This window comes from Caldisericum exile AZM16c01 (assembly GCF_000284335.1).
Taxonomy (GTDB): Bacteria; Caldisericota; Caldisericia; order Caldisericales; family Caldisericaceae; genus Caldisericum; species Caldisericum exile.
In genome coordinates this window covers 1,383,993-1,441,663 of sequence record NC_017096.1, presented here as the reverse complement: position 1 = coordinate 1,441,663, position 57,671 = coordinate 1,383,993, and the positions used below count along the sequence as shown (strand labels likewise).

The following is a 57,671-nucleotide window of genomic DNA, read 5'->3' as shown; positions in this document are numbered from 1 at the left end:
CAATAGAAGAGACAATAGACTTTTATGGTTTTCCTGTAAAAATCATTGATACTGCGGGTATAAGGGAATCAGAGGATATTATTGAAAAAATGGGCGTTGAACGCAGTAAACGTGCAATAGAAACAAGCGATTTAATACTTTTTGTATTTGATGCCTCTGCCCCTCTAACGGAAGATGATCTTGAACTTGCAAAATTTACAGAGGGTAAAATGCGTATTATTGTTCTTAATAAAAGCGATCTTCCCAAGGCACTTACAAAAGAAGAACTCTTAAAACTTTTTCCAAATGAGCCCGTGATAGAAATATCAGCGCTATTGAAAGAGGGCATTGATGCGGTAGAAAGTGAAATTAAGAAGAAACTTTTGAACATTGATATTGATTCAATCCTTGTCTCTAATAAGATTGAATATGATTTGCTTTCAAACGCTCTTACGCACATTGAAAACGCAATCGAAATTCTTGACACTGGAACTCTTGACCTTGTATCAGAGGAGTTAAGAGAGGCTATTGAAATCTTAAGCGGTGTGAGTGGTGAAAATATTGGAGAAACTGTTTTACGTGCAATATTTGAAAGGTTCTGCATTGGAAAATAATGTTTGAAAAATGAGCATTTAATGTAATAATATTGTATGGTGTTTTATACCTAAAGGAGGCGAAATATGCAGGAAGTTATTGAAAGAGCCCTCTTTACTGCAAAAAAGTTAGGTGCAACCTATGCAGATGTTAGGCTCATTGAAAGAGAAGCAGAAGACATAACTGTTTCAAACGGAAAAGTTGAAGGTGTTAAAAAGCGACTTACAAAAGGTTTTGGTGTTCGTGTAATTGTAAATGGTGCGTGGGGATTTTTCTCCTCTTATAATGTGTCTCCTGAAGAAGGGGAGTATGTTGCATTCAATGCGGTTCAAATCGCAAAAGCATCTGCAATGACCAAAATTGAAGATGCACGTCTTGCGCAAGTAGAAATTTATCAGGATAAAGTTCTACAACCTGTAAAGATCGATCCATTTTCAATTCCTCTTAACAAAAAGATTGATTTTATGCTTTCTTTGGATAAACTGATGGAAAAACCTGGTATTATTGTTAGATCTTCATCAATGCACTTTTCTAAGGAATGGAAGACTTTTGCATCTTTAGAAGGTGCGTTTATTGAGCAGGAGCGTATCGTAAGTGGGGCAGGATTGCAAGCAATTGCAACAGATGGAAAAGAAATCCAAATACGAAGTTATCCTGCATCTTTTGGCGGTAATTACGCTCGCAAAGGTTATGAGTTTATTGAAGAAATGAAATTAGAAGAAAATGCAGAGCGCATTAGAGATGAAGCACTTTTGCTTCTTAAGGCAAAGCCTGCACCAAGTGGTATTATGGATCTTATAATTGGGCCATATCAGATGGCACTTCAATTGCACGAATCTGTGGGGCATCCAACAGAACTCGACAGAGTACTTGGGGAAGAGGCTTCGTTTGCGGGCACATCATTTCTTACTCCTGAAAAATTGGGCAATTTCCAGTTTGGTTCAAAATATGTAAATATTGTTGCTGATGCAACAGTTCCCGATGCACTTGGTGGTTTTGCTTACGATGATGAAGGCGTTAAGGCAAAGAAGATTTACCTTGTTAAAGAAGGCCTTTTTGTGGGATATTTAAACTCTCGTGAAACTGCCTTTAAATTAGGTCTTGAGCCAATGGGTGCAATGAGAGCAGATGGATGGAACAGGCAACCAATAATAAGGATGACAAGCATTAACCTTGAACCAGGTAATATGACACTTGAAGAACTCATTGCAGGGGTTAATGAAGGTCTTCTTATTGATGTAAATAGGTCTTGGAGTATTGATCAGAAGAGATTGAACTTCCAATTTGGAACAGAAATCGGCTATGAAATAAAGAATGGGAAAATTCAGGATATGGTGAAAAATCCAACATATTCAGGTATAACATATGAATTTTGGAGAAGCCTTGATGGAGTAGGAAATGAGAGCTACTATAAGATTTTAGGCGTGCCAAATTGTGGCAAAGGAGAGCCAATGCAGGTAATGGAAGTAAGTCATGGTTCAAGTTACGCAAGGTTTAGAAACGTTAGGGTGGGGGTAAAGCATGAATAAGGAAAGAATTTTACAAATCTTAAATTATGTGGTAAAAAATGCCGAGGCAGATCAAGTTGAGGCAGTTTTAATGGGTGGAGAAACATATCTTACCGGGTTTGCAAATAACTACATCCACAGAAATGTTGGTGAAGAAAGTTATGAGTTAAATATTAGAATTGTGCTTGGTAAAAAAGTTGGTGCATCATCAACGTCTGACCTAAGTGATGAAGCAATAAATGAGGCAATTCGTAATGCAATTAACATCGCAAAACTTCAAAAGGATAACCCTGATTTTGTTAGTTTACCCCAAAATTATCCAGGCGATAATGAATTTATTTTTGTTTCACAAGTGCCGGATGCAGAAACCCGTGCAAGTATGGTTAAGAAACTTGTTGATGCATCAAGAAAATATGGTTTTATTTCCTCTGGAAAGTTTGAAACGGAGAAATTTCAACTTGCAGTGAAAAATTCGCTTGGTGTTGAAAGGTATATGGAAAGAACGGTATCAACTTTGAAAAATATCGTGATGACTGATACTTCCTCCGGATTTTCGCAAGAATCCAAACAAGATTTTAGAGAAATAAATATTGAGTCAATCCTTGAAGAAAGCCTTGAAGTTGCACGTATGGCTCAAAATCCCATTGAAATTTCCCCAGGAAAATATGAAGTAGTGCTTTCACCCTACGCAGTTGAAGAATTTTTGTCGTCGATGAAATACCTTTCGCTAAATGCAAAGAATATCGAAGAAGGCACAAGTTTTATGAAAGGGCATTTTGGAGAGAAGTTGTTCCCAGACCACATATCGCTTTATGATGATGGACTATCTAATGAAACATTAAAAATGGGGTTTGATTTTGAAGGTGTTCCTAAGAAGAAGGTCTATTTTGTAAAAGAAGGAGTAATATTAGATGTTCTTTACGATTCGTTTTACGCGTATAAAGAAGGGAAAGATCCAACGGGACATTCACTTCCTCAACCAAACTCGCTTGGTGCGTATCCAATGAATTTCTTCGTCCACGGTGGCACTTCATCAGTCGAGGAGATGATTTCTCATGTTGAGCGAGGTTTATATGTACAGAGATTTTGGTATACAAATCCAATGGAACCTACTTCGCTTCTTATCACAGGAATGACTCGAGATGGGCTTTTCCTTATTGAAAATGGAAAAATTACAAAACCTGTAAAACACATGCGGTTTACAGAAAGTATCCTCAATGCATTCAAAAATTGCTTGGAAATTTCAAATATTTCAAAGATAATATATGAGGATGGCGCAGTAACAACTGCACCTTATATGAGGATAAAAGATTTTAAGTTCACAAGTGTTACCGAATTTTAGAGATAGGAGGTAAAGATGAAAAGAATAGGAATTGTATGCGATGGTGGAGATGCACCTGGTATTAACACTGCAATAAGGGCCATTGCGAGGGCAAGTTTTGAGAAAGAATACGAGGTTTTAGGTTTTATTGATGGTTTCCATGGCCTTATTGAAAATGATGTAAAAATCATTACAAAATCTTCTGTTTCGGGGATTCTTGCTCTGGGTGGAAGCATTCTTGGAATTTCAAGGTTTAATCCATATAGAGATCCTAAATATGTTGAAGCAATAAGGGAAAACTTCAAAAGGAATTCGCTAACTTTGCTTGTATTCATTGGTGATAGAGATACAGTCACCATTGCAAAGAGGCTTGCTGATGATGGAATTCCATCGATTGTAATTCCAAAGACAATTGATAACGATGTATACGGAACTGACTATTCCATTGGATTTGACACAGCAGTTTCTGTAATTGCTCAGTCCCTCGATAATCTTCATGCAACAGCCTCAGCGCACCACAGACTTATGGTAGTGGAAACAATGGGAAGGGAGACAGGGTGGCTTGCGCTATTTGGTGGTCTTGCAGGAGGTGCAGATTACATTGTAATTCCAGAGGTTCCTTTTACAATTGAAGAGATCGCAGCACATGTTGAAAAAAGAAAAAGAGAAGGAAAGAATTTCTCGATCGTAGTTGTTGCAGAAGGCGTTGTATTGCCTGATGAGGATAAAAGTAAATTCGAATTTGATGAATTTGGGCACAAGGTGAATGCAAAGAGAATGGTTGGTTATAGGCTTGCTTCGAAACTTGAGGAACTTACACACCTTAAATCGAGAGTGATGATATTAGGGTATTTGCAGAGAGGGGGTATCCCTACAAATAGTGACAGGATTCTTGCAACAAGATTTGGGGTTGAAGCAGTTAATCTTGTGGGTTTGGGAATCTCAAATGTGGTGCTTGGGGTTAAAAATGGTGAAGTAATTACAACACCGTATGATGAAGCATACGACAAAATCCATACGGCGGACACCAAGTATTATGAGCTTGCAAGAATATTCTTCTAAACATGCTTGAAGGTTCTTTAAGGGATTTTTCACTTGATGACTTGCTTCAAATGATCTCTCTGGGTGGAAAAACTGGTGAGCTTCACCTCGAGGGAAATACACCATTTGGGAAAAAGAAAGGTATCATATACTTTGAAAATGGCGAAGTAAAGGATGCAGAAACGGAAGAATCTCGTGGTGAAGTTGCGATTGTTGAACTTCTTAACATAAAAGAAGGCTCTTTTAAATTTGTCCCAAATGATTTGCTGCATGTAAAACGCTCAATCACAAAATCAATCCCTGACCTTGTGCTTCTTGCAACTTCCAAGCTTGACGAGTGGAACAAGGTTAAGTCGAGGGTAGCTTCAGTTGACTCTGTCTTTAAAATGGTAACTGATGATATACCAGAGGAAATTCACTTATCTCAAACTGATTGGAAGGTTTTAATGCTTCTCCAAAAAGGATTAACTATAAGAGAGGCTGCCTTAAAGCTTAACATGACTGTGTTTGATGTTGCAAAGATTGCCTACGGACTTGCCGCATTGAAGATTATAAGAGAAATAGGACAGAAAAACCCAGAAACCCAGGAAGTCAAGAAAAAAGCGCCTCCCAAGAACTTTATTTTGAGGCTTATTGACAGAATAAGGGGGCTTTGATGAGACATTATAAAATTGTTGTAACGGGGCCATTTGCGGCAGGAAAGACAACATTCATTAAAACGATAACGGAGATCTCGCCTATCGTAACAGAGGCACCTACCACACGTGATGAAGAAGCGCAGGTAAAAGACTCAACAACTGTTGCAATGGATTTTGGACGAATAACTGTTGACGATGATTATGTCCTGCATATCTTTGGGACACCTGGACAATTCAGATTTAACTATATGTGGAGTATTCTTTCAAAGGATGCACTCGGCGTTATTCTTCTTGTTGATTCAGGCGACAGGAATATGTTCGAAGAGGCAAAAGATATGCTCAATTTCTTTAGGGTGAAAACCGATGCACCAATTGTTGTTGCACTCAATCACTTTAACGAGAAAGAACATATAAGTGAGGATGAATTAAGATCGATAATGAATGTTCCTGAATCAATTCCTATTGTTGGATGTGATGCAACAGACAAAGAAAGTGTAAAGCAGGTACTTTTGAAATTACTTGAACTTATTCTTGAAAATGAAACTTAGTTAATAATTAAACAATGTTTGCAATTTTTCTATTTTTTGTATAATTTAAACGTAAATTAATCCCTAAAAGGGAAGGAGGTAAAGGTATGAAAAAATTATTGGTAGTAATGTTAGCGATGGTGCTTGTTGTGTCACTCTTTGCAGGGTGCAAACCAGCATCAACAAAACTTGACCTTTCTACAAGAAAGTTCAAGATTGGTCTGGTAACAGATGTTGGTGGTCGTGGCGACAGATCCTTCAATGACTCTGCTCTTCGTGGACTTGAAACATGGGCAGCGAAGGTAAAATATGTTGAAGGTGGCGGTTATCAGGCACTCACCGATGATGAGTATAAGGCAAGCATTCCAGATGATCTCAAAGACAAGAACATAGTTCCTCTTGATGTTGAACCCATTGTCCTTGAATCAAAGGCAAAAGAGGACTACATTCCAAACATCCAAACACTTGTTGAACAAAAGCATGTTGATCTTGTAATAGGCGTTGGCTTTATGCTTGCAGGCGCAATTGGTGAATCAGCAGCAAAGTATCCAAATACAAAATTCATGCTTATTGATTCAACACCAGTAGATGCAAATGGAAACACAGTTAATCTTCCGAATGTCGTTGGATATCTCTTCAAAGAGCAAGAATGCGGTTTCCTTGTTGGAGCAATTGCAGGTTATGCAACAAAAGCAAACAAAGTTGGATACATTGGTGGAATGGCAATTCCCCCAGTTTTAAGGTACGAAGCAGGATTTAGAGCAGGCGTAAAAACAACAAATCCCAATGCACAGGTAATTGGACAATATACAAACTCATTCACAGATGCAGCACTTGGAAAGAGTGCAGCACAATCACAAATGGCGCTTGGTGCTGATGTCCTCTTCCATGCAGCAGGAGCAACTGGAAATGGTATGTTCCAGGCAATTTGCGAAAAAGGCGCACCATATTGGGGAATTGGTGTTGATGTAGATATGGGTCTTGATCCAAACCTTTGCCCTGATAGAACCCTTACTTCTGCTTTGAAACATGTTGACTATGCAACATACGAAGCAATCAAGTCTGTTGTTGATGGCACATTCAATGGCGGAGTTGTAGTCCTCTCCCTTAAAGACGGTGGTGTTGGCTATGCTCCAGACCATGTAAAAGATGTCCTCACAGCAGATCAGATTGCAAAGATTGAAAACTTGAGAAAGATGATTATTGACGGTAAATTTACCGTTCCAGAAGATCCAAACACCGTTAATACTTGGACTCCTCCAACAGGATTTTAATAGTTAGTTAAATACGAAGGGCAGGTTATTATTAGCCTGCCCGCATTTTTTATATATGGAGGCTAAATGTGGAAGCGCTAAGAGTTGAGAATATTGTTAAACGGTTTCCAAATGTTCTTGCAAATGATAATGTAAGTTTATCAATTGAGAAAGGCGAGATTTTTGCAATTGTAGGGGAAAACGGTGCTGGTAAATCAACATTAATGAAGATTGTATACGGATTGTATCTGCCAGACTCGGGAAATATTTATGTATTTGGCAATAAAGCACACATTAAAGATTCAAAAGATGCAATCAACTTAAAAATTGGAATGGTTCATCAGGAATTTATGCTTATTCCGAGATTTACCGTAACCGAGAATGTGGTTTTAGGAGATGAGCCAAGGAAGTATGGTTTTGTGTTTGATTACAATATGGCAGTGAGAGAAGTTAAAGAACTCTCCGAGCGTTATGCTCTTGTTGTTGACCCGACAGAGAAAGTAGAAAACCTTCCTGTTGGAATTCAACAAAGGGTTGAAATTTTAAAGATCTTAAGGCGTGGTGCAGAAATCCTCATTTTTGATGAGCCAACAGCAGTTTTAACTCCAGAGGAAACAGAAGAACTCTTTAAAACTTTGAGAAAATTAAAAGAATCTGGTAAGACTATTATTTTCATTTCACACAAATTAAACGAAGTAATGGAGATTGCCGATAGAATTGCAGTTATGAGAAGAGGCAAAGTTCAAGGTGTCGTAAGGAAAGAGAATACAAACGAAAGAGAACTTGCAAGAATGATGGTTGGGCGTGAAGTGGTTCTTGAAATTGAAAGAGTCCCTGCAAAACCAGGGAATATTGTTTTCGAAGTTAAGAATCTAACCGTTAAGAACATGCGAGGAGTTATTGGGTTGAAAGATGTGAGTTTCAAAGTGCGTGAAGGGGAAATTGTTGCAATTGCTGGTGTTGAAGGGAACGGACAAGCAGAACTTGTAAATACAATTCTTGGATTCTATAGACCAATTAAGGGGTCAATTGCAATTAACGGTGAGGAAATGAAATTTGTGACACCTTATGAAGTTAGAAAGAAGGGGTTAGCATATATTACAGAGGACAGAAAAAGAAGAGGTCTCATTTTACAATATCGAGCAAGAGAGAATATTATCTTAGGAAGTCATACGCTTTATCCTTTTTCAAATAAAGGAATCCTTAATGATATGGCGATTGACGAATATGCAACAAGAAAACTTCAGGAATTTGACGTGCGACCACCAGAACCTTACATGAAAGCACAGAATTTCTCTGGTGGAAACCAGCAAAAGATAATTTTGGCAAGAGAACTTTCGGCAAAACACAGGTTTTTGCTTGCGTCCCAACCTACTCGCGGTCTTGATGTTGGCGCAATGGAATTCGTTTATCGTTGGCTCATCGAGGAAAAGAAAAAAGGTATTGGTATACTTCTCATTTCTTTGGAGCTTTCAGAGGTTATGGGACTTGCCGATAGAATTCTTGTTCTATATAAGGGAGAAATCGTAGGCGAAACAATACCTGAGGAGACTACCGAAGAAGAACTTGGTGAAATGATGCTCGGCCTCAAAAGGAAGGTGCTACAATGAAAGAGGTTTTTTATAAGATTTTTGTGCACAGGCGTGAAGAAAATTGGTGGATGAATATCTTAGTCCCAATTACTTCCATAATTATTGCTCTCATTTTTGGTGCAATATTTATTGCATCAACGGGACGAGATCCGTTTCTTGCGTATAAGTTGATGTTTAGTGCATCTGGACTCATTCCAGGGCCTTATTTTATTAGTCATTTTGCGGAAATGCTTCTTTACACAGCACTTTTTCTTTCCACGGGTCTTGCCTTTGCACTTCCAGCGCGTGCAGGACTCTTCTCTATCGGTGCAGAAGGTCAGTTTATAGTAGGTGCTATAACTGCAGCATTCTTTGGGTATTGGAAACCACTTTATGATTTACCTGGAATAATCCATATTCCTATAATCTTGATAATGGTAATAATTGTGGGTGGAATATGGGGACTTATTGCAGGTTATTTAAAGGCAAAGAAAGGTATAAACGAAACGATTGTTACAATAATGCTAAACTGGATTGCTTTTCATCTCATTGAAGGGTGGCTTGTAACAGGCCCAATGGCTGCCGATGTCGCTACAGGAGTTTCAGGAACTCCTTATGTTTCGCCTTCTGCAAGGCTCCCTATAATTCTACCGGGTACAAGACTTAATATTAGCATTCTTATAATGTTTGTTATTATTTATATTGCGTGGTTTATACTATACAGGACAGTATTTGGTTATGAGTTAAGAGCAATGGGATATACGGCAATTACCAATATGGAAGCACCAAAGATTGGCGGTGTTAATACTGAAAAAAGAATAATGCAAATTATGTTTATAAGTGGAGCAATTGCAGCGCTTGGTGGCTCTTTTGTTGTTTTAGGTTTTTTGGGACAGTATCCACCAGTGTTTGAAGGTGGGTATGGTTTTGATGGAATTGCAGTTGCTCTTATTGGTGGAAATGAACCTGTAGGTATCTTATTTTCATCAATACTTATAGGTGCTCTAAGGACTGGTGCAACAGCAGTGCAACTTGCTCGAATTCCTAAGACATTCCCTGCCATAATTGAAGGGCTTATTGTTGCATTTATTGCTTTAAATGAACTTATAAGGTATATGCTTACAAAAGTTCTTGTTAGAAAAAAGGAAGGTGTAGCATGAACTGGACATTTTTAATTAACCAATCTTTAGCACAGATGCTTGATTTTGCTGCACCAATTTTATTTGCAGCACTTGGGGGTGTAATTTCTGAAAATGCAGGCGTTGTAAATATCGCCTTAGAAGGTATTATGCGATTTGCAGCATTTTTTGGTGTATGGGGTGCGTTTGTATCAAGGAATCCCTGGGTAGGACTGCTTTGGGGTATCGGTATTGGAGCGCTTCTTGGTGCATTCCATGCTTATATTACAGTAAAATGGGCAGGCGATCAGATTGTTTCAGGTGTTGCTATAAATGTCGTTGCAGCAGGCGGCATAAGGTATTTCCTTGAATGGATCTTTAAGACAACTGGATACTCGCCAACAGTTCCGTATTTTGGCGATCCGAAACATTTAGTAAATCTAAAATTTTTGGAAGGAATCCCGATTCTTGGAGCATTTGCACATCTTCATATATTTATATGGCTATCTCTTATTCTTGTTTTTGTATTGCACTTCCTTCTTTACCACACTGTTTTGGGATTAAGGATTCGATCGGTTGGTGAATATCCCCTTGCTGCAGAGACGCTTGGAGTTAACGTTATGAGAATCAAATGGTTTGCAGTTATTTTAGGAAGTATTATTGCAGCCCTGGGTGGAGTTGCACTTTCTTTAGGCACAATGTCATCTTTTGTTGAGACAGGAATGGCCGCAGGTAAGGGGTTTATTGGACTTGCCGCTATGATATTTGGTAAATGGACTCCAATCGGTGCAATGTGGGCAACATTCCTCTTTGCTTCTGCACAGGTTTTGCAGTTCTTACTTCAGGCTATTGCCAAGGGAATTGCAGCAAAGATTCCTGTGGGTTTCTATCTTGCATTACCATATATCCTTACCATTGGTGCACTTATTGGTGTTGTAGGAAAGGCAATCGGTCCTGCTGCAGACGGAGTACCTTACAAGAAAGAAAGCTAACCAAATCAAGGAGGTATGCAAACTTCCTTAATACTCCACTACAAAAAACAAAAATACTCTCCCTGAAAGGGGAAGTTAGAGGGGGAGAATCGTAAGTCCCCCTCTAATTAAAAGATGAGATTCCTCAGTCGCTTACGCTCCTTCGGAATGACGAAGTGTGAGTCATTTCGGACGGACGCAGTGAGGGGAAATCTCTGCCGTTAAAGGGAAGTTGAATAAGAGGTGTATGTTTGTTACCTTGAGAAGTAAAAAAAGACAGGTATAATAATTGTAAAATTTACTTTTATTTATGTCTAATTCGTTGATTTTTTATGGATTTGTATTATGATATAAACGAAGAATAGAATAATGCTTATTATAGTTGAAGGCGTCTTATTAGTATAGGAGGTGAGCAAGTGAAAGAAATAGATTTTGTTTTGTGGCAGGAGGGCAAATATTATGTTGCTCAATGTCTAAATGTTGAGGTTTCTTCATTTGGTGAAACAATTGATGAAGCGATTAAGAATCTCAGAGAAGCTGTTGAACTGTATTTAGAGGGCGAGAATATTGAGTTACAAAAGGTAGATAGAGTAATGCTTGGTAAAGAGAGCATAAATGTCTAAATTATATTCATCAGATGAAATTATAGTGGTACTAAAGAAGCTTAATTTTAAACTTGTTTCTCAAAAAGGTTCTCACGGTAAATTTAAAAACGAAATTGGTAAAATTGTAATACTTCCTATGAACAAAAAGGAAATTCCTTTGGGAACTTTCAGAAGCATCTTAAAGCAGATGGGAATAGATTACAATGATTTCAATAAGTTGTTAGAAAAATAAGTAATCTTTTAAATCTGAGGGGGAAATACCCCCCTCAGTACCCCCCCATAAACATTAAAAATCTTTTTATCCTTAGGGGTAAGTTAGAAAGGGGATGTGCCCCTTTCTAACTGAAGTCATCCCGAACGAATGTGAGGGATCTCCTCCTTTCAGGGGGAGTTAGAGGGGGAGCCTTATAGGTCCCCCTCTAAATTAGGATACCCTCCTCCAACTCCACCCTAAAAATAAAAAATTTTCTTAGCCTTTAAGGGGGAGTTAGAGGGGGAGAATTGTAAGTCCCCCTCTAATTAAAAGATGAGATTCCTCCTCGCTAATTTTATTTGCTCCATGAAATGCCAAAAAACCTGAAAGGGAAACAATCCACTCAACGTCCCAGAAAAAACTCTTTACCATTTAAGAAAGATTTCGAGGAGAACTTTATTAATCCTCCTTTAAATTAGGTATTCCTCAGGCTAAAGCTTCTGGAATGGCAGAATTCTTACTTACCTTCACTATGATATACAATTGCAAAAAGAGAGTTTTACTACTTAATATACGAAGCCATCTGGAAGACTGGAAGATACAGTCCTATAAGAGTTCCTCCAATGAGTCCTCCAACACCGACCATCATTATTGGATTAATAAGTGCGGAAATATTGTTTATAAGATAATTTACCTCTTCATTATAAAATTCTGAAACTTTCTTTAGCATTTTATCAAGGCTACCACTTTCTTCACCAATTGCAGTCATATCATATACCATTGGAGTAAACATCCCACTTTTTTCAAGTGCAGAAGAAAGTGCCTCGCCCTTTTTAATTGCATCAATGATACCATCAATTTTTTCTGCAATAATCACATTATCGATAACGCCTCTAACGGTTTGTAGGCAATCAATGATAGGAATACCTGCTGAAAATAATGTTGCAAGTGTGTCAGAGAACCTTGCCATTGAAGATTTAAGTGTTAATTGAGATATAAGAGGCATCCTTAGCTTTAGTGCATCAACACTTCTTCTTCCACCAGGTGTTCTCACCCATCTTCTAAATGCAATTATTGAAGCAATAATGATTGCAATAATAACCCATATGTAGTGAATAAGAAAATTTGCAAAAGCAAATATCATCTTTGTAATTGCAGGAAGTGGTGCGCCTAATTCGGTTAGGAAGCCTTCAAAAGTAGGTATGACAAAAATAAAAAGTCCAACTACAATAAGAATTGCAAACCCAAGTACTGCAACAGGGTATGTCATCGCACCTTTTATTTTGTTCCTCGTTTCGTAATCTCTCTGCAAGAAAGAACTCATTGTGATGAGCGCTTGTCCTAAATTACCTGATGTTTCACCTGCTTGCACCATGCTTATATAAAGCGGTGAAAATACCTGCGGGAACTTTTTAAGTGCAGCCGATAGTTGATTTCCTTTTTTAACCTCTTCACCAAGTTCTCTTATAATAGAAACAAGTTTCGGGTTTGAAGTCTGTTTTTCGAGGACGGCAAGTGCTCTTGAGATTGAAAGCCCCGCATTGAGCATTGTGCCAAATTGGTTTGTGAAAATGGAAAGGTCTCTTACGCTAACACCTTGAAAGCGTGAAAGAAATCCGCCTTCGGATCTTTTTCTACCAAAGGATAGACCTCTCAATTCCTTTATGTATATAATCCTGTATCCTTTACTTCGTAAAATTTCTGCAGCATCTTGAACGCTATTCCCTTCTAAGCGGCCCGTTAAAGCACCGCCCGATGCTGTAATTACTTTGTATTCGAATTGTGGCATATCCCATCACCTTTCCATTAGATGTACAAAGTTTTCTTTATTAAATGCGTATCTTAGGCCATCTTCGTATGTTATGTCTCCCCTTAGAACGAGTTCTTTAAGAGATTGTTCCATTGTTTGCATACCAACATTTGATGAGGTTTGAATTATTGACGGAATCATATGAGTCTTTCCTTCTCTTATGAGGTTTCTTACAGCAGGCGTTGCAATGAGTACCTCTGTTGCAAGAACAAGTCCCTTTTTGTCTTTCTTTTGTATGAGTTGTTGGGAGAATATTGCAAGTAAAACTGATGAAAGTTGCATTTTTACCTGTTCTTGTTGATGCGGAGGGAAAACGTCTACAATTCTATCAATGGATTGCGCAGCAGAGTTCGTATGCAGTGTTGCAAAAACCAAATGTCCTGTTTCTGCTGCGGTCAAGGCAGTTGAAATTGTATCAAGGTCTCTCATTTCTCCTACAAGAATTACATCTGGATCTTCACGAAGTGCTGCACGTAATGCTGAGGGAAACGACAAGGTGTCTGAGCCAAGCTCTCTCTGAACAACCACGGACCGCTTGTGCCTAAAGAGGTATTCAATTGGATCTTCAATGGTCACGATATGCTTTGAAAATTTCATATTTATTTCGTCAATCATTGCCGCAAGTGTTGTTGATTTTCCATGCCCTGTAGGACCCGTAACAAGAACGAAACCTCGCTCTTCTTCAATTATTTTATGGGCAATCTTTGGGACACCAAGTGAGTCAAGTGGCGGAATTTCAAAAGGAATTCTTCTAAATGCTGCCGCAACTGATCCTCTTTGCATGAATACGTTAACTCTGAAACGCGCAAGACCTTTAAGGCCGTAAGAAAAATCGTATTCAAGTTTTTCCCTAAAGAGTTCCTTTTGTTTATCTGTCATTATCGAATACATCATTTCTGCAATATCTTCAGGTGTAAGGGGGTCTGCTTCAAGATAAACAAGTTCCTTGTTTATCCTTAAAACGGGTGGAAGTCCAACCGTTAAATGTATATCAGATGCTTTATGGTCAGCTGCAAGTGTTAGAATTTCATTAATATTCATCATTCTGCAACCTCCAATGTTGAGACTACTCTTATGACTTCTTCAAGGGTTGTGATACCTTCTGCTGCCTTCATTAAGGCATCGTCGAGAAGTGTCTTCATACCCATTCTTTTTGCTTCCGATAAGATTTCTTTTGAGGATGCTTGTTTTAAAATGAGTCGTTGGATTTCGGGTGTAATAGGTAAAATTTCTGAAATTGCAACACGCCCTTTGTATCCAGTGTTACTGCAAAAATCACAACCTGCCCCTTTGTAAAAATTTACTCCTTCATGAACTTCAAAACCAAGGTGTTCAAGGACGTCTTTTGACGGTGTGTGGGGTTCTTTACATTTGGGGCAAATTTTTCTTATAAGACGTTGCGCAGTTGCGCCAATTAAAGATGATGCAACTAAAAATGGCTCAATTCCCATATCAATGAGACGTGTAGGAATTGATGCGGAATCATTAGTATGGATTGTTGATAAAACCAAATGTCCTGTTAACGCTGCCTCAATTGCAATCTGTGCTGTTTCTCTATCTCGAATTTCCCCAATAAGTATTATGTTTGGGTCTTGACGTAAAATTGAACGGAGTGCATTTGCAAAAGTTAGTCCTGCTTTTTCGTTTACCTGAACCTGGTTTATCCCTTTTAATTGGTATTCTACAGGGTCCTCAACAGTTATTATATTTTTTGTTGGTGCGTTCAATCTATTTAAAATTGAGTAAAGTGTAGTTGTTTTACCAGATCCCGTTGGACCTGAGATAAGAATCATTCCGTAAGGCTGAGTGATAATTTTTTCAAATTTTTTAAGGTTTTCTTCTGAAAATCCAAGTTGTTCCAAAGGTTTAATTGATGAGGTTTTATCAAGGATACGTAATACGATTTTTTCACCATAAATTGAAGGAAGCGATGAGACACGAAAATCGACAGGTCGCCCTTCAAACTTTAAAGAAATACGTCCATCTTGTGGAAGTCTACGTTCTGCAATGTCCATGTTTGATATAATCTTTAGCCTTGCAATAACTCCTGGTTGGATTCTCTTTGGTAATCTTTGCTTTTCATGTAAGATACCATCAATCCTATAGCGCACTCTTAGCGAGTCTTCCATTGGTTCCACATGAATATCAGATGCGCCTTCTACAATTGCTTGCGAAATAATACTGTTAACAAGCCTAACAACTGGTGCATCTTCACCAAGCATTCTTAATCTTGAAAGATCATTTTCTTCAACTGTTTCTACTACCTCAACATCTGTGAATTCCTCTTCCGCCTTTTTAACTACGTTTTCGAGTTCATAGTATTTCTCGATTGTTTGGATTATTGCACTCTTTGGTGTTACATAAAATTTCACATTCATTCCATATACTGCTCTTACATAGTCAACTGTGTCGATATTGGTGGGGTCTGAGATTGCAACATGGTAGATAGGCCCTTCTTTCTTAAACACAAAAAAGCCAAAGATTTTTGCCTTTTCAGGATCTGTGTATCTTAGAATTTCTTTTTCAATTGGGTATTTTGCAAGGTCAACAAAATCAAATCCCCATTGTTCTGCAAGAAGTTGAGATTGTTGCACCTCATCAATTACACCATTATCCATTAATATTTTAAGGAGTGGTTCTTTTGTAACCTTTTGAACTGAAAGATATTTATCGAGTGTCTCACGACTTATGAGGCCCTTTTTTACAAGTATTTCGCCTATTTTTTCCGTTCCTGGTGATATCATTTTTCTTCACCTCTTATGTCTATAATTTTCCCTTCTTGAGGTAATGTCTCTAACAATACTTTCGCATCTTTATAGTCACCCATTTTCAGAAGTTCTGTGAGTGCTTTTCTTGAAGATATAACATCACCAATATTCTTCTTCATAACTGCATATCGATAGAGCAACTCCTTTTTAACTTCGGGAGTTCCATCCTCAGTTATACCCAATTCAAGTTGCTTTAAGGCAAAATCATATAGAAGCATTTTTTCAAAACATATGCTAAGCATTAGTCTCATTAGAGGTTTACTTCTATTCGATCGAATTACAAACTGGAAATATGCGACTGCCTCTTCGTATCGCTCGATAAAGAAGTATAAGAAGCCAATAATAAAGTGGTAAGTTGGGTCAAATGGATTTTTGCTTTTTAAGTTGCTGTATTTTTCAATGACAGGTTCAATTATGCTTGCATAAGATGAACTTGGAGGAAACTTATCAAGGAATGATAGGACTTCTTTTTCGTCTCCTTTTTCAACTGCATAGATGAATGTCTTTGCAAGGGCGTTTGAATTTAAAGGGTCTTTTTTGAGAATTTCAAGATTTACTTCGTATGCGGCATTAGAGAAACCTGCAACTTCAAAGTAATTTGCAAGTCTTACAAGATTTTGTGTATCGAGGTCTTTGAATAAGTCTTTCAAGCTATCATAGACAAGTTCCGCATACTGCACTGCATTGTGTGAAATTAGTTTATCAACCATTGCAAGCACAATATCATTTTCCCCCGTTCGTTTTGCAAGATCAAGATGCTTTGCGTAATACAAAGGCTTGTTTACATTAAGATTGATAACTACCTCTGACAATTCATATGCCTTTTTAGGATCGTTTTGAAGTTCAATATATTCATAAATAGATCGTGCAATAACCTCTGCTTCTTCCGGAAGTTTTAGATATTTTAGAATCTCTGCTCCCTTAAGGTAATCCTCAAGAGCAAGTTTACGGACTGAGTGTGCTTTTATAAGCCACTTGATACTTTCAACCTTATCGTTTGATTGACTAAGTAATTCATAAGTCCTGTAGAAGTATTTAAATTTGAGCGATTCATCGATCTTCTTTGAATTCATTAATTTGGATACTTTATAAAGTAAATTTATACTATCTTTAACAAAGTTAAATAGTTTCTCCAAAACAGGTGTAAGGTCTTCCTCGGGAAATTGTTTTATTATATCTATCGCATCCTCAATTTGTCCAAGTTCGATGTATGTGTCAAATATACGCATTAATATATTTTTGTCGTCTTTTATGAGTTCTTTGAGGGATAAGAGCGCCTCTAAGCGAGTCTTTGGATCAGCACTGTTCGAGGCACTTCTTAAGTAAAATATTGCCTCTTTTGTTCGTCCTTGTTCAAGGAGTATTTTTGAAATTCTCCTTGCAATAGATACATTTGCAGGATCAATGAGAAGTATTTTTTCGTAAATCTCAATTGCTGTGTCGATATCTTTTCCTTCAAAATCAAGTGCAAGTGTTTCAAGGAGTTTAACGCCTTCCTTAACATCTCCCTTTTCAATATTCGTAAGTGCGTTAATATATTCAGGTAAATCTTCCAGACTTATTCTTTGGGGTTTTGAGGTTTTTGTTGTTTTTTCTTCGATAGTTTTGGGACTTACACTTTCAATATTTGTTGTTTTAACTTTGTTTTCTTCAACAACTTCCATTTTCTCTATTGTTGATTCTTCTCTTATTTTCTCTTTGATTCTGTTTTCTAAAATTTCCGTTTCATTAGGTGTTGTTTTTTCTTCTCTTGTTTCTTTTTTTGCTTGTTCCTCAGAAGGAGCCACTTTTTCTAAAGTTTCTTTCGTAGGCATTACTTCAGGCTTTTCCTCAATTAAAGGCTCTTCTTTCTTTAATTCCTCTTTCGGTAAGGTAAGTGATTCAATGTTCTTGTTACTTTTACTTAAAACTTTTAGTACGTGCTCTATTTCATCAATTTTCTTCTTTGCATATGTGTTTTCTGGATCTACGACAGATAGAGCCTTAAAATATTCTAATGCCTTTTCGAAATCTGAAGTATTGAATAAAATGTCTCCTGCAAGTTTAATGAGTTCTTTATCTTTTTCCTTCTGAAGCACCCTGTCAATTAATCTAAGTGCATTAGGATAGTGTCCTATTGAAATATATATATTTGCAATTTCCTTTAATTGACTTGTATTGAGTTTGTATCTTAGGTCAATTATTTTAAGGAGTTGCACTGCATCAGTTGTTTTGCCAAGTTCAATTTTCAGTTTTGCAAGTTTTATGGAATTTTCAATTATTTTATCAACCTCATCGATTTCAATATAAAGAGAAGTCATTTTTTCGAGTGCAAGTTCAAAGCAATCTTTTTTATCTATCCTATTTTCTTCTAAAAGTTCAACAAGGGTTTTTAGAACAAGGATTGCTTCATCGAAATTACCTAATTCCTCGTAGTTTAAAGCATTTTTAATAGCGTAATCACAGGCTCCTTTTATGTCCCCTTTTTTAATTAAGTTCAACAATTCTCTTCTAAAGTCTTTCTTCCCAAATAATGCACTCATCTTGCCTTTCCTTTTTATACATTATAGATTAATTTTATTCAAATGCAAGATATAAAAAATCCAAAAAATTTGAAAATTTTGGTATAATTCATACTGTGGGGCAGTAGTTCAGTGGTAGAACGCATCCCTCGCACGGATGAGGCCGGGGGTTCAAGTCCCCTCTGCTCCACCAATTTTTATTATCTATCTCGAAACCTTATTTTTCAACTCTCCAATTTTTTCGATTTTTACAATTACTTCGTCTTCCTTTTGTAATGGTAAAATACCCGGTATTGTGCCTGTTGAAATAACATCTCCCGGATTTAAGGTAAAGTATTTTGAGATGTATGCAATTGTTTCATCAATTTTAAAAATCATATCCTTCGTGTTTCCCTTTTGCTTCAAAATGCCATTTATATAGAGTTCAATTTCAAGGTTGTGCGGGTCTTTAATCTCATCCTTTGTTACGATATATGGACCAATCGATAATGATGTGTCGAAATTCTTTGATCGGAACCACGGCAAACCTTTTTTCATATCCTTGAATTCTATATCTCTTTCGGTTATATCATTTACAATTGTATAACCAAATACGCAATCAAAAGCGTCTTTCTTGTGTATGTCTTTACACTCCTTTCCTATTACTAGTGCTAATTCTGGCTCTGGGTCAATACGGGTTGCCCATTTTGGGTACATAATGATGTCAGAATCGGTAATTGAAAGTGTTGCAAATTTTCCAAAAAGAATAGGCTCTTCTGGAATATCTCCTCCTGTTTCCTTTGCATGTTCTAAATAATTTTTGCCAAGACAGATAACCATTGAGGATTTGTCTATTGGTGGATAGTATTTTTTTACATTTACTTTAAAGAGTTCATAAAACTGTTCCTTAAACGTCTTTTTTCCCCAGGCAATCATCTTTTTTATGTCCTCAAAATTTTCGATTGCAGATGAAACAGAATCAATATAAGGTGCTTCTCTTTCGCCAATATGCTCCATTGCCTCAGAGAGTTTGTTTACATCAACTTTATGTCCGTCATCCTCAATACCTACGTTCAAAAAGGAATCTTTTTCAAAGACAAATAGCTTCATAAATGCCTCCTTAGTAATTTTGATGTTTAATTATACACTCGTTTCAATTAAAGAAAAAATTAGTTTTTGGAATTGTTTTAACTGCGGCAAAATCTAATTTGTAATTTTTTAGCGTTTATTTAACTAACTTTAAGAAAATGGCATTTTACCGTAAAAACCCTCACAAATACTTGATTATAATCGTGCATTTTAAGGCGATTTTTAAGGGGTATTTTTACATTAAATGAATTTTTACCCATTTAACAAAATTTTGTTCGTCTAAAACGAAATAAAAGCGTATTTTTTATCCGCTTAAATACTTTATTTGTGAGGTGTAATAATTTAGCCAAACATTTGCATTGGTTTATCGGTATTTTTTCTTACAAGCCTTTTCCCGACTTTGTTTATGCTTTCAATTATTCTTTCCTTTTTATAGCCAAAGATTTCTCCGTCCTTGTACACAATTTTTCCGTTAATCATAACCATTCGTATATCCGCTTCGCTTATAGAATACAGAATATTTGCAAATATATTTATTGTAGGATTTAGCCTTGGGGAATACTTATCCAAAAATACAAGGTCTGCAAGATATCCTACTTTTATTTTTGAAATCGGTTTCTTTAAAAACTTTTCGCCTTTTGCAAAAAGTCTTAAAACATCGCCAATTTTTGTAGATGTAGGATTTCCACTTGCAACTTTTCCAAGGAATGCAGAAAGTCTCGAAACTTCAAAAATCGAGTAATTTGAGTTTGATGCTGCTCCATCTGTTGCAAATGATACATTTACATCTTTTTCGATTGCTCTATTAAGAAAGTTATTCACCCAGGCAAATTTTAGATATGTTTTTGGCGCATGTGCAATATTGCTATTCCTCTTCTTAATAAGGTCGAGATCCGAATCTGTCGAGTAATATGCGTGTGCTAAGATGGTATTTTCGTCTAAAAGGCCGATAGAGTCAATAAACTCAATTGGGGTCATTCCGTATTCTTTGATAGATTTTTCAACTTGCCATGGCTCTTCAGAGATGTGCAAATGAACTTTTAAACCTAAATCTATTCTAATCCTTGAAATATCTTCGAGGAACTCCTTAGGACACACATACGGAGAGTGCGGTCCAAGACTTATTGTAAAAAGTTCGTTTACACCGTTGTATTTTTCAATAAAATTCATTGCATTTTTAAAATTTTCTTGAGCGTTTTCGCCTGCACCAAACATCGTGTAGGATAGATCTGCACGCATTCCCAAATCTTTGTAGGCGCTTAGTGCCTCTTCCATGTTGAAGTAATGGTCAAAAACTGTTGTAATGCCAGATGAGATCATTTCGATAGCACCAAGAAGTGTTCCAAGATAAACGTCTCCCTTTTGAATATTTTTTTCGTAAATCCATATGTGGTTATTAAACCAATCTGAGGATGTTACATCTTCTGCACTTCCCCTTAAAAATACCATTGCGGTGTGTGCATGTGTATTTATAAGTCCTGGTATAACATAAAGTGAAGAGCCATCAATTACTTCAGAATCAGAATCATTAATAACACCAACTTTTACGATTTTATTTTGTTCGATTTTAATATCAAGATTTTCCTGAGTGCTTAAATTTTCAAAATCTAATATCGTTATGTTCTTGATTAGCATTTTTTATTCCTGAGGCATGCAGTTAGAAAATGTATCCCAAGGATTTGGCAATGTGTCACAGGTTATATAGTAATTTTTGAGACCAATATTTGCTAAAAGGGTTTTGATATTTTCGAGTTTATTTTGATCTGCTCCATACACAAGTGCTATGAGTTTAGAGATATACTTATTGAGGGAGTTATCAATTGTGAAATTGGCAAGTTCATCTGGACTTCCTTCGAATACAACTGCATAATCACAGTAATTAATCAAAGAGGGTGTAAAATTGGTTCCGGGATTTATGATAACAGTTCCACGATATTTTGACTTTATGTATTGGTAAAGCGTTTTATAATATTCTAATGCTTCAGTTGTATCCAATGTTTCATCAAGGAAGATACCCTTTATGTTTTTGTAAAAAGAGTACCATTTATCGATATCTTGTTTAACAAGATTTATATTTCTTTTTCCATAACTTGTGTAAACATAGCCTACAACTTTCTTTGAGGACAAGGATAAACGTCTTACTGTTAATGAATAGAAATCCAATTTTTCCGATCCTGGTCCATTATCGACGTTAATTATTGCAAAAATAGTTGAATTAGTTGATTTATAGGTGATTAATTTGTTAAATTCAGTACTACTCTCACCAAAGTATGCAGGAACTAAAATTACATTAGAAAAAACTTTTTTATAAATTGGAGTAATTGAAAATGTATTTGAAATCTGAAAAAATAAAAAGAGAAATACAAAAAGTAAAATTGCAATTTTACGAAAGAAAATAATCATTTTCATTATTTCTTTCCCTCCTTAAATACCACGATTAAAGATGTTAAAACAAGAGGCATATCTTCTTCTTGCACCCGAAACTTCATAGTCAAAATCATTACAAACCTTCCAAATGCCTAAATAAGTATAAAAAATTTTTAAATATTACAAATAGAAGTTCAAAGAAAAAAACGGGGGCAAAGCCCCCGAAGGAATTACTTTGGTATGATTAGTATTCGTACCAGTATTTTCCTTCTGAACTTGTGCCTTTTGCGTTAATTCTTACATCGGCTTGAGTTAAATCGGCAGTTACATCATAAACCCAACCACCTACATCGGTAATTTCGGTAGCATCAACAGTACCGTTACCACTTATATTAACAACACCATTTGATTCAACAATCGTTCCATCTGCTTTTGTTGCTTCAACTGTTGGAACTCGACCTTCTGCAAAGATGGTTCCATCAAGAGATGATGGAAATTTTCCACTATATTTTGCATAGTAAATTGCAAGAGCAGACCTAACCGTGCCAAGTTGTGCCTTCGCCTGTGCAGTTCTTGCTTCTTCAACCATTCCCTGGTACTTTGGAATTGCATACATTGCAAGAATACCAAGGATTGCAATGACAATTGCTAACTCGACTAATGTAAAACCTCTTCTTTTTCTCATATTCGCCTCCTTAGAGAAATTTTAATACATTTTAAACAAAATGCAAGTATTTTTAATAAATTTTATAGGAATCCTCAAAAATTTCAAATGTTTGCAAAATAACAAGTTTCTACTATAATTTAATTGAAGTTAGGTTATCCTAATTTTGGGAGGAACTATGCGAAAGACACTTGCGGAAGTTGACGGAAATAAAATTGTTAAGGTTGTTGATTTTGTAACTACTGGACACCGATCTCATGTGCCACAGTATATAATTCGCCTCCAAGAAATGGGAATTTTAAAAGGAGATGTAATAAAGGTAAATAGAAATACTTTCGTTGGTCCTGTTGAAGTAAATGTTAAAGGCACAAATTTAGCGATTGGAAGAGGTATCGCTTCAAAAATTATCGTTGAGGAAATATGAATAACCAAAAGACAAACTATGCTTTTTCTTCTAAGAGTGGAAAGTCTATAACAATTGCCCTTGCAGGCAATGCAAATGTTGGTAAATCTGTAATATTTAATCAACTTACAGGCGGAAATCAGATTATAGGAAACTGGCCTGGAAAAACTGTTGAGATTCAAGAAGGCTACATCGAAAAGAATGGAACGAAAATAAGAGTTGTTGACCTCCCAGGTATTTATTCTCTTTCCGCATATTCAGAGGAGGAAGTTGTAACAAGAGAATTCATAATAAAAGAGAAGCCCAATGCTGTGATTGTTGTTGTTGATGCATCGGCTCTTTACAGAAACCTATTTTTCCTCTTACAGATCCTTGAGATGGGTGTGAAAACAATCGTTGCGCTGAATCAATATGACATGCTCGAAAAAGATGGTTTTGAGATTGATGTTCAAAAACTTTCAGAACTTTTAAACATACCTGTTGTAAAGACTATTGCAACAAAAAATATTGGCCTGAAAGAACTCTTTGAAAGAACGCTTCATGCCGTTTCAATGCCATATATTCCAAAATTTCCGAAGTACGGAAAAGAAGTTGAAGAGCGTGTAAGAAAACTTGAAGAGATACTTTCTCCATACGATTTTGATGTTTCGAAGAGGTTTGTTTCCATAAAGCTTTTAGAGCACGATGACGAATTTGAGAAACTTGTTCAAAAAGAAATTCTTGAATTAAGAGATAAGTTAGCAAGTGAGCTTGAAGAAATCCATGGTGAACCCATAAAAACAATTATAATTCAGGAGCGTTATGCTCTTGCTTCACGCATTACTGCTGAGGCATTAAGGAAGAAGGCAAAAAAATCCCTTGATTTTTCAAATAAGATTGATGATATCCTCCTTCACCCTGTTTTTGGGTTTTTCTTTTTAACACTAATCCTACTTTTTATGTTTTTTGTTGTGTTTAAATTTGGAAGTTTTCTTTCGGATTATTTAGGAGGTCTTTTTGATCGTTTAAAGCCATATTTTATGTCGCTAAAAATAAATGAATCTTTGAAAACTTTTCTATGGGATGGTGTTATTGATGGTCTTGTTGCAGCATTTGGCATAGTCCTTCCTTATATTGCGCCATTTTATTTGTTACTCTCCTTTTTGGAAGATTCAGGTTATCTTGCTCGTATTGCATTTTTAACTGATGCATTTATGCACAAACTTGGCATTCACGGAAAGGCATTCATTCCACTTATCGAAAGTTTTGGATGTAATGTCCCAGCAATAATGGGCACAAGGGTTTTAGAGCGAAGAAGAGATAGAATTATTGTTTCTATCCTTGCAACTCTGGTCCCATGCTCTGCGCGCTCTGTAATCGTTTTTGGCCTCGTTGCAGCATTTTTAGGACCGATCTACGCAATCCTTATTTATGTACTTGATTTTTTATTTATTTTTATTGTTGGGCTTCTTCTTAATAGATACGTGAAAGGTGCACCTACAGGTCTTATAATGGAGATGCCACGATATAGGACACCAGTAATACGTGTAATTTTGAAGCAAACGTGGGTAAGACTCAAAGATTTTTTCACATTCGCAACACCTATCATTGTGGTTTCAAATGCGGTGATGGAAGGTCTAATTCTTTTAAATCTTCTTCCGTATCTCGAAATAGGCGTAAAACCTTTTGCCTACATTTTAGGGTTGCCCTCACTTGCGACTTTAACGCTTATTTTTGGTGCTTTAAGAAAGGAATTAACCCTTATAATGCTTGCAACATTCTATAAGACGTCGAATTTTTCTTTGGTTTTAACACCAGTGCAAATCTTTGTGTATGGCTTTGTAACGATGATCTACATTCCTTGTGTTGCAACAATTGCTATGCTTAAAAGAGAATTTGGCACGAAGATTGCAACCCTTATAACTCTTTTTGAATTTGTGCTTTCAATGATTTTAGGTGGCGTCTTAAATCTAATTTTAAGGCTTGTGTGATGCAATACACAAAAAGTATAGAAGATTACCTTGAAGCAATTTTTGTTGTCCGTGAGCAAAAAGGTTACGTACGTGTTAAAGATATAGCCGATTTATTAAATGTAAAACTTCCATCTGTAACAGAAATCATTAAAAAAATGCAGGAAAGTGGCCTTATCGAACACACGCCTTACGGAGAAATAAAACTCACAGAAATTGGAGAAAACGTTGGCAGAAATGTTTGGCAAAAGCACAAAGCCCTCTATGAGTTTCTCAAAGATTATCTTAAAGTTGACGATGATACTGCTTTTAAAGAGGCTTGCCTTATTGAGCATTCTGTCTCTCAAGATACCATCGAAAAGTTAAAAGAGTTCTTAAAAAACTTGGAAGAGAAATAAAAGATGTCTTGAAATAAAAAAGAGTAATGCCCCGCGCAAGCGGGGCTTTGATAAATATCTAAGTTAACCTTATATTACTCCAAAAGCAAGCATTGCCTTTGCAACCTTGACAAATCCAGCAATATTTGCACCAACAAGATAATCACCAGGATAGCCGTAAGTTGCCGCTGCTTCAAGGGAAGTCTTATGGATATTTCTCATGATCTCTCTTAGTTTGTTATCGACTTCTTCTCTTGACCACTGGAGTCTTATGCTATTCTGAGTCATTTCAAGACCAGATACGGCAACTCCGCCTGCGTTTGCTGCCTTTGCAGGGCCATAAAGGACTTTGTTGTCTCTAAAGATGTTAATTGCTTCAAGATTTGAAGGCATATTTGCGCCTTCAGCAACTGCAATTACACCATTCTTTACAAGGGCATTTGCATGACTTTCATCAATTTCATTCTGTGTTGCGCAAGGAAGTGCGATGTCTACCCTAAGACCTTCGTCTCTAATTACATCCCAAACAGATTTTCCTTCAAAGTATTTTGCGTGAGGATATTCATTCACGTATTCTTTGATTCTGCCACGCTTTACATTCTTAAGGTCCATAACAAATGCAAGTTTCTTTGCGTCAATTCCCTCTTCATCAACAATCGTACCATTTGAATCGGAGAGCGTTATAACTTTTGCACCAAGTTGGATTGATTTTTCTGCTGCGTATTGCGCAACGTTTCCAGAGCCGCTTATTGCAACAACCTTATTTGCAAAGTCGGTATTTCGTGTTGAAAGCATTTCGGAAGTAAAGTAAACAAGACCATATCCTGTTGCTTCAGGTCTAATAAGTGAGCCGCCATATTCAAGCCCTTTACCTGTGAGAACGCCTGTATGCTCGTTTACAATTTTCTTGTAGTATCCATACATGAATCCAATTTCACGAGCGCCAACACCGATGTCTCCTGCAGGGACATCTGTATCAGGACCAATGTGCCTGTAAAGTTCACGCATGAATGCGTAAGTAAATCTCATTACTTCCCTATCGCTTTTTCCTTTTGGATCAAAGTCTGAGCCACCCTTTCCACCACCCATTGGAAGGGTTGTAAGCGCATTCTTAAAGATCTGTTCGAATCCGAGGAATTTAATAATTCCAAGGTTTACGGATGGATGGAATCTTAAGCCGCCCTTGTAAGGTCCAATTGCATTGTTAAACTGAACTCTAAAGCCTCTGTTTACATGAATTTCACCTGTATCGTCTTCCCAAGTTACCCTGAACATAATAACTCTATCTGGCTCAACAATCCTTTCATAGATTTTTGCCTTTACGAATTCAGGGTGCTTTTCCTCAGTTGGCTTAAGAGTTGTTAATACTTCTGTTACAGCCTGTATAAATTCTGGCTGATCCTTGTCTAAGGCTTTTACCTTAGCAATTACATCATCAATTTGTGACATTCCTTACCTCCTTCTCATTTATGCCTTTTCCCGGATTTTTCCGGTTTCCGATTTATTATATCAAAAAATAATTTTTAAACAAATTTTATTTGTATAATACTTCACTATCAAAAGTGCCTAAAGTTCTATAAAAGACAAAGGCACCAATAAGAGATGGTATATAGTATGAAAACATCCTGAATAGAAACGTTTGAAGTGGTGCAAAATGATGTGAAATTGGAACAAAAAGTAAAAGATAACTTCCCTCAACAATGCCCATACCACCTGGTGTTATTCCAACTGTTGCAATGAAGTTTGAAGCAATTTGAGTTAGGAATGCTTCGTAAAAATCAAAGTTAATGCCTATTGCTTTAAGGCTTGTTAGCCCAATCATTTCATAGAGAAGTTGACTTATGAAACTTATAAGGACGAGTTTCATTAAGTTTAAAGGATTTTTAAGCATGAATTTGAGACCTTCTGAAAACGCATCTACCTCAAGCAAAATTTGTATCTCGTCGAATTTTAGGTTAAATTTTCTTATAATGAATTTTATAAAGTTTTTTGTTTTTTCTGGGTTTGCCATAAAAAATAGTGCAAGTCCCGAAAGCGCAAATGCAAGAGCAATTACACTTATTAGGAAGCTTCCTCTAATACCTTTTAAAAACGGGTGCGGAAGTATAAAGAAAATAATCGCAAAAATGAGAGATACAATAACTGTAAGAATTGTGTATGAAATCGATACAAGCGTTGAGGCATTGAAATCGTTTTTTATCTTTTTTAGTAGGTACATCTGTGTTGCAATACCACCAGAATAATAAGGCGTGATATTGGAGGCAAAAACTGATGAGAGGACGATTTTCAAGGAATCAATATAAGAGATATCGCTTTTAAGTGATTTTACAAGTGCCTTAAATTTAACGCCATTCATGAGGACAACAACACCTGTATTCATAAAAAGTAGCAAAAACCATGCAGGCTTTAATGAATTAACGAGTTCCTTTAGGGAAATATTTCGAAATATTAGATATATTAGAACTCCAAATGTTATAATGGAAAGAAGGAGCACCCGTCTCAATGTTTTTTCTATACTTCTTGTGCCCCTTCCTTCCATCTTACTTTTCTATCTCATCTGAAACGTAGAATTGTTCTATGTTTCCGTTTGCTTTTGTAAGAATTTCTTCTTTTTTCTTCTTGTACTCTTTTGTTTTTCTTGCAACCTCAGGATAATCTCTTTCAAAGACAGGACGAGAAATTTCTTCCCATTTCTTTGAAAGTTCATCAAGATGTTTTCCAACTTCTTTATACATATTCTCTAATGTGCCATCTGTTGAGCGAACACCAGGAAGTGACCCTATCTTTCTAAATACATCAGGATTATCAACAATCATACAAGGGCGTAATAAATTGTCAGAATAAGGTTGAAGTTTCTGGATTTCTTTAAAGAATGGAAGTTGGAGTGCTTCCTTTAAACTTATCTCATTGATGTTTCCCTGGGCAAGGTGTATGAATGCGCATGGCTCGATACCACCATCTGCTGTAATGTGAAGATATCTTCTTCCACCTGCAAGGCATCCTCCTGTATAAGGGCCATCATTCCAGAAGTCTGCAGCAAAGAGAGGCTTATTTGCCCTAATCTCATGAATTCTTCTATATGAGTAAAGCCTTTGTTCAGGTGTAAGCATGAGAGTTATATCAGGGTCTTTTCCTGTTGGTATGTATTGGAAGTACCATGCAATCTTTGCACCTTTATCAATCATGAAGTCAACAAATTCATCTGAAAGAACTTCTTCAATATTTTTGCTTGTTTCAGTTACAGAGTATCCAAATGGGACTCCTGCCTTTTTTAGATTATCCATTGCCTTTACAACCCTATCCCAGGCACCAGGTCCTCTTCTCCAATCAGTCTTTTCTTTAAAGCCTTCAACACTTATACATGGCACTGCATTGCCAACTTCTGCAAGACGCTCTGCATACTTTTCGCTTATAAGCGAACCATTTGTATAGAACATGAATGCCATGTCGTTATGCTTTTTGAAGATGTCAAGAAGATGTGGGTATATTGTTGGCTCACCGCCCGATACAACAATGAAGTAAATACCAAGTTCTTTTGCTTCTTCCATTAATCTATCAAATCTTTCAAAAGATAATTCATGTGCTCTATCATAAGATCCAGCCCAACAACCAATACAGTTATAGTTACACTTTTCTGTTGGATCAACAAGCATAAACCAGGGGACATTAAAACCATCTTTCTTTGTTATCTCTCTTTGTATTGGTACACCCCACCATGCTGCATTCACAATAAAGTTAACTGCGAGCTTCTTTGCAATATTGGGGTTTGTATCTTTAAGTAGATTTATGACAAGCTGCGCACCAGGTCTTTTATTATCAACAAGATTTTTAACTCCTTTTAGTTGGTCCTTAAAAACAGGTGGAAGGTTGAATGTGTTCGAAGCATTGTAAAGGACATCTACGACTTTCTTTAGGTTCCTCTCCGGGTCCTTTTCGAGATACCCAATTGCCCATTCAACAGTTTTCGTGAGGGCAACTTTCTTAATTGTTTGCCCTGCACCCATAAAATTTTCACCTCCTCTATATTAATGCACTTAAAAGCTTTAAAATCCTATCTTGAAAGGAAGGTGAAACTTGAGATGAACTATCTCTAAATTTTCTAACGATTTCCTCTAATTTATTAAATTCGCTTAAATCAAGTTTTATTTTTTCTGAATCTTTATTTTTTTCAAGGATTCCATAAATTGATTCAACAAAGAACATAAGGACAGCAGGCGCATAGGTATTTGAATTGAAGATTGCCTTCAAATTTACCATTTCTCTCAATTCAACATTAAATACCTTTGTAAGAATTATTGTTAAGGCGAGTGTATAAAGCAAAACAATAAGTGAGTTTTGCTCATTTTTTATGTGGTCATATACGAAGTTTATTGCCGAATCCACACTTAGTTTTTCAATCTTTTTTTGTATTTCTACAAACCACTTTCCCATTGTAGTGATAGGTGCAAAAAGGTTTGCACTTTCTACCCTTTCTATTGCATCTTCTGTTGGCTCATAGAGAATTTCTGATCTTCCAGGCCCACCAACTGGGCGATACTTAACTGAAAGAAAACCCTTCTTATATAGTTCCTGCAAAATATCGTAGGACGTCCATCTACTTACACCTAATCTGGAAGCAATATCCTTGTATGAAACAGGAAGTCCCGTTTCTTTGTATAATTTTACAACTGCTTCAAGGAACTGCAATTGTCTCCTTGTAATTTTTGCGCTTATCATTTTAATCCCTCTTCTTAACTTTAATCTGCAACAATTTTTTGGTTTTTCTTGCTATATTATATACCTAAAATTTTATTTGTCAAGCTGAATGATTTTTAAAAATTTCGTACTTTGTTTTAAATAAGTCCTTCTCTTTTGAATATTCCAAAAATTGCTTTTTTGAATTGTGTTTGCATTTTTTGTACTGATATCTCACTTGTTGGGCAAAAAGCCTCCAAGTACAATTTTTTCACTGATTTCCTAATTTTCTCGTTTTTACTTCCATAGAATCTCAATCTATTGTTGACCACCGCCCGAAAAAGGGCTTCTGCTTCGTTCAATGTTGAATTGCCAAGGATTCCAAATTCAAAACTTGCAGAGTAAAGTTTTGTCTCCTTATATTTTTCATTTTTTAATGTGTAAAGGTAGTTTATCATATCACCACTCATTGCATAAAACTCGTTATTTTCGCTTTTTACAACAGGCGAATAATCGATTTCTCTTTCAAATGTTTTTGAGTCTTCTTCAAATAAATTGGAATTAACAACTGACATTGTGTCTTTTGGTCCGTAGCCTGTATGAATATCAATGTGAACAACATGTTTTGAAGATTTTAATGCTTCTTCAAAAAGTCTCATCATGAATATCGTCTCCTTTTCGTAGCCTCGTCCTCCGTAGTATAGGCCTTTGGGACTTTCGTATTGTCCCACAAGAAGCGCATTTTTTACCTGCTTTGCCAAGCCTTTTAAAAGAATCTTTAATACATCTTTATAGTATCTAATTCTTTCAATTGATAGACTTTGAACGCCTTCGCTTCTTTCAAAAAAATCCTTCAAAGCCAAATACGCATCATTTCTAAAGATGTTGTCCCATGAGTTGAGAAAATTCCTGTTGAGGTCAACATTGTTCTTATTTGTCCTTTCGAGGTATTTCATTCCGTAGGGATTTATTGGGTGAACAAGTATTACTGAAGTATCTTTAAGGTTAAGTATTGGAAGAATTTCCTCGATAAATACTTCCATTATGTATGAGCCAAAAATTCCTTCAACACCGTGCTCTCCAATGGTAAAAACTAAAGTGTTGGGTTTATCCTTGGATATTTTTACTACGTCAATATATAAATTGTCTTCCGTATCAATTACAATTGACTCGAAGAATACATCTGAAAATTTTTGTTTCATTGTTTCAACGTGTTCTCTAAATCGTTTTTGGGCGCTTTCGTAATCAATAAGTACTTTTTCTTTCATCTGTGCCTCCTAAGGGTTTAACTAAAACGGACCATAATGGATTTTAATTGCAAACATGAGAAAGAGAATCGAAATTACAAATATTATCGCCTGTATCTTTATGGTCCATTTTATCCACTTTGGATATGGCATGTCTACAAGGCTTAAACCAATAATTAATACTGCATTTGTAGGATAAAGAAGGTTTGAAAATCCATCTCCAAAGCAATAGGAAGTTACAGCAACTTGCCTTGTGAGGCCCACAAGGTCCGAAAGTGGGGCAAGTATAGGCATAACAAGAAATGCCTTCGCAGAAGCAGAGCCAATAAAGAAATTTAAAAATAGGGTTGTAACATACATAAGAAATCCTCCTAAGTATTGGTTTGTTTTCAAAATGTATGCTTGGGCGAAATGGAGGATCGTATCAATAACATTTCCCTGTTCAATGATATGCTTAACGCTTACAGCCATAAGGATTAAAATGATTGATGGTGCCACATTTAAAATCCCTTCAAGAAATGTTTTGAAGGTCTCTTTGAAGCTTAGCCCTGCAATTATGCCTGAACCAAAACCAGCAATTAAGAATATGAGGGTTATTAAGGGAAGAGAAAATGTGGATAACGTTGCGTTAAATGGAGTGAATATAACAACAAAAAGCATAAGAATAAGCGAAAAAACAAAAAAGCCAATTGCACGAGCCTCCTTCGGATTTGCGATGTATTCTTTTAGATTTGTTGATTTATTCTCCTTTTCAACTGCTCTTGCGTGGGTAATAATAAAAAGTGTAGTTGTTATATACGTTATAATGAAAAACACAATCCTTAAATATGCTCCTGAGAATAACGGAAGTCCTGCAATTTTTTGTGCAACACCAATGCTAAATGGATTTGAAATTGCAGCGCTAAAACCAAAACCTACTGCAAGCAAACTCATTCCAAGCCCAGTAAGTTCATCAAAGCCCATAGATATCGCAAGTGAAACAACAAGAGGCACCAATGGTATCGTCTCTTCAAATAGCCCAAGAATTGCGCCAAGCGACATAAAAATGAAAATGACAATTGCAATGAGTAGGTATTTTCTTTTCTCAAATCTTTTAGTAATTGATAAGATTATTGCTTTAACGATATTTGCTTTTGAAAGTATCGAAAAGCTTCCCGAAACAAAAAGGATAAAAAGCATTATCGTAATAACAAGTGGTGCATCTTTTGAAATGAGCACTTCAATAGGTGCCGTAAAAAGCCTATGAATGGGATAGTATTCCTTAGGAACAAATGTAAATGAATTTGGGTCGATTGTTTCAATGCCATTTGAAATAACTCTTTTGTAGGAGCCAGATGGGATTACATAGGTTAGAATTAGTGCAACAACCATTAGGATAAAAAGAATAATAAGTGTATTTAAGAATGCTTTTTTACTGATTTTAAAAGTCCTTTCTTCCAAGGCTACCTCCTTTTATAAATCTTCTTTTCACATTATAATTTAAAAAGGTGAAAGGAGGTACTGAAGATGAATTTTGAAATTAAAGTGATACCAATAGAAAAGCCCGAAGATATGAATTGCATCCTTGGACAATCGCACTTTATTAAAACTGTGGAAGATTTAAGCGAAGTCATTGCAGGAAGTGTGCCAGGCGTAAAATTTGGCCTTGCCTTTAACGAAGCCTCAGGTGTTGCACTTGTGCGTTTTGCCGGAAACGATCCTGAACTTGTTGAACTTGCAAAGAAAAATGCGTATGAAGTTGGTGCAGGACATTTCTTTATTATTTTCATTAAAGGGGCATTCCCAATAAACGTCCTCAATGCAATAAAAAGTGTGCAAGAGGTTTGTAACATCTACGCCGCCTCTGCAAACCCAATGCAAGTAATCGTTGCGGAAACAGATCTTGGAAGAGCTGTTTTAGGTGTTGTAGATGGCGTAAAACCAAAAGGTTTTGAGGGAGTTGAACATATAAAAGAAAGAAAAGAAATCCTGAGAAAATTCGGATATAAGTTCTAATAGACATTTAATTTGCAATTAACAGTATAAAAATTAGACAAGTGTAATTTAATAAGGCTCCCGTGTGGAGCCTAAACGTTTATTTTGTATGCGTGTGGTGTTCTTACCCAGTCAGTCTTGTTATATGTAAACATCGCAGTTAAGATCGCAGCAAGGTTTGTCGTATTGAAGAAAAACATAAGAAATATGTCGTACCACTTTACATCTTTTAACTCTCTTTCATTTAGTGGAAGTAAAAATATAAGCGTATGCAAGGCAAATACAACAACAGGAATTGAAACATAAAGTGGATCTGGTAGTGATAAAAGAAAACTTAAAATGTGAGTTGCAGCACCCACGATTAAAGGAATTGTGTATAGATTTTTTACAATACCATTTTCTTTAAAAACTGTGTAGAAGTATCCTCTATACCAACGGAGTCTCTGCTTGAATGACGGAGCAAATTCTACTGGCTTTTCATCATATACTGTTGCATCCTCCACAAACGTTACCTTTAAAGGAAGTTTTACCGTATACTCGAAATCTTCAAGGACGGAGTTGCAATCGAATTTATGCTTATTGAAAACCCAACCGTATGCGCCCCACCCGTAACCTGATATAATTGATGAAAGCCCAAGAAGTGTAAGTGCTTTTTGAATTCTAAGATAAATTGCATCCATGAATATATACATTCTTGGAATAACGCCGTCAACATTAAGGTTGTATAAGTTTGTTTGAATCACAGGGTATGATTCAACATATGGCTTTATGTGTTCTATGTAATTTTCATCAATTACATTATCTGCATCAAAGATCATGTAGAATGAATATTCGCCATATTTTTGAACGATCTTTGGTATTGCATACGCAAGAGAGCGTCCTTTAGACCTAAAATTTACAAATATAGTCTCAGCACCAAGTCCTTGTGCAATTATAGGAGTATCATCGGTGCAGTTATCAAGAATAACAATAACTCTGTGAAAGCCTGCCTTCTTTGCAGAAAGAATTGAATTTGAAATGACATTTTCTTCGTTGTGTGCGGGGATAATTGCAATAAATTTGTTAACTGTGTATCTCTTCTTTAGGGGAATCTTTTTTGACGATTTCCCAAGAAGAATCAAAAATAGTATAACTCCTATAAATAAATATCCAAAAATACCAAAATAAATTTTTATATTTTCCATCATTTAATATTTTATATTTTTTGGAAAATTTTGCAATATGTTGTCTATTTTGTATATCCTTTATTTTTCCTTATAATGGAATATGCTTCAGGGGATTTTGTGGAAAGATATGCGCCTTTCAGAAGTGCTAAAACTCATTTTTTCTAATGGATATTCTGGGTTTCTCTATATTGGCGATATAGAAGAAAATCATGTTCTCTTTAAAGAGGGGCGTATAGTTTATGCTGAGTACAACGACTATTATGATATGGATGCACTTCAAGAAATTGCTATAACTTCTGAGAAATTTGATTTCGTTAAACATGAGAGTGTCTATTTTAAATCAGATTTCGAGAAACAGACACCAAATGCAATTGCTATTGTAGAAAGTGTAGAAAATGAATTCCCAAATTTTTCGCATCTTCTAAATGAATTTGTTAATTTCACGGAGGGAAGTGAAAATATATCTCTTACAAAGGAGGAATTGAAGTTTCTCTCAGTACTTGAATTTAAACCCACCAGAGTTAAAAAAATTATCGATAGACTTCACAAACCTTCAATTGAAGTATTAAGAATGCTTGATGAACTGGTTAAAAAATCCGTGCTTTATTCGTATAACGTAAATAATCCAAAAATTTATGAATACCTTGTTGATAATTATCCGGATATTGCAACTATTTTCGAGCAGTCGAAAGGTGATTTAAGAAGATTCGAAACTGAACTTAAACGAAACCATCCAGATATTGCAAATAAGGTTTTAAGAGAAATAAGAGAAGCCGTAAGGTAGCGTATGATTAATGTTAAAGGAAGAACTGCGAGGGTTATTCTATACCTTCTTGAACGTGATTATGCTGTATCTTTAAAGAAAATTTCAGAAGATACTAACATAAATATTAATACTTTGAGAAAGGATATGAAGTCCGTTGCTGATTTTGTAAAAGAGTTTGGTCTAAATGTGGTTGCTAAGCCAAATGTAGGCTTGAAAATTGAAGGAACTCCGGAGAAAAAGATTGCACTTAGTGAAGAATTGAAAATTGCAGAAGAGATACTCAGTAATAGTGAAAGTAAAACATGGTATGCCTGTTTTTTACTTCTTTCAAGCAGAAAAACTCCTACAATCGAAGATCTTTCTGATATTCTTGAAAGGTCAAGGCCCGCAGTTTCTTCAGATATTAAGAAGATAAAGGAATGGCTTAAGGATTTCAATATTACTCTTATTGGTGAACCTGGAAGAGGTTATGTGATTGAGGGGAGCGAAGAAGATATAAGATATGCAATAAAGGTATCGATTAAAAATTTCTTTTCATACAGTTTTGACAGTATCGCAATAAAATTTGGAAATTTAGATAGGTTTAAAGCATCAGATCAAAAGTTACTTGGAGTTAAAGTTTTAAAGACAGCCTACTTGTTTGAAATTAAAGAGTTTATAGATCGTTTGTTGCAGGATCTTAAGAGAGTTTTAAGTCCACAAGACACTTTTAGTTTTGCTTTGGATGTTTATGTTTCGGTAGAACGTAATATAAGAGGATTTAAACTTTCTTATGACGAGAAAACTCTTTTACAGTTGTCAAAGATGGGAGAATATAGTGCGATAAAAAATAATGTGAAGATCTTAGAGAATAGTTTGAAAATCAACTTTAGCGATTCTGAAATTGCCTTTCTTACAAAAAGGTTTCTTGGACTTAGAGCAGAACCAATTGAGACATATTCATCAATTGCAATTCCTGATGTCTATTTTAAAAAAGTTGAAGACATCGTTAGATTTGCAGAGGAATATCTCGGTTTTAAAGTTGAAGAAGATCCTGAAGTTGTAAGGATGTTTGCATTGCACCTAAAAGGTGCAATTGAGAAAATCAAATTAGGAGTAAAAATCGAAAACCCGATCCTTAGAACAATAAAGCGTGAGTATACTTTTGCATTTGATATTGCGAAAAAAGTTTCCGAAGGCTTAAGTAAAAGTTTCAAAATTGAAATTCCGGAAGAGGAAATTGGGTACATTGCAACTTATATTATGGCACTTGTTGAATCTTCAAAAGTCCCGAAAAAGGTTAAGGCAGTTGTCATTTGTCCTATGGGAATTGCAACTTCTAAAATTCTTTATTATAGGCTTCTACAGGAATTTCCTAATCTTGACATTTTGGAGACCTTCTCTTTTAAGGATGCGATAGATGGAAAATTGCCTCAAGAAGTTGACCTTATCATATCAACAACGCATATAAATTTCTCTCCTTTTCCAACGATTGTTGTATCTCCGCTTCTAAGTAAGGATGATGTAAAAGTTATAAAAGAAAAACTAAAGGAAATTTTACAATCAAAAACTTCAAAACCTCAAAGGGATTTTTCTAACAAACTACTTGTGTATATCGAGGATTCTTTTAGAAACAAGGAAGAACTTATCTTTGAAATTGGGCAAAGACTTATTGAGGAGGGTTATGTAAAGAGTGGATTTGTTGAAGCGGTTTTAAAAAGGGAAAAGAAATTTCCAACAGGTATTGAAAGCCCAATTCCTTTTGCAATCCCCCATGCGGAAAGTGAATACACGCAAAAGAGCGTAATTGCAATAATTTTACTTAAAAAGCCTATTTCTTTTAACCTTGCAAGTGATAAAAATAAATCAATTTTAGTTCCTATTGTGATTTTGCCTGCCATATCAAATAATGAAGAAGATGGGATATTGCTATACAAAGTGATTGAGAAATTAAATAACCTAGAAATTGCAAAATCAATCTTAAAGTTAAGCCAACCTGAAAAAATCAGCAAATTGCTAGCAGAAGACTAACAATTATTAAGATAAGTTAACATTATATCACTATTATTTCCCCTATTATCATAAAAGTTTTGTTGACAGGATTTAGGGAATATTTTAAATTTTACATTGAGGAGAAACATGGAAATGGAAGAGACTTTAGGAAATATAGGGAGGAATAACTTACCGGGATTGATCTCTGAAGAATGTGTATTACTAGATATAGAAGCAAGGGATGCGGAAGAGGCTCTTAATTTAGGATGCGAAATATTAGTAAAAACCGGTGCTGTAACTAAAGAATATTGTGAACTTATAATAAATTCCTTTCATAAAAATGGTCCTTATTTTGTTATAGCGCCGCATTTTGCATTATCACATGCAAGAAACGAAGGAAATTGTGTTAAAAAGGTTGCTATTAGCTTTTTAAGATTATCAAAACCTGTTTATTTTGGGCATCCAGATAATGATCCTGTCGATCTAATCATTACGCTTGCTACACCTGACGACAAGAGTCATATTGGGACAATGGCCGAATTGAGTGAGATACTTATGGACGAAGAGAGTTGGGATATTTTAGAAAAAGGGACCTTAAAGGAAGTTCTAAATTTATTAACTAAAAGGAAGTAGGAGGAAATATGGAACAAAAGTCTTCAAAGAAACTGAAAATACTCGCAGTGTGCGGGATGGGTTTAGGCTCTGGCCTCGTTTTAAAGATGACTTTAGAAAAAGCAATTAAAGAAATGGGAATTAATGCATCTGTAGAAGTAGCAGATGTTGCTTCCGCTACTACTATGGCTACTGATCTTGTTGTTACATCGTATGAATTTGCAAATTCATTTTTCCAAAAGGGTATAAAAGTGATAACCATCAAGAACTATACCAATGTTAACGAGATGAAGGAAAAACTACAAGAAGCGCTTAAGGAATCTTAGTATTTTATAAAGGAGGTGATAAATAGGTCTAATTCATTCGAAAAGTGTTGCAAAAATTTTAAATAAGGAGGTGGCGTATGTCTGTTATAAATTTTATAGTAAATGAAATTTTGAGTAAGCCTGCATTGCTTGTAGGCTTAATGGCTCTGATTGGTTTGATTGCTTTGAAAAAGTCCTTCAGTGAAGTTCTTTCAGGAACACTAAAAACCATTATTGGATTTCTTATTTTAATTGCGGGTGCCAACCTTGTTATAGGGACTTTGTCTCCTTTGGGTGATCTTATTCAGGCAGTGTTCAAATTACATGGTGTAGTTCCAACAAATGAAGCAATAGTTGCTCTTGCATTACAGTCTTTTGGAAAACAGGTTGCAGCCATAATGGCTTTAGGTTTTGTATTTAACCTTGTCTTTGCTTGGATTACGCCAGCGAAATATGTGTTTCTAACAGGTCATCACCTTCTTTATCTTGCAACAGTACTTGCTGTAGTTATAGGAACTGCTGGAATAAAAGGTGCTAACCAAATAATAATTGGAGCAGTAATGTTAGGTACGATTGCTACAGTTATGCCTGCACTTGTTCATCCATTTACGAAAAGAGTTACAAATGACGCTGGTTTTGCCCTTGGACATCTAAATACACTAGGATATATTACTTCTGCTTTAGTTGGAAAATGGATTGGGAAAGGAAGTAAATCAACTGAAGAGATTGAAATTTCTGAGAAGTGGAATTTCTTAAAAGAGCCGATAGTCACGACAAGTACTGTTATGATAATAATTTACGTTTTATTGGCTATACTTGCCGGGCCAAGTGTTCTTAATAAGTATTCTAGTGGAGGTAATTATATAATGTATGCACTAATGGAAGGACTCACATTTGGTGCTTCTATTGCTATCATTATCTACGGCGTGAGAATGATTCTCGGCGAAATTGTCCCAGCTTTCCAAGGAATTGCTTTGAAAATTATACCTAATGCAATACCTGCATTGGATTGTCCTACAGTGTTTCCTTATGCTCCTACCGCTGTAATAGTTGGATTTCTATCAAGCGTAGTTGGTGGAATAATTGGAATGTTTTTAATGGGACCACTGGGCCTTGCTCTAATTATTCCAGGCATGATTCCTCATTTCTTTGACGGTGGAACTGCTGGAGTTTACGGAAACGCAACTGGAGGTAGAAGAGGTGCAGTTCTTGGCGCTTTTGTAAACGGTTTACTCATAACAATATTACCTGCTTTGCTCCTTGCATATATGGGTACCCTGGGACTTGCGAACACAACATTTGGAGACACTGATTTTTGCTGGTCTGGTATTATTGGTGGTCTAATTTCTAAAATGGGTGTTGCAGGAGCTTATATTGGAACTATAATTTTTGCTGTGATTTTGTTAGGACTTGCAAGTTACGTAACAATTAAGCTAAACCAGAGTAAATAAAAATTAATATTAAAGATGAGGGGAGGGTCTTCCCTCCCGTGATTTATTTTAAGTATTCTAAATTACTTGTCTAAAATTATTTAAGCTGTAATATAAAATAAACGACTTTAAAATAATATGAAAAACATAAACTATGCGCTGGTTGGGTTAGGGACAATTGTTAAAACCCATTTAACTGCGATAAAGAGCATTCCCGTAATTTGCAAGGATGTAGATTTTGATGTTAATCTTAAAACTCTTTATACAACCCATAAGGACGAAAAGGGATCCTTAGGTAAACTGATAGGTTTTGAAAATGTGGTTGATGACCTTGAATATGTTGTAAGTGATCCAAATATTGATGCTGTGGATATTTGCACTCCTAACTATTTGCATTTTGAAGAGGCTTTGGCAAGTATAAAGTATATGAAAAATGTCTACTGTGAAAAACCTTTGACTATGAGTGTAGTCGAGGCGAAGGAATTGGTAGATTTAGCCCAAAAGACTTCTTTAAAAAACCAGGTTGCGCTTGTTTTGAGATTAATGCCGGCTGTTTCTGAGGCCCGTGCAATAATTAAAAGTGGTATTATTGGTGAACCCAATTCTTTTCACTTTGAAATGCTTCATTCAGGCTACCTCAACCCATTGAGGCCTATTTCTTGGAGATTGGAGAAAGACAAAAGCAGTGGTGGTGTAATAGTAGACTTAGGAATTCATCTTATTGACCTTGTAAGATTTATCATTGGAGAGATTGTAAGAGCAAGCGCACTTGCAGGAACTACCGTGAAAAGAAGAAAATTGGAGAACTCCTTTGAATTAAAAGAGGTAGATGTGGACGATTGGGGATACATAATGGTTGAAACGGAAAATGATGCTAAAGGAGTTATAGAGGTGTCAAGAGTCGCTGTTGGAAATGATAAAACAGATTTTGTTATTTATTGTAGCGAAGGCTCAATAAAGGTTAATTTAGAAAATCCCAAAAAAGCAGAAGTTTTTGATAATAATGGAAAAAGGATTTATTTGGATGAGAAAATACTTAAGGAAGACATCTTCCTTAACGAAGTTAAAAAGATATATCCGGATTCTAAACTTTCGATGGGTGCGATGGTGGATCTTCATTATACAGGCCTTGTTTGGTTTTTCAAAAGTTTAGTCCAAGGTGTAGCACCTATAGGAACCCCAACATTTGAAGAGGCGTATAAAGATCAAATAGTAATAGAGGGTATTTATAAATCTATAGAAAATAATGGAGAGTTTGTGAATATATGAAAACTTTTTTTATTGAGGTGACGTTATGTTAACGAAAACTTTTACTGTCAAAAACAAAGTTGGGCTGCATGCACGACCTGCAGCAGTTTTGGTGCAAACTGCAAGTAAGTTTAAAAGTGATATAAAGATTGAAAAAGATGGACGTGTTGTTTCTGCAAAAAGTATTCTTGGTGTCCTTTCGCTTGGCGCAGAAAAAGGAAGCACGATTATTGTAACTGTTGATGGTGTTGACGAAGTTGATGCTTTAAAAACAATAGAAGAATTGGTAAACAATAACTTTGGAGATCCAGAATGAAAAATCTATTGGGAATTCCTGTTTCAAAGGGCATTTCGATAGGTTTTGCAAGGTTATACATAAAAAGAAAAATTGAAGTGAATGATTTAAAAGACTCTATCCCCTTTGATGAAAAGAGAGAAGTTTTAGAGAAAGCGCTTAAAAAAACAAAAGAAGAAATTGAGTTGACCTATGAGAACCTCAAGAAATCTAACCCAAAAGAAGCAGAGATTTTTGAAGCACATCTTCTAATTCTTGAAGACCCAGCACTTAAAGAGAAAATCGATGGATACCTAAAATCTGGCTATAACCTTCCGTATGCCGTGAAATCCGCCTTTGATGAATTCATAGAGGCCTTAAAAAACCTTCAAAGCGAATATATGAAGGAAAGAGCACAAGACTTGTATGGTATCTTAGATTCTCTTCTTCGTAATATCCTAAATATTCCAAGGATTGATCTTTCGAATCTTCCCTCCCAGTCAATTGTTGTTGCGGAAGACTTAACTCCCTCTGATACTGCATCTCTTGATAGAAAAAATGTTTTAGGTTTTGTAACAGAAAAAGGAGGCCCCACATCGCACACTGCAATCCTTGCTGAAGCATTGGGAATACCCGCTGTTGTCGGTGTTAAAGAACTTTTTGAAAACATTTCAGATGGGGATGAACTCATAATTGATGGGACATTAGGATTTGTGCTCGTCAACCCTACAGATGAAACTAAAAATCACTACATAAATCTTAAGAAGGAAAAAGAAGAAGAGGAAAAGTTATTAAAAGAAAAGGCAAAAGAATTTGCCTATACAAAGAGCGGAAAGCGCATTGAGGTTGTCGCAAATATCGGCTCTCCAAAGGACGTTGATAATGCCCTTGTTATGGGGGCAGAGGGTGTTGGACTATACAGAACTGAATTCCTCTTTCTTGATAGAGATACTCCTCCAACGGAGGAAGAGCAATTTGAGGCATACAAAATTGTTGCAGAGCGCTTTAAACCTCATCCTGTAATTATTCGAACCCTTGATATTGGAGGTGACAAACAGATACCGTATTTGAATTTTGAGCATGAACTAAATCCATTCTTGGGGGTTAGGGCAATAAGGCTATGCCTCAAGGAAATTGAACTCTTCAAAACGCAACTAAGGGCAATTTTAAGAGCAAGTGTATATGGCAATATCCTCATTATGTATCCAATGATTGCGATTAAAGACGAAATAATTGAGGTAAACAAAATACTAAGTGAAGTAAAGGAAGAATTGAGAGGAAAAAATATCCCCTTTGATGAAAACATAAAAGTGGGTATTATGGTTGAAATTCCATCTGCTGCACTCAACGCAGAAGAACTCGTTGATTATGTGGACTTTTTTAGCATTGGAACAAATGATTTAACGCAATACACGTTTGCATCGGATCGAACAAACGAAAATCTCTCATATCTTTATAGACCACTTGATAAACCTATTTTAAAACTCATCAAACTTACTGTTGATGCATCACATACAAAAGGCAAGTGGACCGGTGTTTGTGGCGAACTTGCAGGAGACCCTCAGGCAATACCCATACTTGTAAATTTAGGCGTTGATGAGTTAAGCATGAGTCCATCAAAAATTCCTGAGGCAAAAAAGATTATTCGGTCTATGTAAATTTTCTCTTTTCTTAAGCCTCCTTTCCCCCTTTTGGGGGCTTTTTTAATTTATCTTAATTTTGCCTATAATGTATCTAATGAGAAATATTTTGGTTGTTGGTGCAGGTGGGCGCACTGGGACACTCTTCGCAGAGGAGTTAAAAAGGGTAAGTAATGTTTATGGTGTTGCAGGAAAAACAACGCTACCTCTCATTAAAGATGGGAAAGTCTTTGTTGAGATTAATGGGAATATAGCAAAATTCGAAGTTAATCTTATTGAGCCTCATGAAATTTCTCAAATAGGTGATGTTGATGTGCTTTTTCTTACAACCAAAAACCCTGTTTCACCAATCTTAAAGGACTATCTTCATAAAATATCTAACTTGAGATACCTTATCCTGTCTCAGAATGGATTTAGTGCAGGAGAGGATGCTCTTAAAACTGTTGAAGAAGTTTATGGATCCGTTCCGCACTCTTTGAGAATCATTCGTCTCGTTCTGTTTAATGCAGTAAAAGAAAGTCGTGATAAAGACTCCGTAGTTATTTCTTATAAGCGTCCTGTAAGAGTTGCATTTGGAGTTTTTTATGGAGTTTCTGATACAACAGAATTAGAAGATATCTTTAGTTCTGCAAGTATTGAGTACACAAAAGTCCCCGATAATGAAATAAAAAATATGGAGTTTTCAAAATTATTTACGAACCTCATTGGAATTCCGTCGTATTCACTGGGTTTTGACTTATACGAGGGCTTGCGCAACAAGGATTCATTCACCGAGGAGATGCTTTCCTTAAAGGAATATATACGTGTTGTTAAGGCAAGTGGGCACAGATTTTTGAATTTTCCGCATTATCCAGTGACATTTTTTGCAGGAGTTATTGAGTATATACCAGATACTTTTCTCTTGCCGTTTAGAAATTACATTGCAAACATTGTGCTAAAATTGAGAGGCACAAAAGAGAAAGGAAATATTGATGAAATTGATTATTATACAGGTGCAGTTGTGAAGTTAGCAAAAGAACTTAACATTGAAACCCCCGTAAATGAGAGGGTTTTAAGGAGGATAAAATATGAGCGAAACGCTTAAATTTATTTTGCTTACAATATTTGCATACCTTCTGGGTTCAATTCCTTTTGGCTATATCATTGGGAAAATTAATAAGGTTGATGTGCTCCAAATTGGCTCTCACTCCGCATCTTCAACGAATGTGTCGCGAGCACTAGGTTGGCGCTGGGCAACAGTATCGGCATTACTTGATTTTTCGAAAGGGCTTCTACCTGCATATCTTGCAAGAGTTACACTTTCAAACGAATGGCTTGTTATACTTGTTGCACTTCTTCCGATGGTTGGGCAGGTGTTCCCCATTTTCCTCCACTTTAGAGGTGGCAAGGGTGCCTCAGCCTATTACGGAGCAATTTCAGGACTTATAGGACTGCACTATTTCATCCTGTTCTTTCCTGCACTCCCCATTATCCTTCTTATAACACGAAGGATGAGTCTTTCAAATATCATTTTCTCTTGGCTTTTGACAATTGCTGTATTTCTTTTTTCAACGATAATTAAACCAAATGCATTTCCTATAAGTTATGCAGTTTTTGCACTCATTGGTGCTCTATTTATGCTTGTTGCAATGCGCGAGAATATAGATAGACTCATAAAAAATAAAGAACCTGAAACCCCGCTCAAATGGTAGAGATTATATGTTAACAATTGCACGCAGAAATTATTCTATTTGTATGCGTGTGTTTGAATCATTAAATGTTGAATTATTAAATTTTAAAGATATTTCTATTTTTGTATTTTTATTACGCTCTGTTTTGGGTAAAATGTAGAGAGTTCAAAAAACTCAGAAAGGAGAGTAGGTATGAAGAAGACGCTTATGTCAAAGTTTGCTGTAGTAATGCTTCTTATTGTATTCTTTGCGTCCTTTGGGTTAACTGGTTGTGCAAAGAAAACTACAATGGTGCAAACAGGAACTGGCAATGCGTATCTTGACAATCTCATTAAAGCGGCACAGAAAGAAGGCGAACTTACAGTTATTGCTCTTCCACATGACTGGGCAAACTATGGGGAAATTATTTCAACATTCTCTAAAAAGTATGGAATAAAGGTTAATGAACTTGATCCAAATGCGGGCTCTGGCGATGAAATTGAGGCAATTAAGGCAAATAAAGGTAGCACAGGACCTCAGGCACCTGATGTAATAGATGTTGGCTTAGCATGGGGGCCTACTGCGAAAGATCAAGGTCTTATTCAGCCATACAAAGTGCAAACATGGGATACAATACCAAACGATGTAAAAGACCCTGATGGATACTGGTATGGAGATTACTATGGGGTTTTGGCATTTGAAGTGAATTCAAGTGTTATTAAAGATATTCCTCAGGACTGGTCAGATCTCTTGAAACCAGAGTATAAGGGCAAGGTTGCACTCGGTGGGGATCCAAGAACTTCGGCAATGGCTGCAATGGCAGTTGCTGCAGCAGCATTATCAAACGGCGGCTCATTTGACAATGTCATGCCTGGACTTCAATATTTTGCTCAACTAAACAAACTTGGCAATTTTGTGCCGGTTATTGCAAAGCCTGGAACAATTGCAAGTGGGGAAACACCGATTGCAATGATGTGGGATTACCTTGCACTTACTGATAGGGACAATTTTAATGGTAACCCTGAAATATCAGTTGTAATACCAAAGAGTTCTGTTGTTGCAGGCGTTTATGTTCAGGCAATAAGTGCTTATGCACCACATCCAAACGCAGCGAAGCTCTGGATGGAGTTCCTCTACTCAGATGAAGGACAACTCCTTTATCTTAAAGGCTATGTGCACCCAATTAGATATAATGACCTTGCAAAGAGGAATGTAATTCCTGAAGATCTTGCAAAGAAATTACCACCAGCAGAACTTTACGCAAAGGCAATCTTCCCAACAATTGACCAAATCACTAAAGCAAAGCAGGACATTGCAAACAACTGGGATAAAGTTGTAAATGTCAATGTAAAGTGAAATGGTGCAACAGGAACATACAAAAGAGGGCGGGGAAAAGCCCCGTCCTTCATTTCCATTAATTAGTAGTTTTCTCTTTCTTCTTCCTTTTATTATTTTTGTTGTTGCATTTTTAATACTTCCGACAATTTCCATATTTATCTCTGCTTTTCAGGACTCGGCAGGTAAATTTACCTTGCAAAACATTAAAGATCTTTTTACGCCATACATAATGGGTGCATACCTTTTAAGCATTAGGGTTAGCCTTTTTACGGCAATTATTGGTGCATTTATCGGTTTTATGCTTGCCTACGCTTCCACTTTTGGAAATCTTCCTTCTTGGGTTAAATCATATTTAAATACGTTTAGTGGTGTTGCTTCAAATTTTGCAGGGGTGCCGCTTGCCTTTGCTTTTATCTCAACGCTTGGAAGAGTTGGTCTTATCACAACATTAATACAACAAATTTTTCATATCAGTATTTATGATTTTGGATTTAATCTTTATAGTTTTTGGGGTTTATGTCTTACATATATCTACTTTCAAATACCTCTAATGGTTCTTCTTATGACACCTGCTCTTGAAGGAATGAAGAAGGAATGGAGAGAAGGTGCAGAAAATTTAGGTGCAACAAATATCCAATACTGGTTTCACATAGGACTTCCAATTCTTCTTCCTACAATTTTAGCGAATACGGTGCTTCTTTTTGGAAATGCTTTTGGTGCCTATGCAACTGCTTATGCATTGACGGGAGGGTTTTTGAATCTTGTGCCGATTATCATTGGTGCAGAAATTCGAGGTGATATTTTGCATAATGTTGGACTTGGATACGCACTTGCCTTAGGTATGATTGTCATTATGGGTGTCACAATTCTAAGTTATAACTATTTGCAGAGTAAAACTGCAAGGTGGTTAAAATGAAGAAAAGTAGGTTTTGGGGATGGTTTTGGATATTTATAGGTGCACTTTATTTCCTTCTTCCTCTTTTTTCGACGTTCTTGTTTTCTTTGAAGATGAAAAAAGGGGTTTTGAGTTTTGCAGCGTATCAGTCCGTACTGAAAGATCCGCAGTTTTACAAAACCTTTACATTTTCTCTTGAAATGTCAGTTTTGACGATTATCTTTGGGCTTTTAATAATTGTTCCAACAGCGTTCTTTGTGCATCTAAGGCTTAAGCATCTGCGTCCTGTTATTGAGTTTATCACGCAATTGCCTTTTGTTGTTCCTCCAATTGTCCTTGTGTTTGGTCTTATAAGGCTTTATAGCAAGCCGCCAATTCAACTTACAACAACTCCGCTTCTCCTTGTTATGGGTTATGTTGTGTTAGCGCTTCCATATATTTACCGTTCTGTTGATAATGGACTTATGGCAATGGATGTTGAACGCCTCACTGAAGCTGCAGAAAGCCTTGGTGCAGGATGGACTACGATTCTTATCAAAGTAATATTGCCAAATCTAAAGAGTGCCTTAATAAGTGGTACCTTTTTGACATTCGCAATTGTTATTGGTGAACTTACGATGGCATCGATGCTTGCATGGCCTGCCTTTGGGCCATATATGGCACTTTTGGGACAAAATAGAGCATACGAACCTGCTGCACTTGCTATTATGTCATTTGCACTTACTTGGGCTGCAATGGGAATAATTCAGTGGGTTGGAAGAACTTCATTTGTTAAACAAGAGCAAATTGGAGGAATACACTAATGGAGGAAAAATATGGGATTTGTTGACCTTATAAACGTCAAAAAGTATTATGGAAGAGAAAATCCTATTCCTGCTGTTATTGACTTTAATTTAAGCGTTGAAAAAGGTGAATTTGTAACTCTACTTGGGCCTTCTGGCTGCGGAAAAACAACAACCCTTCGAATGATTGCAGGTTTTGAAACTGTAACTATGGGGAAAATCCTCATAGATGGGGTTGATGTGACATACCTTCCACCAAATAAAAGAAACGTTGGTATGGTTTTCCAATCATACGCACTTTTTCCCAACATGAATGTTTTTGAGAACATTGCCTTTGGGCTCAGGGTAAAGAAAAAAAGCGAAACTGAAATTAAAAAACGAGTCGAAGAAATGCTTAACCTCATACACATGCAGGAATTTGCAATGCGCTATCCTCACCAACTTTCAGGTGGACAACAGCAGAGGGTTGCCCTTGCAAGAGCTCTTGCAGTATACCCAGAAGTGCTTCTTTTAGATGAGCCTTTATCTGCACTTGATGCAAAAATTAGGGTAGAGTTGCGAAGTGAAATTCGTGCCATTCAACAAAAACTTAATATTACAACCATTTACGTTACCCATGACCAAGAGGAAGCACTTACCATGTCAGATAGGGTTGTTGTAATGAATAAAGGAATGATTGAGCAAGTTGGAACGCCTCAGGAAATTTACAATAACCCTAAAACTCATTTTGTGGCATCATTTGTTGGAACGCTAAACTTTATTAACACAAAGGTTGTAGATAAAAATAAAGGCATCCTTGAAGTTGCAGGTCAAAAGTTTGACATTGGGCGTCCTCTTTCAGAATTTGCGCATGAAATTATAACTGTTGCAATTCGCCCAGAGCGCTTTAAAATAATTCCTGACGAAAATTCAACAAATTCACTTGAAGGAACTGTTTCAAAGGTCACGTTTATGGGTGCAATAGTGAGAATAAAGGTCAAATTGGGAGATTCAGTTGTTTCTTGCGATACCTTTAACAATCCCAGCTTGGAACTTCCAGAGATTGGAGATAAAATAAAGATATATTTCTCAAAAGAAGACTTGCTTATTCTAAGTGCATGAGGTGATACATGGAAAAGAAGTTTGTTGGAGCAATTGATCAGGGAACTACAAGCACACGTTTCATAATTTTTGATAGGTTTGGAAATCCTGTTGAAAAAAGCCAGATTGAGCACAAACAGATTTTTCCAAAACCTGGTTGGGTTGAACACGACCCAGTTGAAATCTGGGAGAATACAAAGTTTGTTATTCGTGATGTAATAGAGCGCAAGGGCATTTCCCCTTGTGAAATTGCATCTATCGGGATAACAAACCAAAGAGAAACAACGATAGTTTGGGATAAAAACACCGGAAAACCTTTTTACAATGCAATTGTATGGCAGGATACACGCACCAAGGATGGTGTTGAAAAACTCATAAAAGATGGTTTTGATGATTGGTTTAGAATAAAGACCGGACTTCCAATTTCAACATATTTTTCGGCTTTGAAGTTGAAGTGGATTTTGGAAAATGTTTCTTTCGTAAAAGAAGAAGCAAACAAAGGAAACGCACTTTTTGGCACCATTGATACGTATCTTATATGGCTCCTTACAGGCGGACCAAACGGCGGAAAACATATAACTGATGTCACAAATGCTTCAAGGACGATGCTATTAAATATCGAAAAACTTGAATGGGATGAAGAAATTTTAAAAATTCTTGATATTCCTTTAGGTATGCTTCCTGAAATTCGTCCATCATCTGACCCCAATCTCTACGGCTTTACAAAACTTGATTTTTTAAACTGCGAAATTCCAATTGGTGGGGCGCTTGGCGATCAACAGGCTGCACTTGTTGGGCAAACGTGTTTTGCTGTAGGTGAGGCAAAAAATACCTACGGAACAGGTTGTTTTTTGCTTTTAAATACGGGAAGTAATCTTGTTAGAAGTAGAAGTGGTCTTCTTACAACTGTTGCATACAAATTTGGAAAAAATCCACCTTACTATGCACTTGAAGGTTCGATTGCAATTACTGGAGCGCTCGTTCAATGGCTGAGAGATAATCTCAAAATTATAAATAAATCAAGCGACATCGAGGAACTTGCAAGAAGTGTGCCTGATAACGGTGGTGTTTATTTTGTGCCAGCATTTTCTGGCCTTTTTGCGCCTTACTGGAGAACAGATGCAAGGGGCGTTATAATAGGTTTAACAAGGTATGCAAACCGTGGGCATATTGCACGTGCTGCACTTGAAGCAACTGCCTTTCAAACAAAAGATGTAATAGATGCAATGGAACATGACTCAAATATAAAACTTGAGGTGTTAAAAGTTGATGGTGGAATGGTTGTAAATGAACTTCTTATGCAATTCCAGTCGGATATCCTTAGCGTGCCTGTTGTAAGACCAAAGGTGATTGAAACAACTGCACTTGGTGCTTCCTATGTAGCAGGGCTTGCCGTAAAACTCTTTACTTCAGAGGAAGAACTCAGAAAGAATTGGGCAGTTGATAAGATTTGGACACCTAATATGGATGAAAATACAAGAAATAATTTATACAAAAGATGGCTTAGGGCAATTGAAAAATCTTTAAATCTTGCAGACGAATGAGTTATTGTGGAGGTATCATGGAAAAGTTTGATGTTATTGTAATTGGCGCAGGTGTTGTCGGTGCAATGATTGCAAGGACACTTTCAAGGTATGAATTGAATGTTGCGGTGATTGAAAAAGAGTCAGATGTGTGTATGGGAACAACTGCTGCAAACACTGCCATTATTCATGCAGGATATGATCCTCTGCCTGGGACCCTAAAAGCAGAATTAAACGTAAGGGGTAATAAACTCTGGGATCAACTTGCTTTTGAGCTTGGTATCCCTTTTAAAAGAACTGGTGATTATGTTGTTGCAATAGATAGCAATGAATTTAACAAACTTGAGGAACTTTATAATAGAGGAAAGCTAAACGGTGTTATAGGCCTTGAAATATTGGGTAGAGATGAGGTTTTGTCAAGACTTCCCTACATTAATAAGGATGTAGGTGGTGCAATGTTTGCATCAACTGGAGGTATTATTGATCCCTTTCAAGCAGCGCTTGCGCCAATGGAAAATGCAGTCGTTAATGGTGTTAAACTTTTCCTTGAAACTTCTTTTGAGGATTTTATTTTTGATGGGAAGCGTATTGTTGGTATCAAAACAAACAAAGGGGATTTTCTTTGTTCTTGGGTAATTAATGCAGCTGGTCTCTATGCAGATACCGTTATGCACAAGGCAAATTTGCATCCAGAATTCAAGATTACACCAAGAAAAGGTGAGTATTATATTTTTGATAGAAATGAATTTGCTATTTCAGAGGTCCTCTTCCCAGTGCCAACTGAAATAAGCAAAGGCATAATGGTTACGACAACCGTTCATGGAAATACAATAATAGGTCCAAATTCGCATGAAGTTCCTGATAAAGAAGACACCTCAAACACGGTTGAAGGACTTGATGAGGTCTTTAAAGGAGCATCAAAACTTGTTCCGCAAATTGCAAATAGCATGAAGCACGTTATTGCAATCTTTGCAGGTTTGCGAGCAACAGGAAACGCAAGGACTCCGAACCCAAATATCGATTACCACCATGATTTCCTTATAGAAGTTAATAAAGATATAGGGCTTGTTAATGTTGCAGGTATTGAATCGCCTGGTCTTGCATCTTCTCCTGCTATTGCGGAAAGAGTTATTGAGCTTTTGAAGGATTCCGGGCTTAAATTAAAGGAGAAAAAGGACTTTAATCCCATTAGATCACCAAGACCCCGTTTTAAAGATATGAGTAATGAGGAGAGAGCAAAACTCGTTAGTAAAAATCCTTCCTACGGAAGAATTATTTGCCGTTGCGAATATGTTACCGAGGGAGAAATTCTTGATGAAATCCATGCGCCAGTCCCTGCAAGGACATATGATGCAATTAAGCGCAGGACGTGGCTTGGTACAGGTAGATGCCAAGGCGCATTTGATACCCCAAGGGTTGTTGAAATTCTTTCTAAAGAACTTGGTATTTCGCCTCTTGAAGTTACTAAAAAAGGTGATGATTCTTATTTTCTTCTAAGAAAGACCAAAGAGGTGTAAGATGAAGGAGAGATACGATGTTGTTGTTATAGGTGCTGGTCCTGGTGGGCTTGCTGCGGCGATCTCTGCAAAAAAAGAAGGCGCTGAATCAGTTCTCATCATAGATAGAGATAAAGAACCTGGAGGTATTTTAAATCAGTGCATTCATAATGGTTTTGGTGTTGAAATATTCAAGGAAGATTTACCAGGTCCAGCATATGCTGAAAGGTTTATTAACGAGGCAGAATCGGTAGGTGTAGAATTTTTGCTTGACTCAATGGTTCTTGATATAACGCCATCAAAGAAAGTTTATGTCACAAGCAAGTGGTTCGGTTTTAAAGAAATTGAAGCAACCTCTATCATACTTGCAATGGGTGCAAGAGAAAGAACTCGTGCCCAGATTAGAATACCAGGTTTTAGACCTGTAGGCGTTTATACCGCAGGAACAGCGCAGCGCTTTGTAAATATTGAAGGTTTTATGCCAGGGAAGAGATTTGTTATTCTTGGTTCAGGCGACATCGGAATGATTATGGCTCGAAGGCTTACACTCGAAGGAGCAAAAGTAGAAAGAGTGCTTGAAATAATGCCACATCTTACCGGTCTTACAAGAAATTATGTGCAGTGCCTTCAAGATTTTAATATACCGCTTCAATTAAGTCATACTGTGAATCGTATTTTAGGGAAAAATAGAGTTGAAGCAATTGAATCAGTTCAGGTTGATGAGCACTTTAATCCCATTAAAGGAACAGAAGAAATTATCCCCGCAGACACATTGCTTTTGTCTGTTGGGCTTATTCCTGAAAACGAACTTTCAAAGAAAGTTGGTGTTAAGATAGATCCTTTAATTCAGGGCCCCTTTGTTGACGAGGAGATGCAGACTTCAGTTCCAGGGATCTTTGCTGCAGGTAATGTCGTTCATATTTTTGACCTCGTCGATTGGGTGACGGATGCAGGAATTACAGCCGGGAAAGGTGCGGCAAGATACGTAAAAGTTGTTAAAGAAAAGGGTGATTTTGTAAAACTTGTTCCAGGAAACAACATTCATCACATTGTGCCTCAATACATTAAAAGAGATGCTCTTATAAATGGTCCTGTAAAACTCATGATGAGGGTCGTAAAGCCAATAGAGGAGAAGGTTTGGGTAGAAGTAAGTGATGGACAAAATCTTATTACAAGAAAACTTGAGCGTTATGTGAGACCTGCCGAAATGGTAACACTTACCATTCCTCAAAAGGCTTACGATGATGTAAGAAAGACAAAAGAACTTATCGTAAGTGTTGAAAGGTTTGGAGGTTAGTATGGAAACAAGGAAATTCACCTGTCTAGGTTGTCCTGTTGGGTGCTCTCTTACAGTGTATATCGAAAATGGAGAAGTCGAAAAGGTTGAAGGAAATCAGTGCAATATAGGAATTGACTTTGCAAAGCAGGAAGTCAAAGACCCAAGGCGCAAGGTTGCAACAACTGTTAAAATTAAAAATGGTGTTCATCCGCTTCTACCTGTTTATACAGATGCTCCATTTCCAAAAAATCTCATATTCAAGCTTATGGACGAACTAAGAAAAATAGAAGTTGATGCACCCGTAAAGATGGATGATATAATTCTTGAGAATGCCCTTGGAACGGGAGTTAACATAAGGGCAAGCAGGAGCATAAGGAAAAATGAATAAAATAATATTAGTTACTGGTGCCTCATCTGGTTTTGGACTTGAGATATTCAATTACCTCAATTCAAAGGGAATCCATGCCTATGGTGTATCACGCACACTTAAAGATTCTATTCAAGATCGCACTTTTACGCTTGACGTAACAGACTTCGATAAGGCAAAAGAGGTTGTTAAACAAATCGTCCAAATTGAAGGGCATATTGATGCACTTGTAAATGTTGCTGGTTTTGGTATTTCTGGTGCAGTTGAAGATACACCAATCGAAGCAATAAAAAGGCAAATAGAAGTAAATTTCATAGGTGCGGTTAATCTTGTAAAAGCGGTATTACCGTACATGAGAGAAAAGCACTCAGGCTTAATTATCAATTTCAGTTCCATTGCAGGGCTTATTGGTCTCCCGTATCAGGCATTTTACTCTTCTTCTAAGTTTGCAATTGAGGGATTTTCTCAGGCACTCCGAATGGAAGTTGAGCAGTTTGGGATTCATGTTGTTGTTGTTGAACCAGGCGATTTTAAAACAGGCTTTACAGGGAGAAGAGAAAAATACACCAAAGAGAATTCGCCATATTATGAAAAATTCTTTAAAGCAATTTCACGAATGGAAAAGGACGAAACCGAAGGAAGCGATCCAAAAATTGTTGCAGAACTAATATATAAAATTATTACAAGCAAAAATCCACAGAACAAGTATGTTGTTGGCCCATTTTTTGAGAAACTATTTGTTATTTTAAAGAAAATTCTTCCTGAAAGTTTAATTCAAACAATTTTTAAGATGTACTATGGCTTGTAATCGAAGCCTCGATAAATTTTACAAATAAGGGATGTGGGTTTAAAGGTCTCGATTTAAATTCAGGATGTGCCTGTGTCCCAATAAAAAACGGGTGGTCTATAATCTCTCCAAATTCAACGAGTTTACCGTTAGGCGAAGTGCCCGATACAACAAAGCCGTGGCTTGTTAGTATTGGTAAAAATTCATTGTTAACTTCATAACGGTGTCTGTGCCTTTCTAAAATTTCAGTTATCCCGTAGATCTTGTGCGCAAGGCTTCCTTCTTTAAGAATTGCCTTTTGTGCGCCAAGTCTCATTGTGCCGCCAAGTGCTTTGATATCCTTTTGACTTTCCATGATGTCAATTACAGGATATGGTGTTTTTGGGTCAAATTCTGTTGAGTTTGCTTTCTTAAGCCCGCAAACATTCCGAGCAAACTCAATCGTCATAAGTTGCATTCCAAGGCAAATTCCCAAAAATGGAACCTTATTTACTCTTGCAAAGTGAATTGCATTTATCATCCCTTCAATACCTCTTATGCCAAATCCTCCAGGAACAAGGATACCATCAACATTTGCCTCTTTTAGAACATTTTTATAATTTTCATTTTCAAGAGTTTCTGAATTGATCCATATAATTTCAAGTTTTGCCCTGTTTTCTGTTGCGCCATGCTTTAGCGCTTCGATGAGACTTTTGTATGCGTCTTTTAGTTCAACATATTTTCCAATTATGCCAATTCTGACAGTTCTTTTGGGGTGCTCCATTCTTTCCAAGAAATCAAGATACTTATCAATATTTAATTTTCGTTCCTGAAGTCCTAAAACCTCTAATACTCTTTTAGAAAACTCCTGACTTTCAAGGAGAATTGGGATTTTATAGATGTTATCAGTATCAACTGCTTCAAGGACGTTCTCAACTTTTACATCCGTAAAAAGAGACAATTTTTCTTTTATGGATCTTTGGATTGGCACCTCACTTCTTACCACAAGTAAATCTGGCTGAATACCAATGCTTCGAAGTTCCTTAACACTGTGTTGTGTTGGTTTTGTTTTTACTTCCTGTGTTGTCCTAAGATATGGAAGAAGAGAAACATGGATATAGGAAACATTTTCCTTGCCTAAGTCAATTTTCATTTGTCGAGCTGCTTCCAAAAAAGGTTGTGATTCAATGTCTCCAACAGTGCCTCCGATCTCAACGATAAGAATATCATATTGCTCTCCAAGTTTTTTGAGATTATCTTTGATCTCATTTGTAATGTGAGGTATAACTTGCACCGTCTTTCCCAGATAATAACCAACTCGTTCTTTTGTTAGCACTGAATAGTAGATTTTTCCTGTTGTGATGCTGTTATCCTTTGTAAGGTTTTTATTTAAAAATCTCTCATAGTTTCCCACATCAAGATCTGTTTCACCGCCGTCATCTGTAACAAATACTTCACCGTGTTCGTATGGAGACATTGTTCCTGCGTCTATCTGTAAGTATGGGTCAATTTTTACAATATTAACACTGTATCCTCTACTTTCAAGAAGCATTCCCAATGAGGATGCAACAAGTCCTTTTCCAAGGGAAGAAATTACACCACCCGTAATGAAAACAACCTTCATAAAACCACCTCGTATCCGAAAGATTTAAGTCTTATTTTAATAACATTAATTGAAACTTCGAAATAATTAGAGAGTTCATTTACAAGCGGTGATTTTATCCTATCAGTGTAGAGGAGCGCTTCACTTATTATTTTCTTTAAGACTACCTCTGGCACTAAGAGTTCAGATGCAATTTTATTTACTTTCCACTGGAATTTTTTGTCCCTCCCTTTATAGATATAATATGGGAAGTTTGCAAAAGGTTTTTGTTTTTGCATTAAATATTCTACAAATTCATGTGCCAAAATGAAGTGCTTAACCTTAAATGGTAGATTTTTATTTATAAATATGCAAGTTTTTTCTTCGGATATTAATGTAAAATTTATACTACTTTCAATTTCATAAACATTTTCCAAACCAATGTAGTAATCAATTGCCTTGAAAATGTCTATTTGTCTTGCAGGATTTCCTTTTGGAAATGTCTCAATTAGTTTCTTTGTTTCCACTTTTCCTTTTTTTAAGATAGTCAACAAACGCTTCAATTGCCCTTATATCCTCTTCGGTGAGATCTTTATCAAGGTGAAAGAGGATTTTTATATCCGTCTTTTCTATGAAGTAAGAAGGAGGTAAATCAAGTGCCTCAGCAATTTTTGCAACAACCTTTATCGTTGGTGTCTTTTTTCCCTGTATGAGTTGCGATATGTATGCGATGGAGATGCCCGTTCTTCTTGCAAGTTCGCTTTGAGTCAAATCTTTCTCTTTAAGTGCTTCTTTTAGTCTTTCAACAAAGTACTCTCTTACTCCCATATATAGTATTGTATTAAAATTGTCTATTTACTAAAAATCACTCTTAATTTTTTGCAAGGACTTACTCTTCGTGGTTGTAGGAGATTTTTGTTTCAAGTCGGTATCTTTCTACTGCTACTTGAAGTATGTCGTTTATAAGGTCTCCATAAGTTTTTCCCATGAGTTTGTATATACGTGGCAAATCTGAGTGCTCTGGATCAAGCCCCGGGAGGGGATTAACCTCAAGAATGTATGGATTGTAATTCTTGTCGACACGTAGGTCAAACCTTGCAACATCTCTATTTCTTAGGGCAATAAAGGCATTTTTTACAATCTCCGTTATCTTTTGAAGCACTTCCACTGGAAGCCTTGCAGGTAGGTAATAATTGGCTTTGTCTGAATAATCAGTTTTGAACTTGTAAGTTTGTATGTAGGGGGATGCCTTCAATTCTCTTTTTGAGAGCGTTGAGAAATCAATTTCCATGGGTGGCAAAACCTGTGGGGGAAAATTTCCCATTACCCCAACTGTTACTTCCATTCCGCCTATGAACTCCTCAACCATGATAGGTCGTTTAAATTTCCTAAAAGCTTTTTCAGCGGCCTCTTTTAATTCAATATCGTTTTCGCAAATCGATTTTGAAGTAATGCCAATACTTGAGCCTTCAAAAATTGGTTTTACTATAACAGGATAGTTAAGATCTCCAATTTCAATAGGATCGATTACCTTTAAAACCTTAAACTTTGGCGTCGGGATACCATGGTATAAAAGTACTTCTTTTGTCATCACTTTATCCATTGATATAGCCAAAGATAAGACAGATGATCCAGTATACGGAATTCTAAGTTCATCTAAAAGCGCTGGCACAAATGCTTCCCTGTATGCTCCGTATTTTCCCTCTGCGATATTGAAGACAAACTGAGGCCTATCAATTGTAAGTGAATAAAAGAGCAAGGGGGAAGTTGCTTCATACAGTTTAACCTTGTGCCCCCTTGCCTCAAGTGCACGCTTTATTGCCTCAATTGTTACAGGTCTATCAAACTCGTCTAACTCGGTTTCGCTTCTTTTTAGGTTAAAGGTAATTCCAACTTTCATATAACTTTATTAACCCATTTCTCCAAAGTCTTTTGTTGTAAAGAGATAGTCCTTCAACTCGTGCTCAAATTTAGGATCAACTCGTCTCAAATACTCGATAAGCATTGCAGCATGTTCTTTCTCTTCATCTCTGTTGTGGATGAGAATTTTCTTAAGTTCTGGGTCAGATGTTGCCTCAACTCTTTGGTTATAATAGTCAATTGCTTCAAGTTCTTCCATGAGTGAGGCAATTGCCCTATGTAAATCCATTGCCCTTTCACCAATTACCTTTGGGTCTTCATACATATTGCCTGCCATATTGCACCTCCATAAAAATATTATAGCCCCATTTTTTCTTTTGCAAAGAAACTTTTGTCTTTAAAAAGCCATATTGTGAAAAATTATTCAAATTGTCTTCACAATTTCCAGATATTATAAAACAAGTAATAACATTAAATTTTAGGAGGTTGTAATGAAACAAATTAAGAAAAAGGTTTTAATA

56 protein-coding genes and 1 tRNA gene (2 of these 57 cut by a window edge) are annotated in these 57,671 nt (G+C 36.5%); 37 read left to right on the top strand and 20 right to left on the bottom strand.

Going from position 1 to position 57,671, the window contains the following annotated elements:
* The 12 genes from mnmE to CSE_RS07240 form a co-directional block, all read left to right on the top strand.
* Window positions 1-593, top strand: the final stretch of a protein-coding gene (mnmE, locus tag CSE_RS07295) for a tRNA uridine-5-carboxymethylaminomethyl(34) synthesis GTPase MnmE (RefSeq protein ID WP_014454008.1). Its footprint begins 748 nt before the window's first position; the window shows 593 of its 1,341 coding nt (coding positions 749-1,341); its start codon lies off the left edge, out of view; its stop codon occupies window positions 591-593.
* A 66-nt stretch (window positions 594-659) separates the two neighbouring features.
* The gene (locus CSE_RS07290; RefSeq protein ID WP_014454007.1) at window positions 660-2,102 is read left to right on the top strand and encodes a TldD/PmbA family protein; all 1,443 of its coding nucleotides are present in this window, start codon (window positions 660-662) and stop codon (window positions 2,100-2,102) included.
* A complete protein-coding gene (locus CSE_RS07285) occupies window positions 2,095-3,423 on the top strand; it encodes a TldD/PmbA family protein (protein ID WP_014454006.1) in 1,329 nt (442 codons plus the stop codon). The genes CSE_RS07290 and CSE_RS07285 overlap by 8 nt, the downstream gene beginning before the upstream one ends.
* Window positions 3,424-3,438: 15 nt before the next feature.
* Window positions 3,439-4,464: a 6-phosphofructokinase gene (locus CSE_RS07280; RefSeq protein ID WP_014454005.1), complete on the top strand. Its 1,026-nt coding sequence runs from the start codon at window positions 3,439-3,441 to the stop codon at window positions 4,462-4,464.
* 2 nt (window positions 4,465-4,466) lie between these two features.
* On the top strand, window positions 4,467-5,099 hold the full coding sequence (locus CSE_RS07275) for a DUF4388 domain-containing protein (protein ID WP_014454004.1): 633 nt from the start codon (window positions 4,467-4,469) through the stop codon (window positions 5,097-5,099).
* Window positions 5,099-5,629 (top strand): GTP-binding protein, encoded by a 531-nt coding sequence (locus CSE_RS07270; RefSeq protein ID WP_014454003.1) that lies wholly within the window; start codon window positions 5,099-5,101, stop codon window positions 5,627-5,629. Before CSE_RS07275 ends, CSE_RS07270 begins: the two co-directional genes overlap by 1 nt.
* An 86-nt stretch (window positions 5,630-5,715) precedes the next feature.
* Window positions 5,716-6,882, top strand: a complete 1,167-nt coding sequence (locus CSE_RS07265; RefSeq protein WP_014454002.1) for a BMP family lipoprotein — start codon at window positions 5,716-5,718, stop codon at window positions 6,880-6,882.
* Window positions 6,883-6,950: 68 nt separating this feature from the next.
* On the top strand, window positions 6,951-8,471 hold the full coding sequence (locus tag CSE_RS07260; RefSeq protein ID WP_014454001.1) for an ABC transporter ATP-binding protein: 1,521 nt from the start codon (window positions 6,951-6,953) through the stop codon (window positions 8,469-8,471).
* Window positions 8,468-9,592 carry an ABC transporter permease gene (locus CSE_RS07255; RefSeq protein WP_014454000.1) on the top strand — a complete coding sequence of 375 codons (1,125 nt, stop codon included), beginning with the start codon at window positions 8,468-8,470 and terminating at the stop codon, window positions 9,590-9,592. Before CSE_RS07260 ends, CSE_RS07255 begins: the two co-directional genes overlap by 4 nt.
* On the top strand, window positions 9,589-10,542 hold the full coding sequence (locus CSE_RS07250) for an ABC transporter permease (RefSeq protein WP_014453999.1): 954 nt from the start codon (window positions 9,589-9,591) through the stop codon (window positions 10,540-10,542). The genes CSE_RS07255 and CSE_RS07250 overlap by 4 nt, the downstream gene beginning before the upstream one ends.
* 395 nt (window positions 10,543-10,937) lie before the next feature.
* Window positions 10,938-11,144, top strand: a complete 207-nt coding sequence (locus CSE_RS07245) for a type II toxin-antitoxin system HicB family antitoxin (protein WP_014453998.1) — start codon at window positions 10,938-10,940, stop codon at window positions 11,142-11,144.
* The gene (locus CSE_RS07240; RefSeq protein ID WP_014453997.1) at window positions 11,137-11,358 is read left to right on the top strand and encodes a type II toxin-antitoxin system HicA family toxin; all 222 of its coding nucleotides are present in this window, start codon (window positions 11,137-11,139) and stop codon (window positions 11,356-11,358) included. The genes CSE_RS07245 and CSE_RS07240 overlap by 8 nt, the downstream gene beginning before the upstream one ends.
* Window positions 11,359-11,881: 523 nt before the next feature.
* On the opposite strand, the gene CSE_RS07235 is transcribed toward CSE_RS07240, so the two are convergent.
* From CSE_RS07235 to CSE_RS07220, 4 genes are read right to left on the bottom strand one after another with little or no spacing between them, the layout of a single operon-like run.
* Complete coding sequence (locus CSE_RS07235; protein WP_014453995.1) at window positions 11,882-13,108, bottom strand: type II secretion system F family protein; 1,227 nt, start codon at window positions 13,106-13,108, stop codon at window positions 11,882-11,884.
* A gap of 6 nt (window positions 13,109-13,114) precedes the next feature.
* On the bottom strand, window positions 13,115-14,170 hold the full coding sequence (locus CSE_RS07230; protein ID WP_041726633.1) for a type IV pilus twitching motility protein PilT: 1,056 nt from the start codon (window positions 14,168-14,170) through the stop codon (window positions 13,115-13,117).
* Window positions 14,170-15,873 carry a GspE/PulE family protein gene (locus CSE_RS07225; RefSeq protein WP_014453993.1) on the bottom strand — a complete coding sequence of 568 codons (1,704 nt, stop codon included), beginning with the start codon at window positions 15,871-15,873 and terminating at the stop codon, window positions 14,170-14,172. The genes CSE_RS07230 and CSE_RS07225 overlap by 1 nt, the downstream gene beginning before the upstream one ends.
* Window positions 15,870-18,419, bottom strand: coding sequence for a tetratricopeptide repeat protein (locus CSE_RS07220; RefSeq protein WP_014453992.1), 2,550 nt, complete (start codon window positions 18,417-18,419; stop codon window positions 15,870-15,872). The genes CSE_RS07225 and CSE_RS07220 overlap by 4 nt, the downstream gene beginning before the upstream one ends.
* Window positions 18,420-18,516: 97 nt before the next feature.
* Between CSE_RS07220 and CSE_RS07215 the strand changes: the two genes are divergently transcribed.
* Window positions 18,517-18,591 (top strand) — tRNA-Ala (locus CSE_RS07215).
* Window positions 18,592-18,602: 11 nt separating this feature from the next.
* On the opposite strand, the gene CSE_RS07210 is transcribed toward CSE_RS07215, so the two are convergent.
* The 4 genes from CSE_RS07210 to CSE_RS08605 all read right to left on the bottom strand — a co-directional run bounded on the left by CSE_RS07210 (window position 18,603) and on the right by CSE_RS08605 (window position 22,518).
* Complete coding sequence (locus CSE_RS07210) at window positions 18,603-19,487, bottom strand: fumarylacetoacetate hydrolase family protein (RefSeq protein WP_014453991.1); 885 nt, start codon at window positions 19,485-19,487, stop codon at window positions 18,603-18,605.
* A 321-nt stretch (window positions 19,488-19,808) separates the two neighbouring features.
* On the bottom strand, window positions 19,809-21,101 hold the full coding sequence (locus CSE_RS07205) for an amidohydrolase (RefSeq protein WP_014453990.1): 1,293 nt from the start codon (window positions 21,099-21,101) through the stop codon (window positions 19,809-19,811).
* Window positions 21,102-21,104: 3 nt separating this feature from the next.
* The gene (locus CSE_RS07200) at window positions 21,105-21,875 is read right to left on the bottom strand and encodes a spherulation-specific family 4 protein (protein WP_014453989.1); all 771 of its coding nucleotides are present in this window, start codon (window positions 21,873-21,875) and stop codon (window positions 21,105-21,107) included.
* A 202-nt stretch (window positions 21,876-22,077) separates the two neighbouring features.
* Window positions 22,078-22,518: a type II secretion system protein gene (locus tag CSE_RS08605; RefSeq protein WP_014453988.1), complete on the bottom strand. Its 441-nt coding sequence runs from the start codon at window positions 22,516-22,518 to the stop codon at window positions 22,078-22,080.
* Window positions 22,519-22,675: 157 nt separating this feature from the next.
* Between CSE_RS08605 and CSE_RS07190 the strand changes: the two genes are divergently transcribed.
* From CSE_RS07190 to CSE_RS07180, 3 genes are read left to right on the top strand one after another with little or no spacing between them, the layout of a single operon-like run.
* Window positions 22,676-22,921 (top strand): FeoA family protein, encoded by a 246-nt coding sequence (locus CSE_RS07190; protein ID WP_014453987.1) that lies wholly within the window; start codon window positions 22,676-22,678, stop codon window positions 22,919-22,921.
* Window positions 22,918-24,870 carry a ferrous iron transport protein B gene (gene feoB, locus CSE_RS07185; protein ID WP_014453986.1) on the top strand — a complete coding sequence of 651 codons (1,953 nt, stop codon included), beginning with the start codon at window positions 22,918-22,920 and terminating at the stop codon, window positions 24,868-24,870. Before CSE_RS07190 ends, feoB begins: the two co-directional genes overlap by 4 nt.
* Complete coding sequence (locus tag CSE_RS07180; RefSeq protein ID WP_014453985.1) at window positions 24,870-25,247, top strand: metal-dependent transcriptional regulator; 378 nt, start codon at window positions 24,870-24,872, stop codon at window positions 25,245-25,247. Before feoB ends, CSE_RS07180 begins: the two co-directional genes overlap by 1 nt.
* A gap of 69 nt (window positions 25,248-25,316) precedes the next feature.
* On the opposite strand, the gene gdhA is transcribed toward CSE_RS07180, so the two are convergent.
* The 6 genes from gdhA to CSE_RS07150 form a co-directional block, all read right to left on the bottom strand.
* Window positions 25,317-26,675: an NADP-specific glutamate dehydrogenase gene (gdhA, locus tag CSE_RS07175; protein WP_014453984.1), complete on the bottom strand. Its 1,359-nt coding sequence runs from the start codon at window positions 26,673-26,675 to the stop codon at window positions 25,317-25,319.
* A gap of 85 nt (window positions 26,676-26,760) precedes the next feature.
* Window positions 26,761-27,765 (bottom strand): lysylphosphatidylglycerol synthase transmembrane domain-containing protein, encoded by a 1,005-nt coding sequence (locus CSE_RS07170; RefSeq protein ID WP_014453983.1) that lies wholly within the window; start codon window positions 27,763-27,765, stop codon window positions 26,761-26,763.
* 1 nt (window position 27,766) lies between these two features.
* Window positions 27,767-29,230: a radical SAM protein gene (locus CSE_RS07165; RefSeq protein ID WP_014453982.1), complete on the bottom strand. Its 1,464-nt coding sequence runs from the start codon at window positions 29,228-29,230 to the stop codon at window positions 27,767-27,769.
* Window positions 29,231-29,246: 16 nt separating this feature from the next.
* The gene (locus CSE_RS08035; RefSeq protein ID WP_014453981.1) at window positions 29,247-29,942 is read right to left on the bottom strand and encodes a LexA family transcriptional regulator; all 696 of its coding nucleotides are present in this window, start codon (window positions 29,940-29,942) and stop codon (window positions 29,247-29,249) included.
* 116 nt (window positions 29,943-30,058) lie between these two features.
* Entirely contained in the window at window positions 30,059-31,168 is a 1,110-nt protein-coding gene (locus CSE_RS07155; RefSeq protein ID WP_014453980.1) for a M14 family metallopeptidase, read from the bottom strand.
* A 21-nt stretch (window positions 31,169-31,189) separates the two neighbouring features.
* Window positions 31,190-32,587: a YfcC family protein gene (locus tag CSE_RS07150; RefSeq protein ID WP_014453979.1), complete on the bottom strand. Its 1,398-nt coding sequence runs from the start codon at window positions 32,585-32,587 to the stop codon at window positions 31,190-31,192.
* 66 nt (window positions 32,588-32,653) lie between these two features.
* Here CSE_RS07150 and CSE_RS07145 point away from each other — a divergent pair, with 66 nt between their 5' ends.
* Complete coding sequence (locus CSE_RS07145) at window positions 32,654-33,142, top strand: adenosine-specific kinase (RefSeq protein ID WP_014453978.1); 489 nt, start codon at window positions 32,654-32,656, stop codon at window positions 33,140-33,142.
* 71 nt (window positions 33,143-33,213) lie between these two features.
* Here CSE_RS07145 and CSE_RS07140 read toward each other — a convergent pair whose 3' ends face one another.
* Entirely contained in the window at window positions 33,214-34,305 is a 1,092-nt protein-coding gene (locus CSE_RS07140) for a glycosyltransferase (RefSeq protein WP_172633869.1), read from the bottom strand.
* Between the two features lie 109 nt (window positions 34,306-34,414).
* Here CSE_RS07140 and CSE_RS07135 point away from each other — a divergent pair, with 109 nt between their 5' ends.
* From CSE_RS07135 to CSE_RS07045, 19 genes are all read left to right on the top strand, one after another.
* Window positions 34,415-35,071: a hypothetical protein gene (locus CSE_RS07135; RefSeq protein WP_041726153.1), complete on the top strand. Its 657-nt coding sequence runs from the start codon at window positions 34,415-34,417 to the stop codon at window positions 35,069-35,071.
* 3 nt (window positions 35,072-35,074) lie between these two features.
* Window positions 35,075-37,063, top strand: coding sequence for a BglG family transcription antiterminator (locus tag CSE_RS07130; protein ID WP_014453975.1), 1,989 nt, complete (start codon window positions 35,075-35,077; stop codon window positions 37,061-37,063).
* A gap of 108 nt (window positions 37,064-37,171) precedes the next feature.
* Window positions 37,172-37,657: a PTS sugar transporter subunit IIA gene (locus CSE_RS07125; RefSeq protein ID WP_014453974.1), complete on the top strand. Its 486-nt coding sequence runs from the start codon at window positions 37,172-37,174 to the stop codon at window positions 37,655-37,657.
* 8 nt (window positions 37,658-37,665) lie between these two features.
* Window positions 37,666-37,962, top strand: coding sequence for a PTS sugar transporter subunit IIB (locus tag CSE_RS07120; RefSeq protein ID WP_014453973.1), 297 nt, complete (start codon window positions 37,666-37,668; stop codon window positions 37,960-37,962).
* A 77-nt stretch (window positions 37,963-38,039) separates the two neighbouring features.
* Window positions 38,040-39,392: a PTS ascorbate transporter subunit IIC gene (locus tag CSE_RS07115; RefSeq protein WP_014453972.1), complete on the top strand. Its 1,353-nt coding sequence runs from the start codon at window positions 38,040-38,042 to the stop codon at window positions 39,390-39,392.
* A gap of 117 nt (window positions 39,393-39,509) precedes the next feature.
* Window positions 39,510-40,640 carry a Gfo/Idh/MocA family protein gene (locus CSE_RS07110; protein WP_014453971.1) on the top strand — a complete coding sequence of 377 codons (1,131 nt, stop codon included), beginning with the start codon at window positions 39,510-39,512 and terminating at the stop codon, window positions 40,638-40,640.
* Window positions 40,641-40,665: 25 nt separating this feature from the next.
* Entirely contained in the window at window positions 40,666-40,935 is a 270-nt protein-coding gene (locus CSE_RS07105) for an HPr family phosphocarrier protein (RefSeq protein WP_014453970.1), read from the top strand.
* Complete coding sequence (ptsP, locus tag CSE_RS07100) at window positions 40,932-42,551, top strand: phosphoenolpyruvate--protein phosphotransferase (protein WP_014453969.1); 1,620 nt, start codon at window positions 40,932-40,934, stop codon at window positions 42,549-42,551. Before CSE_RS07105 ends, ptsP begins: the two co-directional genes overlap by 4 nt.
* A 79-nt stretch (window positions 42,552-42,630) precedes the next feature.
* Window positions 42,631-43,617 carry a ketopantoate reductase family protein gene (locus tag CSE_RS07095; RefSeq protein WP_172633868.1) on the top strand — a complete coding sequence of 329 codons (987 nt, stop codon included), beginning with the start codon at window positions 42,631-42,633 and terminating at the stop codon, window positions 43,615-43,617.
* Complete coding sequence (locus CSE_RS07090) at window positions 43,601-44,224, top strand: glycerol-3-phosphate acyltransferase (RefSeq protein ID WP_014453967.1); 624 nt, start codon at window positions 43,601-43,603, stop codon at window positions 44,222-44,224. The genes CSE_RS07095 and CSE_RS07090 overlap by 17 nt, the downstream gene beginning before the upstream one ends.
* Window positions 44,225-44,491: 267 nt before the next feature.
* A complete protein-coding gene (locus CSE_RS07085; protein ID WP_156785926.1) occupies window positions 44,492-45,538 on the top strand; it encodes an ABC transporter substrate-binding protein in 1,047 nt (348 codons plus the stop codon).
* A 1-nt stretch (window position 45,539) separates the two neighbouring features.
* Window positions 45,540-46,436 carry an ABC transporter permease gene (locus CSE_RS07080; protein ID WP_014453964.1) on the top strand — a complete coding sequence of 299 codons (897 nt, stop codon included), beginning with the start codon at window positions 45,540-45,542 and terminating at the stop codon, window positions 46,434-46,436.
* Window positions 46,433-47,218, top strand: a complete 786-nt coding sequence (locus CSE_RS07075) for an ABC transporter permease (RefSeq protein WP_014453963.1) — start codon at window positions 46,433-46,435, stop codon at window positions 47,216-47,218. Before CSE_RS07080 ends, CSE_RS07075 begins: the two co-directional genes overlap by 4 nt.
* A gap of 12 nt (window positions 47,219-47,230) precedes the next feature.
* A complete protein-coding gene (locus tag CSE_RS07070) occupies window positions 47,231-48,298 on the top strand; it encodes an ABC transporter ATP-binding protein (protein WP_014453962.1) in 1,068 nt (355 codons plus the stop codon).
* An 8-nt stretch (window positions 48,299-48,306) separates the two neighbouring features.
* The gene (gene glpK, locus CSE_RS07065; RefSeq protein ID WP_014453961.1) at window positions 48,307-49,821 is read left to right on the top strand and encodes a glycerol kinase GlpK; all 1,515 of its coding nucleotides are present in this window, start codon (window positions 48,307-48,309) and stop codon (window positions 49,819-49,821) included.
* A 17-nt stretch (window positions 49,822-49,838) separates the two neighbouring features.
* Window positions 49,839-51,317, top strand: coding sequence for an NAD(P)/FAD-dependent oxidoreductase (locus CSE_RS07060; protein WP_014453960.1), 1,479 nt, complete (start codon window positions 49,839-49,841; stop codon window positions 51,315-51,317).
* Between the two features lies 1 nt (window position 51,318).
* Window positions 51,319-52,593: an NAD(P)/FAD-dependent oxidoreductase gene (locus tag CSE_RS07055; RefSeq protein WP_014453959.1), complete on the top strand. Its 1,275-nt coding sequence runs from the start codon at window positions 51,319-51,321 to the stop codon at window positions 52,591-52,593.
* 1 nt (window position 52,594) lies between these two features.
* Window positions 52,595-52,963 (top strand): DUF1667 domain-containing protein, encoded by a 369-nt coding sequence (locus CSE_RS07050; RefSeq protein WP_014453958.1) that lies wholly within the window; start codon window positions 52,595-52,597, stop codon window positions 52,961-52,963.
* Window positions 52,956-53,750 (top strand): SDR family oxidoreductase, encoded by a 795-nt coding sequence (locus CSE_RS07045; protein WP_014453957.1) that lies wholly within the window; start codon window positions 52,956-52,958, stop codon window positions 53,748-53,750. Before CSE_RS07050 ends, CSE_RS07045 begins: the two co-directional genes overlap by 8 nt.
* On the opposite strand, the gene CSE_RS07040 is transcribed toward CSE_RS07045, so the two are convergent.
* From CSE_RS07040 to CSE_RS07020, 5 genes are all read right to left on the bottom strand, one after another.
* A complete protein-coding gene (locus tag CSE_RS07040) occupies window positions 53,728-55,332 on the bottom strand; it encodes a CTP synthase (RefSeq protein WP_014453956.1) in 1,605 nt (534 codons plus the stop codon). The genes CSE_RS07045 and CSE_RS07040 overlap by 23 nt on opposite strands.
* Window positions 55,329-55,817, bottom strand: a complete 489-nt coding sequence (locus tag CSE_RS07035; protein ID WP_014453955.1) for an ImmA/IrrE family metallo-endopeptidase — start codon at window positions 55,815-55,817, stop codon at window positions 55,329-55,331. The genes CSE_RS07040 and CSE_RS07035 overlap by 4 nt, the downstream gene beginning before the upstream one ends.
* A complete protein-coding gene (locus tag CSE_RS08030) occupies window positions 55,795-56,118 on the bottom strand; it encodes a helix-turn-helix domain-containing protein (protein WP_014453954.1) in 324 nt (107 codons plus the stop codon). Before CSE_RS08030 ends, CSE_RS07035 begins: the two co-directional genes overlap by 23 nt.
* Before the next feature lie 61 nt (window positions 56,119-56,179).
* A complete protein-coding gene (locus CSE_RS07025; RefSeq protein ID WP_014453953.1) occupies window positions 56,180-57,190 on the bottom strand; it encodes a D-alanine--D-alanine ligase family protein in 1,011 nt (336 codons plus the stop codon).
* A gap of 9 nt (window positions 57,191-57,199) precedes the next feature.
* The gene (locus CSE_RS07020; protein WP_014453952.1) at window positions 57,200-57,487 is read right to left on the bottom strand and encodes a ferritin family protein; all 288 of its coding nucleotides are present in this window, start codon (window positions 57,485-57,487) and stop codon (window positions 57,200-57,202) included.
* A 154-nt stretch (window positions 57,488-57,641) separates the two neighbouring features.
* Here CSE_RS07020 and CSE_RS07015 point away from each other — a divergent pair, with 154 nt between their 5' ends.
* Window positions 57,642-57,671 carry the 5' end (the start) of a 4Fe-4S binding protein gene (locus CSE_RS07015; protein ID WP_014453951.1) on the top strand. The gene runs 1,473 nt beyond the window's last position, so the window shows 30 of its 1,503 coding nt (coding positions 1-30); its start codon is at window positions 57,642-57,644; its stop codon lies off the right edge, out of view.

Excerpts from the sequence above, each read along its gene's own strand:
- CSE_RS07290 (WP_014454007.1), top strand. The coding sequence starts at position 660 with ATGCAGGAAGTTATTGAAAGAGCCCTCTTTACTGCAAAAAAGTTAGGT.
- CSE_RS07285 (WP_014454006.1), top strand. The coding sequence starts at position 2,095 with ATGAATAAGGAAAGAATTTTACAAATCTTAAATTATGTGGTAAAAAAT.
- CSE_RS07280 (WP_014454005.1), top strand. The coding sequence starts at position 3,439 with ATGAAAAGAATAGGAATTGTATGCGATGGTGGAGATGCACCTGGTATT.
- CSE_RS07275 (WP_014454004.1), top strand. The coding sequence starts at position 4,467 with ATGCTTGAAGGTTCTTTAAGGGATTTTTCACTTGATGACTTGCTTCAA.
- CSE_RS07270 (WP_014454003.1), top strand. The coding sequence starts at position 5,099 with ATGAGACATTATAAAATTGTTGTAACGGGGCCATTTGCGGCAGGAAAG.
- CSE_RS07265 (WP_014454002.1), top strand. The coding sequence starts at position 5,716 with ATGAAAAAATTATTGGTAGTAATGTTAGCGATGGTGCTTGTTGTGTCA.
- CSE_RS07255 (WP_014454000.1), top strand. The coding sequence starts at position 8,468 with ATGAAAGAGGTTTTTTATAAGATTTTTGTGCACAGGCGTGAAGAAAAT.
- CSE_RS07250 (WP_014453999.1), top strand. The coding sequence starts at position 9,589 with ATGAACTGGACATTTTTAATTAACCAATCTTTAGCACAGATGCTTGAT.
- CSE_RS07240 (WP_014453997.1), top strand. The coding sequence starts at position 11,137 with ATGTCTAAATTATATTCATCAGATGAAATTATAGTGGTACTAAAGAAG.
- CSE_RS07235 (WP_014453995.1), bottom strand. The coding sequence starts at position 13,108 with ATGCCACAATTCGAATACAAAGTAATTACAGCATCGGGCGGTGCTTTA.
- CSE_RS07230 (WP_041726633.1), bottom strand. The coding sequence starts at position 14,170 with ATGAATATTAATGAAATTCTAACACTTGCAGCTGACCATAAAGCATCT.
- CSE_RS07225 (WP_014453993.1), bottom strand. The coding sequence starts at position 15,873 with ATGATATCACCAGGAACGGAAAAAATAGGCGAAATACTTGTAAAAAAG.
- CSE_RS07220 (WP_014453992.1), bottom strand. The coding sequence starts at position 18,419 with ATGAGTGCATTATTTGGGAAGAAAGACTTTAGAAGAGAATTGTTGAAC.
- CSE_RS07210 (WP_014453991.1), bottom strand. The coding sequence starts at position 19,487 with ATGAAGCTATTTGTCTTTGAAAAAGATTCCTTTTTGAACGTAGGTATT.
- CSE_RS07205 (WP_014453990.1), bottom strand. The coding sequence starts at position 21,101 with ATGCTAATCAAGAACATAACGATATTAGATTTTGAAAATTTAAGCACT.
- CSE_RS07200 (WP_014453989.1), bottom strand. The coding sequence starts at position 21,875 with ATGAAAATGATTATTTTCTTTCGTAAAATTGCAATTTTACTTTTTGTA.
- CSE_RS08605 (WP_014453988.1), bottom strand. The coding sequence starts at position 22,518 with ATGAGAAAAAGAAGAGGTTTTACATTAGTCGAGTTAGCAATTGTCATT.
- CSE_RS07190 (WP_014453987.1), top strand. The coding sequence starts at position 22,676 with ATGCGAAAGACACTTGCGGAAGTTGACGGAAATAAAATTGTTAAGGTT.
- feoB (WP_014453986.1), top strand. The coding sequence starts at position 22,918 with ATGAATAACCAAAAGACAAACTATGCTTTTTCTTCTAAGAGTGGAAAG.
- CSE_RS07180 (WP_014453985.1), top strand. The coding sequence starts at position 24,870 with ATGCAATACACAAAAAGTATAGAAGATTACCTTGAAGCAATTTTTGTT.
- gdhA (WP_014453984.1), bottom strand. The coding sequence starts at position 26,675 with ATGTCACAAATTGATGATGTAATTGCTAAGGTAAAAGCCTTAGACAAG.
- CSE_RS07170 (WP_014453983.1), bottom strand. The coding sequence starts at position 27,765 with ATGGAAGGAAGGGGCACAAGAAGTATAGAAAAAACATTGAGACGGGTG.
- CSE_RS07165 (WP_014453982.1), bottom strand. The coding sequence starts at position 29,230 with ATGGGTGCAGGGCAAACAATTAAGAAAGTTGCCCTCACGAAAACTGTT.
- CSE_RS08035 (WP_014453981.1), bottom strand. The coding sequence starts at position 29,942 with ATGATAAGCGCAAAAATTACAAGGAGACAATTGCAGTTCCTTGAAGCA.
- CSE_RS07155 (WP_014453980.1), bottom strand. The coding sequence starts at position 31,168 with ATGAAAGAAAAAGTACTTATTGATTACGAAAGCGCCCAAAAACGATTT.
- CSE_RS07145 (WP_014453978.1), top strand. The coding sequence starts at position 32,654 with ATGAATTTTGAAATTAAAGTGATACCAATAGAAAAGCCCGAAGATATG.
- CSE_RS07140 (WP_172633869.1), bottom strand. The coding sequence starts at position 34,305 with ATGGAAAATATAAAAATTTATTTTGGTATTTTTGGATATTTATTTATA.
- CSE_RS07135 (WP_041726153.1), top strand. The coding sequence starts at position 34,415 with ATGCGCCTTTCAGAAGTGCTAAAACTCATTTTTTCTAATGGATATTCT.
- CSE_RS07130 (WP_014453975.1), top strand. The coding sequence starts at position 35,075 with ATGATTAATGTTAAAGGAAGAACTGCGAGGGTTATTCTATACCTTCTT.
- CSE_RS07125 (WP_014453974.1), top strand. The coding sequence starts at position 37,172 with ATGGAAATGGAAGAGACTTTAGGAAATATAGGGAGGAATAACTTACCG.
- CSE_RS07120 (WP_014453973.1), top strand. The coding sequence starts at position 37,666 with ATGGAACAAAAGTCTTCAAAGAAACTGAAAATACTCGCAGTGTGCGGG.
- CSE_RS07115 (WP_014453972.1), top strand. The coding sequence starts at position 38,040 with ATGTCTGTTATAAATTTTATAGTAAATGAAATTTTGAGTAAGCCTGCA.
- CSE_RS07110 (WP_014453971.1), top strand. The coding sequence starts at position 39,510 with ATGAAAAACATAAACTATGCGCTGGTTGGGTTAGGGACAATTGTTAAA.
- CSE_RS07105 (WP_014453970.1), top strand. The coding sequence starts at position 40,666 with ATGTTAACGAAAACTTTTACTGTCAAAAACAAAGTTGGGCTGCATGCA.
- ptsP (WP_014453969.1), top strand. The coding sequence starts at position 40,932 with ATGAAAAATCTATTGGGAATTCCTGTTTCAAAGGGCATTTCGATAGGT.
- CSE_RS07095 (WP_172633868.1), top strand. The coding sequence starts at position 42,631 with ATGAGAAATATTTTGGTTGTTGGTGCAGGTGGGCGCACTGGGACACTC.
- CSE_RS07090 (WP_014453967.1), top strand. The coding sequence starts at position 43,601 with ATGAGCGAAACGCTTAAATTTATTTTGCTTACAATATTTGCATACCTT.
- CSE_RS07085 (WP_156785926.1), top strand. The coding sequence starts at position 44,492 with ATGGTGCAAACAGGAACTGGCAATGCGTATCTTGACAATCTCATTAAA.
- CSE_RS07080 (WP_014453964.1), top strand. The coding sequence starts at position 45,540 with ATGGTGCAACAGGAACATACAAAAGAGGGCGGGGAAAAGCCCCGTCCT.
- CSE_RS07075 (WP_014453963.1), top strand. The coding sequence starts at position 46,433 with ATGAAGAAAAGTAGGTTTTGGGGATGGTTTTGGATATTTATAGGTGCA.
- CSE_RS07070 (WP_014453962.1), top strand. The coding sequence starts at position 47,231 with ATGGGATTTGTTGACCTTATAAACGTCAAAAAGTATTATGGAAGAGAA.
- glpK (WP_014453961.1), top strand. The coding sequence starts at position 48,307 with ATGGAAAAGAAGTTTGTTGGAGCAATTGATCAGGGAACTACAAGCACA.
- CSE_RS07060 (WP_014453960.1), top strand. The coding sequence starts at position 49,839 with ATGGAAAAGTTTGATGTTATTGTAATTGGCGCAGGTGTTGTCGGTGCA.
- CSE_RS07055 (WP_014453959.1), top strand. The coding sequence starts at position 51,319 with ATGAAGGAGAGATACGATGTTGTTGTTATAGGTGCTGGTCCTGGTGGG.
- CSE_RS07050 (WP_014453958.1), top strand. The coding sequence starts at position 52,595 with ATGGAAACAAGGAAATTCACCTGTCTAGGTTGTCCTGTTGGGTGCTCT.
- CSE_RS07045 (WP_014453957.1), top strand. The coding sequence starts at position 52,956 with ATGAATAAAATAATATTAGTTACTGGTGCCTCATCTGGTTTTGGACTT.
- CSE_RS07040 (WP_014453956.1), bottom strand. The coding sequence starts at position 55,332 with ATGAAGGTTGTTTTCATTACGGGTGGTGTAATTTCTTCCCTTGGAAAA.
- CSE_RS08030 (WP_014453954.1), bottom strand. The coding sequence starts at position 56,118 with ATGGGAGTAAGAGAGTACTTTGTTGAAAGACTAAAAGAAGCACTTAAA.
- CSE_RS07025 (WP_014453953.1), bottom strand. The coding sequence starts at position 57,190 with ATGAAAGTTGGAATTACCTTTAACCTAAAAAGAAGCGAAACCGAGTTA.
- CSE_RS07020 (WP_014453952.1), bottom strand. The coding sequence starts at position 57,487 with ATGGCAGGCAATATGTATGAAGACCCAAAGGTAATTGGTGAAAGGGCA.